General features: G+C 55.3%; 51 protein-coding genes and 1 pseudogene (2 of these 52 cut by a window edge). 26 read left to right on the forward strand and 26 right to left on the reverse strand.

Annotated features, from left to right (window positions below; genetic code table 11):
• Both rhaS and rhaR read left to right on the forward strand, forming a co-directional pair.
• A protein-coding gene (rhaS, locus tag OGX75_RS14195; RefSeq protein WP_012133897.1) for an HTH-type transcriptional activator RhaS crosses the window boundary here: on the forward strand, positions 1-55 show its 3' portion. 782 nt of this gene lie to the left of the window's left edge; the window shows 55 of its 837 coding nt (coding positions 783-837); its start codon lies beyond the left edge, outside the window; its stop codon occupies positions 53-55.
• Positions 56-208: 153 nt separating this feature from the next.
• Positions 209-1,057 (forward strand): HTH-type transcriptional activator RhaR, encoded by an 849-nt coding sequence (rhaR, locus tag OGX75_RS14200; RefSeq protein WP_047459845.1) that lies wholly within the window; start codon positions 209-211, stop codon positions 1,055-1,057.
• On the opposite strand, the gene rhaT is transcribed toward rhaR, so the two are convergent.
• Positions 1,054-2,088 carry an L-rhamnose/proton symporter RhaT gene (gene rhaT, locus OGX75_RS14205; protein WP_115609781.1) on the reverse strand — a complete coding sequence of 345 codons (1,035 nt, stop codon included), beginning with the start codon at positions 2,086-2,088 and terminating at the stop codon, positions 1,054-1,056. The two genes, rhaR and rhaT, sit on opposite strands and share 4 nt — an antisense overlap.
• Before the next feature lie 288 nt (positions 2,089-2,376).
• Between rhaT and sodA the strand changes: the two genes are divergently transcribed.
• Entirely contained in the window at positions 2,377-2,997 is a 621-nt protein-coding gene (sodA, locus tag OGX75_RS14210; protein WP_024130664.1) for a superoxide dismutase [Mn], read from the forward strand.
• Between the two features lie 341 nt (positions 2,998-3,338).
• The gene (kdgT, locus tag OGX75_RS14215) at positions 3,339-4,322 is read left to right on the forward strand and encodes a 2-keto-3-deoxygluconate transporter (protein WP_012133890.1); all 984 of its coding nucleotides are present in this window, start codon (positions 3,339-3,341) and stop codon (positions 4,320-4,322) included.
• A gap of 52 nt (positions 4,323-4,374) precedes the next feature.
• Here kdgT and OGX75_RS14220 read toward each other — a convergent pair whose 3' ends face one another.
• Positions 4,375-5,265 carry a dihydrodipicolinate synthase family protein gene (locus OGX75_RS14220; RefSeq protein WP_047459842.1) on the reverse strand — a complete coding sequence of 297 codons (891 nt, stop codon included), beginning with the start codon at positions 5,263-5,265 and terminating at the stop codon, positions 4,375-4,377.
• Between the two features lie 153 nt (positions 5,266-5,418).
• Here OGX75_RS14220 and yiiM point away from each other — a divergent pair, with 153 nt between their 5' ends.
• A complete protein-coding gene (gene yiiM, locus OGX75_RS14225) occupies positions 5,419-6,090 on the forward strand; it encodes a 6-hydroxyaminopurine reductase (protein WP_110494834.1) in 672 nt (223 codons plus the stop codon).
• A gap of 98 nt (positions 6,091-6,188) precedes the next feature.
• Here the strand turns inward: yiiM and cpxA are convergent, their stop codons facing one another.
• Positions 6,189-7,562 carry an envelope stress sensor histidine kinase CpxA gene (gene cpxA, locus OGX75_RS14230; protein ID WP_110494833.1) on the reverse strand — a complete coding sequence of 458 codons (1,374 nt, stop codon included), beginning with the start codon at positions 7,560-7,562 and terminating at the stop codon, positions 6,189-6,191.
• Entirely contained in the window at positions 7,559-8,257 is a 699-nt protein-coding gene (gene cpxR, locus OGX75_RS14235) for an envelope stress response regulator transcription factor CpxR (protein WP_012133886.1), read from the reverse strand. The genes cpxA and cpxR overlap by 4 nt, the downstream gene beginning before the upstream one ends.
• Before the next feature lie 150 nt (positions 8,258-8,407).
• On the opposite strand from cpxR, the gene cpxP reads away from it, so the two are divergent.
• The 6 genes from cpxP (at position 8,408) to OGX75_RS14265 (ending at position 14,541) form a co-directional block, all read left to right on the forward strand.
• Positions 8,408-8,908 (forward strand): cell-envelope stress modulator CpxP, encoded by a 501-nt coding sequence (cpxP, locus tag OGX75_RS14240; protein ID WP_012133885.1) that lies wholly within the window; start codon positions 8,408-8,410, stop codon positions 8,906-8,908.
• A gap of 148 nt (positions 8,909-9,056) precedes the next feature.
• Complete coding sequence (gene fieF / locus OGX75_RS14245) at positions 9,057-9,959, forward strand: CDF family cation-efflux transporter FieF (protein WP_049011792.1); 903 nt, start codon at positions 9,057-9,059, stop codon at positions 9,957-9,959.
• Positions 9,960-10,149: 190 nt separating this feature from the next.
• Entirely contained in the window at positions 10,150-11,112 is a 963-nt protein-coding gene (pfkA, locus tag OGX75_RS14250; RefSeq protein ID WP_012133883.1) for a 6-phosphofructokinase, read from the forward strand.
• A gap of 208 nt (positions 11,113-11,320) precedes the next feature.
• Positions 11,321-12,310, forward strand: coding sequence for a sulfate/thiosulfate ABC transporter substrate-binding protein Sbp (gene sbp, locus OGX75_RS14255; protein ID WP_012133881.1), 990 nt, complete (start codon positions 11,321-11,323; stop codon positions 12,308-12,310).
• A 103-nt stretch (positions 12,311-12,413) separates the two neighbouring features.
• The gene (locus OGX75_RS14260; protein WP_012133879.1) at positions 12,414-13,163 is read left to right on the forward strand and encodes a CDP-diacylglycerol diphosphatase; all 750 of its coding nucleotides are present in this window, start codon (positions 12,414-12,416) and stop codon (positions 13,161-13,163) included.
• Between the two features lie 73 nt (positions 13,164-13,236).
• Positions 13,237-14,541, forward strand: coding sequence for an SLC13 family permease (locus OGX75_RS14265; RefSeq protein WP_058668379.1), 1,305 nt, complete (start codon positions 13,237-13,239; stop codon positions 14,539-14,541).
• Positions 14,542-14,624: 83 nt separating this feature from the next.
• On the opposite strand, the gene tpiA is transcribed toward OGX75_RS14265, so the two are convergent.
• Both tpiA and OGX75_RS14275 read right to left on the reverse strand, forming a co-directional pair.
• Positions 14,625-15,392, reverse strand: a complete 768-nt coding sequence (gene tpiA / locus OGX75_RS14270; RefSeq protein WP_024130662.1) for a triose-phosphate isomerase — start codon at positions 15,390-15,392, stop codon at positions 14,625-14,627.
• A gap of 114 nt (positions 15,393-15,506) precedes the next feature.
• Positions 15,507-16,103: a YiiQ family protein gene (locus OGX75_RS14275; protein ID WP_047459831.1), complete on the reverse strand. Its 597-nt coding sequence runs from the start codon at positions 16,101-16,103 to the stop codon at positions 15,507-15,509.
• 100 nt (positions 16,104-16,203) lie between these two features.
• Between OGX75_RS14275 and OGX75_RS14280 the strand changes: the two genes are divergently transcribed.
• Positions 16,204-16,650, forward strand: coding sequence for a DUF805 domain-containing protein (locus OGX75_RS14280; RefSeq protein WP_049011788.1), 447 nt, complete (start codon positions 16,204-16,206; stop codon positions 16,648-16,650).
• 75 nt (positions 16,651-16,725) lie between these two features.
• Here OGX75_RS14280 and fpr read toward each other — a convergent pair whose 3' ends face one another.
• The 4 genes from fpr to OGX75_RS14300 form a co-directional block, all read right to left on the reverse strand.
• Positions 16,726-17,472 carry a ferredoxin--NADP(+) reductase gene (fpr, locus tag OGX75_RS14285; protein WP_012133874.1) on the reverse strand — a complete coding sequence of 249 codons (747 nt, stop codon included), beginning with the start codon at positions 17,470-17,472 and terminating at the stop codon, positions 16,726-16,728.
• Positions 17,473-17,567: 95 nt separating this feature from the next.
• Positions 17,568-18,578, reverse strand: coding sequence for a class II fructose-bisphosphatase (gene glpX, locus OGX75_RS14290; RefSeq protein WP_012133873.1), 1,011 nt, complete (start codon positions 18,576-18,578; stop codon positions 17,568-17,570).
• A gap of 172 nt (positions 18,579-18,750) precedes the next feature.
• Positions 18,751-20,259 carry a glycerol kinase GlpK gene (gene glpK, locus OGX75_RS14295; protein WP_012133870.1) on the reverse strand — a complete coding sequence of 503 codons (1,509 nt, stop codon included), beginning with the start codon at positions 20,257-20,259 and terminating at the stop codon, positions 18,751-18,753.
• Positions 20,260-20,282: 23 nt separating this feature from the next.
• Positions 20,283-21,128 (reverse strand): MIP/aquaporin family protein, encoded by an 846-nt coding sequence (locus OGX75_RS14300; RefSeq protein WP_012133869.1) that lies wholly within the window; start codon positions 21,126-21,128, stop codon positions 20,283-20,285.
• Positions 21,129-21,518: 390 nt separating this feature from the next.
• Between OGX75_RS14300 and zapB the strand changes: the two genes are divergently transcribed.
• Positions 21,519-21,764, forward strand: a complete 246-nt coding sequence (gene zapB, locus OGX75_RS14305; protein WP_012133867.1) for a septal ring assembly protein ZapB — start codon at positions 21,519-21,521, stop codon at positions 21,762-21,764.
• A gap of 165 nt (positions 21,765-21,929) precedes the next feature.
• Here zapB and rraA read toward each other — a convergent pair whose 3' ends face one another.
• From rraA to priA, 7 genes are all read right to left on the reverse strand, one after another.
• The gene (gene rraA / locus OGX75_RS14310; protein WP_012133864.1) at positions 21,930-22,415 is read right to left on the reverse strand and encodes a ribonuclease E activity regulator RraA; all 486 of its coding nucleotides are present in this window, start codon (positions 22,413-22,415) and stop codon (positions 21,930-21,932) included.
• A 92-nt stretch (positions 22,416-22,507) separates the two neighbouring features.
• On the reverse strand, positions 22,508-23,437 hold the full coding sequence (menA, locus tag OGX75_RS14315; RefSeq protein WP_047459819.1) for a 1,4-dihydroxy-2-naphthoate polyprenyltransferase: 930 nt from the start codon (positions 23,435-23,437) through the stop codon (positions 22,508-22,510).
• A gap of 66 nt (positions 23,438-23,503) precedes the next feature.
• Positions 23,504-24,835, reverse strand: coding sequence for an ATP-dependent protease ATPase subunit HslU (gene hslU, locus OGX75_RS14320; RefSeq protein ID WP_012133861.1), 1,332 nt, complete (start codon positions 24,833-24,835; stop codon positions 23,504-23,506).
• 9 nt (positions 24,836-24,844) lie between these two features.
• Entirely contained in the window at positions 24,845-25,375 is a 531-nt protein-coding gene (hslV, locus tag OGX75_RS14325; protein WP_012133860.1) for an ATP-dependent protease subunit HslV, read from the reverse strand.
• A gap of 91 nt (positions 25,376-25,466) precedes the next feature.
• Complete coding sequence (ftsN, locus tag OGX75_RS14330) at positions 25,467-26,471, reverse strand: cell division protein FtsN (protein ID WP_024130660.1); 1,005 nt, start codon at positions 26,469-26,471, stop codon at positions 25,467-25,469.
• A gap of 86 nt (positions 26,472-26,557) precedes the next feature.
• Positions 26,558-27,583, reverse strand: a complete 1,026-nt coding sequence (gene cytR / locus OGX75_RS14335; protein WP_012133858.1) for a DNA-binding transcriptional regulator CytR — start codon at positions 27,581-27,583, stop codon at positions 26,558-26,560.
• A gap of 155 nt (positions 27,584-27,738) precedes the next feature.
• Positions 27,739-29,937, reverse strand: a complete 2,199-nt coding sequence (priA, locus tag OGX75_RS14340; RefSeq protein WP_286450886.1) for a primosomal protein N' — start codon at positions 29,935-29,937, stop codon at positions 27,739-27,741.
• A gap of 206 nt (positions 29,938-30,143) precedes the next feature.
• Between priA and rpmE the strand changes: the two genes are divergently transcribed.
• Positions 30,144-30,356 carry a 50S ribosomal protein L31 gene (gene rpmE / locus OGX75_RS14345; protein WP_024130659.1) on the forward strand — a complete coding sequence of 71 codons (213 nt, stop codon included), beginning with the start codon at positions 30,144-30,146 and terminating at the stop codon, positions 30,354-30,356.
• A 117-nt stretch (positions 30,357-30,473) separates the two neighbouring features.
• Here the strand turns inward: rpmE and metJ are convergent, their stop codons facing one another.
• Positions 30,474-30,791: a met regulon transcriptional regulator MetJ gene (gene metJ / locus OGX75_RS14350; RefSeq protein WP_012133855.1), complete on the reverse strand. Its 318-nt coding sequence runs from the start codon at positions 30,789-30,791 to the stop codon at positions 30,474-30,476.
• Positions 30,792-31,058: 267 nt separating this feature from the next.
• On the opposite strand from metJ, the gene metB reads away from it, so the two are divergent.
• Together metB and metL are read left to right on the forward strand one after the other, a co-directional pair.
• Positions 31,059-32,219, forward strand: a complete 1,161-nt coding sequence (metB, locus tag OGX75_RS14355; protein ID WP_110494827.1) for a cystathionine gamma-synthase — start codon at positions 31,059-31,061, stop codon at positions 32,217-32,219.
• 2 nt (positions 32,220-32,221) lie between these two features.
• Entirely contained in the window at positions 32,222-34,654 is a 2,433-nt protein-coding gene (metL, locus tag OGX75_RS14360) for a bifunctional aspartate kinase/homoserine dehydrogenase II (protein ID WP_047459806.1), read from the forward strand.
• A gap of 80 nt (positions 34,655-34,734) precedes the next feature.
• Here the strand turns inward: metL and OGX75_RS14365 are convergent, their stop codons facing one another.
• Positions 34,735-35,106 carry a carboxymuconolactone decarboxylase family protein gene (locus tag OGX75_RS14365; RefSeq protein ID WP_012133851.1) on the reverse strand — a complete coding sequence of 124 codons (372 nt, stop codon included), beginning with the start codon at positions 35,104-35,106 and terminating at the stop codon, positions 34,735-34,737.
• Positions 35,107-35,197: 91 nt separating this feature from the next.
• Here OGX75_RS14365 and OGX75_RS14370 point away from each other — a divergent pair, with 91 nt between their 5' ends.
• The 3 genes from OGX75_RS14370 to katG all read left to right on the forward strand — a co-directional run bounded on the left by OGX75_RS14370 (position 35,198) and on the right by katG (position 39,497).
• Positions 35,198-36,106, forward strand: a complete 909-nt coding sequence (locus tag OGX75_RS14370; protein WP_286450887.1) for a LysR family transcriptional regulator — start codon at positions 35,198-35,200, stop codon at positions 36,104-36,106.
• A gap of 157 nt (positions 36,107-36,263) precedes the next feature.
• Positions 36,264-37,154, forward strand: a complete 891-nt coding sequence (metF, locus tag OGX75_RS14375; RefSeq protein WP_012133849.1) for a methylenetetrahydrofolate reductase — start codon at positions 36,264-36,266, stop codon at positions 37,152-37,154.
• Between the two features lie 162 nt (positions 37,155-37,316).
• On the forward strand, positions 37,317-39,497 hold the full coding sequence (katG, locus tag OGX75_RS14380) for a catalase/peroxidase HPI (protein WP_114848737.1): 2,181 nt from the start codon (positions 37,317-37,319) through the stop codon (positions 39,495-39,497).
• A gap of 97 nt (positions 39,498-39,594) precedes the next feature.
• On the opposite strand, the gene gldA is transcribed toward katG, so the two are convergent.
• Genes gldA through ptsP form a run of 3 tightly spaced genes read right to left on the reverse strand, consistent with a single transcriptional unit; the run spans position 39,595 to position 43,886 of the window.
• Positions 39,595-40,698, reverse strand: a complete 1,104-nt coding sequence (gldA, locus tag OGX75_RS14385; protein WP_012133847.1) for a bifunctional L-1,2-propanediol dehydrogenase/glycerol dehydrogenase — start codon at positions 40,696-40,698, stop codon at positions 39,595-39,597.
• A 12-nt stretch (positions 40,699-40,710) separates the two neighbouring features.
• Positions 40,711-41,373 (reverse strand): fructose-6-phosphate aldolase, encoded by a 663-nt coding sequence (fsa, locus tag OGX75_RS14390; protein WP_214143921.1) that lies wholly within the window; start codon positions 41,371-41,373, stop codon positions 40,711-40,713.
• An 11-nt stretch (positions 41,374-41,384) separates the two neighbouring features.
• The gene (ptsP, locus tag OGX75_RS14395) at positions 41,385-43,886 is read right to left on the reverse strand and encodes a phosphoenolpyruvate--protein phosphotransferase (protein WP_286450888.1); all 2,502 of its coding nucleotides are present in this window, start codon (positions 43,884-43,886) and stop codon (positions 41,385-41,387) included.
• A 308-nt stretch (positions 43,887-44,194) separates the two neighbouring features.
• Between ptsP and OGX75_RS14400 the strand changes: the two genes are divergently transcribed.
• The 5 genes and pseudogenes from OGX75_RS14400 (at position 44,195) to OGX75_RS14420 (ending at position 49,221) form a co-directional block, all read left to right on the forward strand.
• Complete coding sequence (locus OGX75_RS14400) at positions 44,195-45,274, forward strand: PTS fructose transporter subunit EIIC (RefSeq protein ID WP_012133843.1); 1,080 nt, start codon at positions 44,195-44,197, stop codon at positions 45,272-45,274.
• A gap of 14 nt (positions 45,275-45,288) precedes the next feature.
• Complete coding sequence (locus OGX75_RS14405; RefSeq protein ID WP_024130658.1) at positions 45,289-45,609, forward strand: PTS fructose-like transporter subunit IIB; 321 nt, start codon at positions 45,289-45,291, stop codon at positions 45,607-45,609.
• Positions 45,610-45,721: 112 nt separating this feature from the next.
• A complete protein-coding gene (locus OGX75_RS14410; RefSeq protein WP_286450889.1) occupies positions 45,722-48,019 on the forward strand; it encodes a formate C-acetyltransferase in 2,298 nt (765 codons plus the stop codon).
• Positions 47,985-48,863 (forward strand): [formate-C-acetyltransferase]-activating enzyme, encoded by an 879-nt coding sequence (locus tag OGX75_RS14415; protein ID WP_286450890.1) that lies wholly within the window; start codon positions 47,985-47,987, stop codon positions 48,861-48,863. The genes OGX75_RS14410 and OGX75_RS14415 overlap by 35 nt, the downstream gene beginning before the upstream one ends.
• A gap of 1 nt (position 48,864) precedes the next feature.
• Positions 48,865-49,221, forward strand: a pseudogene (locus tag OGX75_RS14420) (PTS fructose-like transporter subunit IIB).
• Here the strand turns inward: OGX75_RS14420 and OGX75_RS14425 are convergent.
• From OGX75_RS14425 to argE, 4 genes are all read right to left on the reverse strand, one after another.
• Complete coding sequence (locus tag OGX75_RS14425) at positions 49,208-50,068, reverse strand: AraC family transcriptional regulator (RefSeq protein WP_049008124.1); 861 nt, start codon at positions 50,066-50,068, stop codon at positions 49,208-49,210. The pseudogene OGX75_RS14420 and the gene OGX75_RS14425 sit on opposite strands and share 14 nt — an antisense overlap.
• A gap of 138 nt (positions 50,069-50,206) precedes the next feature.
• Complete coding sequence (locus tag OGX75_RS14430) at positions 50,207-51,940, reverse strand: phosphoethanolamine transferase CptA (RefSeq protein ID WP_275148086.1); 1,734 nt, start codon at positions 51,938-51,940, stop codon at positions 50,207-50,209.
• A gap of 218 nt (positions 51,941-52,158) precedes the next feature.
• A complete protein-coding gene (gene ppc / locus OGX75_RS14435) occupies positions 52,159-54,810 on the reverse strand; it encodes a phosphoenolpyruvate carboxylase (RefSeq protein WP_012133836.1) in 2,652 nt (883 codons plus the stop codon).
• A gap of 287 nt (positions 54,811-55,097) precedes the next feature.
• On the reverse strand, positions 55,098-56,249 hold the full coding sequence (argE, locus tag OGX75_RS14440; RefSeq protein ID WP_024130656.1) for an acetylornithine deacetylase: 1,152 nt from the start codon (positions 56,247-56,249) through the stop codon (positions 55,098-55,100).
• A 154-nt stretch (positions 56,250-56,403) separates the two neighbouring features.
• On the opposite strand from argE, the gene argC reads away from it, so the two are divergent.
• Positions 56,404-57,408 (forward strand): N-acetyl-gamma-glutamyl-phosphate reductase, encoded by a 1,005-nt coding sequence (gene argC / locus OGX75_RS14445; RefSeq protein ID WP_286450891.1) that lies wholly within the window; start codon positions 56,404-56,406, stop codon positions 57,406-57,408.
• 7 nt (positions 57,409-57,415) lie between these two features.
• Positions 57,416-57,671 carry the beginning of an acetylglutamate kinase gene (argB, locus tag OGX75_RS14450; RefSeq protein WP_012133833.1) on the forward strand. 521 nt of this gene lie beyond the right edge of the window, so only the first 256 of its 777 coding nucleotides appear in the window; it begins with the start codon at positions 57,416-57,418; its stop codon lies off the right edge, out of view.

The following is a 57,671-nucleotide window of genomic DNA, read 5'->3' on the forward strand; positions in this document are numbered from 1 at the left end:
ATTTGACTGGTCGCCCAGGGATATTCGCCAGGGGCGGGACGCATTGCTACAGTAACGCGAAAGCTATCACCGTTTTTTGTCGCCAATTTGCTGATAATCGTCTCCTTCAATGCCGGATGGCGGCTTCGTCTTATCCGGCCTACGGCGGCGATCTGTAGGCCAGATAAGCGTAGCGCCATCCGGCAAGCATTCAACGTGAGGTGCTGCGGTGGCAAATCAGTTAGTCCTTCTGAAAAAAGACTTTTTTGCGAATGACGGCCAGGCTGTCGCGGTTGCCGATCGCTATCCGCAAAATGTGTTCGCGGAACATACACACGAGTTTTGTGAACTGGTGTTGGTCTGGCGCGGCAACGGTTTGCATGTGCTCAACGATCGCCCTTACCGCATCACGCGCGGCGATCTGTTTTATATTCGCGCCGAGGACAGACACTCCTACACCTCCGTTAACGATTTGGTTTTGCAGAATATTATTTACTGCCCGGAGCGGTTGACCCTGAATCTTGGCTGGGAAAGCGCCATTCCGGGCTTTAACGGCAGTGAACGGCGCCCGCACTGGCGGCTGGGCAGCGTGGGGATGAATCAGGCGCGGCAGGTTATCAGCCAGCTTGAACATGAGAGCAATCAGGGCGATCCGCTGGCGAATGAGATGGCGGAACTGCTATTTGGTCAGCTGGTGATGACGCTAAAAAGACACCGCTATGCTACCGATGATCTCCCGACCAGAGCGAGCGAAACGTTGCTGGATAAATTGATTACCGCGCTGGCCGGCAGCCTGGAGCGCCCCTTTGCGCTGGATGCGTTTTGCGACCAGGAGCAGTGCAGCGAGCGGGTGCTGCGACAGCAGTTTCGCTCACAGACCGGGATGACCATCAACCAGTATCTTCGCCAGATCCGCATCTGCCATGCGCAGTATTTGCTTCAGCACAGCCGCCTGATGATCAGTGAGATTTCAATGCAGTGCGGCTTTGAGGACAGTAACTACTTTTCGGTGGTGTTTACGCGGGAAACCGGGATGACGCCCAGCCAGTGGCGTCATCACAGTACGCAAAACGATTAGCTTGCCATTCCCATGCCGACGATGTTGGCGGCAATAATAATGACCACGCAACCCAGACTGAGAACGCTGACAGGACGACGACCCGCGTTTTTCCACTCTTTTAGCACCAGACCCACAATCCCACCGCACAGCACGTAGAAGCTCATGTGCAGCATCCAGCTGATGTAGTCATACTGCGGCGGAATGCGAGCGTGGCCCCAGGCGTAGAAAAAGAACTGCAAATACCACATCAGGCCACCCAGCGCGGACAGCAGGATATTGGTGATGATCATCGATTTTGCCAGCGAGAAGTCGGCTTTTATCGACAAGTTTTTCACTTTTGCCAGACGAATGAAACAGAAGCCCAGGTTGATCAGCGCGCCGCCGCCCATGATGACCACGTAGCTTGGCAGAGCGACATACAGCGGATCGACGCCGAGCGCGGCGGCGGCTTCATGCATCGGTTTGGCGGCGTTCATCGCAAAGGACATACCGGCGGAGAAAATACCGCACATCACCGCCAGCAGCAGACCTTTTTTCAGGTTGAACTCCTCGGCGGTGATCCCCATTTTGCGCTCTTTTAACTGCCCGGCGCGGGTGACGATGCCAACGCCGATCAGCGCCACCAGGACGCCCCACAGCGTCATTCGTCCGCCTTCGGTATTGATCAGCACATCAAAGTTTCCATTGATGATGGGGGTCATCAGGGTGCCGACGATCAGCGTAATACCAATCGCGATGCCGATCCCCATCGACATGCCGAGATAGCGCATGGTCAGGCCGTAGTTAATATTACCGATGCCCCACATTGCGCCGAACAGAAATACGGGCAACAGGGTGGATAGGTTGAAGGAACTGTAATAGGCCCAGAAATCCGGGAGCAGCAGGGCGCTGATGGTCCAGGGCAGGATAAGCCAGGAGACAATCCCACCGATTGACCACATGGTTTCCCAGGACCATTGTTTAACTTGTTTGAACGGGGCATAAAAACAGGCTGCACTGGCCGCACCTATCAAATGCCAAAAGATACCCATCGTAATCGCGTTACTCATGACTTAATCCTCATCGTTTTTATTGCCGGTGTGACCCTCCCGACCTGATGAGTGTAAAAATTGCGCAGTTGATTAACCTTTTGAGGATTGCCGACATTTCTTCCTTCCTGGCAACCAGCACGTTATACGGGTGATTTGGCTCACATATTCAAGAACATAATGAAAAGTTATATCCTTATTAAAACTACGGCATTGATAAGCATTTTCAATATCATTTAATTAACTATAATGAACCAACTGCTTACGCGGCATTAACACTTCAGCCGCTCGACAATAATGGAGATGATTATGAGTTATACACTGCCATCCCTGCCGTACGCTTATGATGCGCTGGAACCGCACTTCGATAAGCAGACGATGGAAATCCACCATACCAAACACCATCAAACTTATGTCAACAACGCTAACGCGGCGCTGGAAAACCTGCCTGAATTCGCGAACCTGCCGGTTGAAGAACTGATCACCAAACTGGATCAGCTTCCGGCGGACAAAAAAACCGTACTGCGCAATAACGCGGGCGGCCACGCTAACCACAGCCTGTTCTGGAAAGGCCTGAAAAAAGGCACCGCTTTGCAGGGCGACCTGAAAGCGGCTATCGAACGTGATTTCGGTTCCGTTGATAACTTCAAAGCGGAGTTTGAAAAAGCGGCGGCAACCCGTTTCGGTTCCGGTTGGGCCTGGCTGGTGTTGCAGGGCGACAAACTGGCGGTTGTCTCTACCGCTAACCAGGACTCCCCGCTGATGGGCGAGGCCATTTCCGGCGTTTCCGGTTTCCCAATCCTGGGTCTGGACGTATGGGAACACGCTTACTACCTGAAATTCCAGAACCGTCGCCCGGACTACATCAAAGAGTTCTGGAACGTGGTGAACTGGGACGAAGCTGCTGCGCGTTTCGCGGCGAAAAAATAAGTCTTTTTGCCTGATGGCGCTGCGCTTATCAGGCCTACGAAGAGGATTTGTCAATTTGTAGGCCGGATAAGGCGTTAGCCGCCATCCGACATTGAATTCAGCCCCCGCAGGCATAACCTGCGGGGGCTTTCTTTTAGGCGCTTTTGGGCTTGTCTGGTGTGACTTACGTCAAATTAAAAACATCAATCCATAAAAAATGAAACATAGTTTTGTTATGTGGTTGGGATCACTTTTATTGTTTGAATGAATGTCTATCGTTTCTTCATCAACGCGGGTGTGCCTCAAAGTAAGGTGCATTCGCCCATAAAAATTGCCCGTTTTTATGTCTACAGGTGAAGGAAATGCAGATTAAACGCACGATAGAAAAAGTCCCGGGTGGCATGATGCTCGTTCCGTTGTTCCTCGGCGCGCTATGCCACACCTTCGCGCCAGGCGCAGGGAAATACTTCGGCTCATTCACAAACGGTATGATCACCGGTACGGTGCCGATTCTGGCGGTCTGGTTCTTTTGTATGGGCGCGTCGATCAAACTGAGCGCCACAGGCACCGTGCTGCGTAAATCCGGGACGCTGGTGGTGACCAAAATTGCGGTTGCCTGGGTGGTGGCCGCTATTGCGTCACGCGTTATCCCGGAACATGGGGTGGAAGCGGGCTTCTTCGCCGGGCTGTCGACGCTGGCGCTGGTGGCCTCTATGGACATGACCAACGGCGGGCTGTACGCCTCCATCATGCAGCAGTACGGCACCAAAGAAGAGGCCGGGGCATTTGTCCTGATGTCGCTGGAGTCAGGGCCGCTGATGACGATGGTTATTCTGGGAACCGCCGGGATTGCCTCGTTTGAACCGCATGTATTTGTGGGGGCGGTATTACCGTTCCTGATTGGTTTCGCGCTGGGGAATCTCGACCCGGAACTGCGGGAATTCTTCAGCAAAGCGGTACAGACGCTGATCCCGTTCTTCGCCTTCGCGCTGGGCAACACCATTGATTTGAGCGTGATTGCACAGACGGGCGTGCTGGGGATTCTGCTGGGTGTGGCGGTCATTATTATCACCGGTATCCCGTTAATCATCGCTGACAAGTTTATCGGCGGCGGTGACGGTACGGCAGGTATTGCCGCCTCAAGTTCTGCGGGCGCCGCAGTAGCCACGCCCGTGCTGATCGCAGAGATGGTTCCGGCGTTTAAACCGATGGCGCCCGCCGCGACCTCGCTGGTTGCCACATCGGTTATCGTGACTTCGATTCTGGTGCCGATCATTACCTCAGTCTGGTCGCGGAAGGTGAAGGCCAGAGCGGCGGAAATCGATATTCGCGGTACGGTGAAATAAACCCGTTTTGCCGGATGACGGCTTATGCCTCATCCGGCGCTTCCGGTCAGAATTAACGGCCAAACACCTCATCAATTGTGCGACGCTCGTGCTCGTTCAGTTCTCCTCCCGCATTACGCGACACGCCGGTACAATAGCCGAACTTACGCGATACCACGGTTTTAATCGTGGTTACAAAATCCTCGCCAATCGCGTAAATGGACATAAACGTGCCGATTTTCTCCTGGATATCGCGCAACGTTTGCAAATCACCCTGCTTAAACGCCTCCCGCGCGCTGACAAACAGCTCCGGCATCACGTTGTTTAAGCCGGAAATAATGCCTGCGCCGCCCGCCAGCAGGTTGGGGATGTAATACTCGTCATAGCCGGAGAGCACGGCAAAATCGTCGCGTACCGCGCGGGTGGTCTGAATCATGCTGCGGGTATGGGACTGGCAGTCGACGGTATCTTTAATCCCGGCAAAATTCGGGAATTCGGCGGCAAGGGTCGCCACCAGATCCGGCGTTAAATCGCAGCCGGTGCGTGCCGGGAAATTGTAGGCGAACCATTTGCCGCTCAGGGCGTTACCAAGCTGGCGGAAGTAGCTCAGAAGCTGCTTCGACGTCTGCCCGTAGTAATACGGCGGCAGAATCATCACCGCATCGTACCCGACGCGGTACGCTTCCTGCGCCATAAGCAGGATGTCGCTGGTGCAGGTGGAGGAGACATTGGCAACCATCTTCAGCGAACTCATCGCGCGGGCCTCGCGGATCAGCATCAGCCGCTCTTCCAGCGTGAAAGACGCAAATTCGCCAATGCTGCCCATCAGCAAAATAACATCGATGTTAGCCTCGGTAAGGCGTTTGAGATGCTGGCTCAGGCCGTTGAGATCGACTTTTCCGTCATTGTCCATCGGCGTAATGGAAGGACACCAGACGCCAGCAAACTGCGATTGTACTGTCACGTTGTTGACTCCTTATTATGAAATGGCGTTTCAAAATCACTTTAATTGATAGCACGTCTGCTGGCGTATCATGTGAACCCGGCTCTCATTTTGAGCGGCTGAGACAAAATAAATATGCTCTAATGAGGATTATTTGTCGGGAGAGGGAAGCTGATGCGATATCCGGTCGAGGTGTTTACGGGCAAAATTCGGGACTATGCGGGAAGTCGTCCCAGCGCCATTGCGAAAATCCAGGTTGATGGCGAGCTGATGCTTAGCGATCTGGGCCTTGCCGGTGATGAGCAGGCAGAGACAAAAATTCACGGTGGGCCCGATCGCGCGCTGTGCCATTATCCCCGTGAACACTATCTGCACTGGGTGCGTCAATTCCCGGCGCAGGCGGATCTGTTTGTCGCGCCCGCGTTTGGCGAAAACCTTTCGACCGACGGTCTGACCGAGCAAAATGTTTTTATCGGCGATATTTTTCAGTGGGGAGAGGCGCTGATTCAGGTGACTCAGCCACGTTCGCCGTGCTTTAAGCTCAACTTCCATTTCGGCATTAGCGATATGGCGACGCAAATGCAGAACGCCGGGAAAACCGGCTGGCTGTACAGCGTTATCGCGCCGGGGCAGGTATCGGCGGATGCGCCGTTAATTCTGGCGTCGCGCGTCAGTGATGTGAGCGTACAGGAGGCGATTGCGATAGCCTGGCATATGCCGTTCGACGACGACCAGTATCATCGTTTGCTGTCGGCGGCGGGGTTATCGAAAAGCTGGACCAGAACGATGCAGAAGCGCCGTTTGAGCGGCAAAATTGAAGATCAGTCACGACGTTTGCGTGGATGATGTAACGCCCGATGGCGCTGTGCTTATCGGGCCTACAACGTGCGGTTTTCGTAGGCCGGATAAGGCGTTTACGCCGCCATCCGGCACCACAGCGAGAATTAAGAACGCTTATACAACGGCAGCCAGATCACCAGCCGTAAGCCGCCCAGCGGGCTGTCTTCGGCTTTCACCCAACCGCGATGCTGCTGGATCGCGGTCTCAACGATGGCCAGCCCCAACCCTGTTCCGCCGGACTCCCGATCGCGCGCTTCATCGGTACGATAAAACGGGCGGAAGATCTGTTCGCGGTCTTCAGGGCTAACGCCCGGGCCATCGTCATCAACCGTTATCGTAATGCCGTCTTTATCCACCGCGAAGCCGACTTCAATCTTCGTGTGCGAATAGCGCAGGGCGTTACGGACAATGTTCTCCAGCGCGCTTTCCAGGGTGTTAGGGTTGCCGTATAACGGCCACGGCCCCGGCGGGAAGTTCACCGTTAACGATTTACCCATCTGCTCGGCTTCGAAGGCGGCGTTATCCAGCACGTCTCCCCACAGATGATTGGCTTTCATCGTTTCGCTGACCAGCGCGTTTTTCTGTTGATTACGCGACATCACCAGCAGGTCGTTGATCATGCTGTCCAGCCGCTGCGCTTCGGTCTCGATGCGCTCCAGCTCTTTACTCTCGCCGCTACGGCGACGCAGCAGCGCGGTGCCCAGTTGCAGACGCGTAAGCGGAGTACGTAGCTCGTGCGAGATATCCGACAGCAGACGCTGCTGCGTGGTCATCATACGTTCCAGTGCTGTCACCATCTGGTTAAAGCTGGCGCCAGCCGCAAGAAATTCCTGCGGGCCTGCTTCCAGTTCTGGATGTTGTCGCAGATTACCCTGAGCCACTTCGTCCGCCGCGTTTTTCAACTTACGCGCCGGTTTCGCCAGGCTCCAGGCCAGCCAAAGCAACAGAGGCGAACTGACCAGCATGGTGACGATCAGCAACAAGAGCGGGCGGTCAAACAGCAGATTAATAAAATCGGATTGGGAACTGCTGGCCGGTCGAATCAGATAAAGCTGGTAGTTATCTTCCCCGTCTCTGACAGAGAACGGGCCTACCATCTCAACGCGGCCATATTTCTTCTTCTGCGGATGATCGGCGTTATCCGCCTGACCAATAAAGTTACGAATGATCTGCATTTCGCTGCGTTCTGCGCCGATCACGCGTCCTTCAGTGGTCACAAGCAATAACCGCTGTCCTGGCGGCGCCCACTTGTCGATCGCACGGAACAGGCGACGCCACCACATTAAATCGTTGGGTGGATCGTTCGCGAGTTCAGCTTCTACATGTTGCTCAATCATCAACCCCTGGCGCTGTTCGCTGTCCAGTAGCTCGGTCATCTGGCGTGAGTCGAGCTTGGGTAACATCAATACCAACATCAGCACCAGCGCCAGCGTCAACCAGAAGATGGCAAAGATGCGCGCGGTTAAACTGCCTATCATGAAGCGGAAACCATCAAATAACCGCGACCACGCAGGGTTTTAAACCACGGGTGCCCGTCTTTACGCTCCGGCAGCTTACGACGCAGGTTGGAGATATGCATGTCGATTGCGCGGTCGAACGGCGTCAGGCGTTTACCCAGCACTTCCTGGCTCAAATGTTCACGCGAAACCACCTGGCCGAGATGCTGCGCCAGCAAATAGAGCAGGGTAAATTCGGTGCCGGTTAACTCCAGGGTTTGACCATCGAAGCTGGCCTCCTGGCGACCCGGATTGAGGCTTAACGCATCCACTTCCAGCGTCGGCGAGCCGTTGTCGTTGTTCTGCTGCTGTTCGCTCCAGTGCGAGCGGCGCAGAATCGCACGGATACGCGCGACCAGTTCGCGGTCGTTAAACGGTTTAGGTAAATAATCATCCGCGCCCAGCTCAAGGCCGAGTACGCGATCCAGTTCGCTGCCGCGCGCGGTCAGCATAATGACAGGGGTCTGGTGTGTCTGGCGAAGCGCTTTCAACGTATCAATACCGTTTTTCTTCGGCATCATGACATCGAGCAAAAGTAAATCAATGCTGTCGTCCAGAAGCTCAAGCGCCTGCTCCCCGTCATGGGCAACCAGCACATTGAAGCCTTCCATTTCGAGCAGCTCCTTTAACAGGGAAGTTAGCTCTCGGTCATCATCAACTAACAGGATTTTATTCATTGTTTAAGTACCTCCGAGGCAGAAATTACGTCATCAGGCGTCGCTAATCCATGACTTTACGTTGTTTTACACCCCCTGACGCATGTTTGCAGCCCGAATCGTAAACTGTCTCTCGTTGAATCGCGACAGAAAAGATTTTGGGAGCAAGTGATGCGCAAAGTTACCGCTGCCGTCATGGCCTCAACGCTGGCACTCAGTCCTTTAAGCCACGCTGCTGAAGTCGTTACAGGCGATAACTGGCATCAAGGTGAAGGACTTACGCAGCGCAGTACGCAGAGCCATATGTTCGACGGCATAAGTTTAACCGAACATCAGCGTCAACAGATGCGAGATCTGATGCAGCAGGCAAGACACGAACAGCCTCCTGTTAATGTTAGCGAAATGGAGACAATGCATCGCCTTGTCATCGCAGAAAAATTTGATGAAAACGCTGTGCGCGCTCAGGCAGAAAAAATGGCGCAAGAACAGGTTGCCCGCCAGGTCGAAATGGCCAGGGTTCGCAACCAGATGTATCGCCTGTTAACGCCAGAGCAGCAAGCGGTTTTAAATGAGAAGCATCAACAACGAATGGAGCAACTGCGCGATGTGGCGCAATGGCAAAACGGCTCCTCGTTGAAGTTATTGAGTAGTAGCAACTCACGTTCCCAGTAACAAACCCTGTTTTCCTTGCCATAGACACCATCCCTGTCTTCCCCTCCATGATGGAGGGGTTTTTTTTGTCCAAAATTTGTCATCCGGTTATTGCCTTACTGTTTTACTCCATCCGTTATACTACCGGCATGGAAAGGCAGGAGTGTTTATGAATCAAACCTATGGGCGACTGGTCAGCCGGGCGGCAATTGCCGCGACAGTGATGGCGTCACTGTTACTTTTGATCAAAATTTTTGCGTGGTGGTACACCGGGTCGGTGAGTATTCTGGCTGCGTTGGTTGACTCGCTGGTGGATATTGCCGCGTCGCTGACTAACCTGTTAGTGGTGCGCTATTCGCTGCAACCGGCGGATGATGAACACACCTTTGGACACGGCAAAGCAGAGTCGCTGGCGGCGCTGGCGCAGAGCATGTTTATTTCCGGCTCGGCGCTGTTTCTGTTTTTGACCGGTATTCAGCATCTGATTACCCCTACGCCAATGAACGAACCGGGCGTCGGGGTCGTGGTGACGCTTATCGCCCTGGTTTGTACGATCATTCTGGTCACGTTTCAGCGTTGGGTTGTGCGCAAGACGCAAAGTCAGGCAGTACGGGCAGATATGCTTCATTATCAGTCTGATGTTATGATGAACGGAGCGATTCTCGTTGCGCTTGGGCTGGCCTGGTATGGCTGGCATCGCGCGGACGCCTTGTTTGCGTTGGGAATCGGCATCTATATTCTATACAGCGCACTACGTATGGGGTATGAGGCAGTGCAGTCGTTACTGGATCGCGCGCTGCCCGATGAGGAACGTCAGGAAATTATTGATATCGTGACATCGTGGCCGGGCGTCAACGGTGCTCACGATCTTCGCACGCGGCAGTCAGGGCCGACCCGCTTTATTCAGATTCATTTGGAAATGGAAGATAATCTGCCGCTCGTTCAGGCGCATCTGGTGGCTGAACAGGTAGAGCAGGCGATTTTGCGGCGTTTTCCGGGTTCGGATGTCATTATCCACCAGGACCCCTGTTCAGTCGTACCCAGGGAAGGCAAGAGGTTTGAGCTTTCGTAATTCGTTGTAAAAAAGTGAGCAAGGCCAGCATTTTGTGTATAAATTACCGCCGTTTGGCCTGACCTGAATCAATTCAGCAGGAAGCGGTTGTTATACTATCTGCATATTCGTTGGATCGTCCCGATGTGCAGTAACAGTATCGGCTTCCGGCAACAGATTTCATTTTGCATTCCAAAGTTCAGAGGTAGTCATGATTAAGAAAATCGGTGTGTTGACAAGCGGCGGTGATGCGCCTGGCATGAACGCAGCAATCCGTGGTGTTGTACGCGCAGCGTTGACGGAAGGACTGGAAGTAATGGGTATTTATGATGGCTACCTGGGTCTGTATGAAGACCGTATGGTTCAGCTCGACCGTTACAGCGTGTCCGACATGATCAACCGTGGCGGTACTTTCCTCGGTTCCGCGCGCTTCCCGGAATTTCGCGATGAAAATGTTCGCGCAGTGGCTATCGAAAACCTGAAAAAACGTGGCATCGACGCGCTGGTTGTTATCGGCGGTGACGGTTCCTATATGGGTGCAAAACGTCTGACTGAAATGGGCTTCCCGTGCATCGGTCTGCCGGGCACGATCGACAACGACATCAAAGGCACTGACTACACCATCGGCTATTTCACCGCGCTGGGTACGGTAGTGGAAGCGATTGACCGTCTGCGTGACACCTCTTCCTCTCACCAGCGTATTTCCATCGTTGAAGTGATGGGGCGTTACTGCGGCGACCTGACCCTGGCGGCGGCTATCGCTGGGGGCTGTGAGTTTGTTGTGGTGCCGGAAGTGGAATTCAGCCGTGACGATCTGGTTGCGGAAATCAAAGCGGGCATCGCGAAAGGTAAAAAACACGCGATTGTCGCGATCACCGAACATATGTGTGACGTTGATGAACTGGCGCACTACATCGAGAAAGAGACTGGCCGTGAAACGCGTGCGACCGTACTGGGTCACATCCAGCGTGGCGGCTCTCCGGTGCCTTACGACCGTATTCTGGCTTCCCGTATGGGCTCATATGCCATTGAACTGCTGCTGGAAGGCTTTGGCGGACGTTGTGTGGGCATCCAGAACGAACAACTGGTTCACCATGACATCATCGACGCTATCGAAAACATGAAGCGTCCGTTCAAAGGTGACTGGCTGGATTGCGCTAAAAAGCTGTACTGATCGTTGTGTGTATTGTGCCGGGTGGCGGCTAGCGCCTTACCCGGCCTACAACAGTACGGCCTGTAGGCCGGATAAGGCGCTAGCCAGCATCCGGCAATATCCTTCATTTATTCCCTCAAGTTATAGCCAATCTTTTTTTATTCTTTAATGTTTGGATTCCTTTCTGGCACGCTTTACTCATCACAACACTACATAAGAGAGCTGGGCGATGAATAAATGGGGCGTGGGGTTAACATTATTGCTGGCATCGACCAGCGTTCTGGCGAAGGATATTCAGTTACTTAACGTGTCTTACGATCCAACGCGCGAGCTGTACGATCAGTACAACAAAGCGTTTAGCGCGCACTGGAAACAAGAAACGGGCGACAACGTGGTGATCCGTCAGTCGCATGGCGGTTCCGGTAAGCAGGCGACGTCAGTCATTAACGGTATTGAGGCCGATGTGGTGACGCTGGCGCTGGCTTATGACGTTGATGCCATTGCAGAGCGCGGCCGTATCGACAAAAACTGGATCAAACGTCTGCCGGACAACTCCGCGCCGTACACGTCCACCATCGTCTTCCTGGTGCGTAAAGGCAATCCGAAGCAAATCCATGACTGGAACGACCTGGTAAAACCGGGCGTGTCGGTGATTACGCCGAACCCGAAAAGCTCTGGCGGCGCACGCTGGAACTATCTGGCTGCGTGGGGATACGCCCTGCACCACAATAACAACGATCAGGCCAAAGCGCAGGACTTCGTAAAAGCGTTATTTAAGAACGTGGAAGTGCTGGATTCTGGCGCGCGCGGTTCAACCAACACCTTTGTTGAGCGTGGGATTGGCGACGTGCTGATCGCCTGGGAGAACGAAGCGCTGTTGGCGACGAACGAACTGGGCAAAGATAAATTTGAAATCGTGACGCCGAGCGAATCAATTCTTGCAGAACCGACCGTCTCCGTGGTGGATAAAGTCGTGGAGAAAAAAGGGACGCAAGCCGTGGCGGAAGCCTATCTGAAGTATCTCTACTCGCCGGAAGGGCAGGAAATTGCGGCGAAAAACTTCTATCGCCCACGCGACCCTGAAGTGGCGAAGAAATATGAAAATGCATTTCCGAAGCTGAAACTCTTCACCATTGACGAGGAGTTTGGCGGGTGGACGAAAGCGCAGAAAGAGCATTTCTCTAATGGCGGTACGTTCGACCAAATCAGCAAACGCTAATGTAAATTGCTTTTCCAGCCCGGTGGCATCGTGCGACCGGGCTTTTTTATTTGTCATCATTTTGCGTTACTCTTGCACGTCAATAAGAGACAGGGAATGAGTAATGAAAAAAACAGGTTATTTTTTGCTGGCGGTTGTGATTGTTGCCGCCGTCGCGGGCATTGGCTACTGGAAGCTGGCCGCTAATCCGAACGCATTGCGGGATATTGTTCTGCAACAATGCGTACCGAACCAACTGCAACAGCAAAATCCTGCGCCATGCGCTGAAGTGAAACCGGATGCCGGGTATGTCGTGTTTAAAGATCGTAATGGCCCGTTGCAGTATCTGTTGATGCCGACGTACCGCATCAACGGTACGGAAAGCCCGCTGCTGGTGGAGCCCTACACGCCGAACTTCTTCTGGCTAGCCTGGCAGGCGCGCAGCTTTATGAGCCAAAAGTACGGCAAAGATATTCCAGATAGCGCCATTTCGCTGGCGATTAACTCACGCTCCGGGCGGACGCAAAACCACTTTCATATCCACATCTCCTGCCTGCGCCCTGATGTGCGAGCGCAACTGGATGATAATCTGGCGAAAGTGAGTACCCGCTGGCTGCCGCTGCCGGGCGGATTGCGCGGGAATGAATATCTGGCGCGTCGGGTGACGGAAAGCGAGCTGGCGCAACGCAGCCCGTTCATGATGCTGGCGGAAGAGGTGCCGGATGCGCGTGAGCACATGGGCAGCTATGCACTGGCGGTGGTGCGCCAGAGCGACGACTCTTTTGTTTTGCTGGCGACGCAGCGCAACCTGCTGGCGTTTAACCTCGCTTCCGCTGAGGAAATTCAGGATCATCAATGTGAGATTTTGCAGTAACCCCACCTAATCTGGCGTTTACTCCACCTGCCTGTCTCCGTATTCTTGTTGAAAAAAACAACAGGAGACAGGCATGTCGCTCTGGCTTACACACCCTCTGTTCATTCCTTCGCTGGTGGTCGGCGTGACCATTCTGCTCTGGGCAACCTCGCTGTTGCCGGAGTTTATTACCGCGCTGCTGTTCTTTACCGTGGCGATGGTGGCGAAGATCGCGCCACCGGACGTCATTTTTGGCGGTTTTGCCTCGTCGGCTTTCTGGCTGGTTTTTAGCGGTTTTGTGCTGGGGGTGGCGATTCGCAAAACAGGGCTGGCAGACAGGGCGGCGCGCGCCTTATCCGCCAGACTGACTGACTCATGGCCGCTGATGGTGGCAAGCGTGGTGCTGCTCAGTTATGCGCTGGCGTTTGTGATGCCGTCCAATATGGGGCGTATCGCGCTGCTGATGCCCATTGTCGCGGCGATGGCGAAACGTGCCGGGATTGCCGATGGCACGCGCGCCTGGTACGGACTGGCGCTTGCGGTGGGCTTTGGAACCTTCCAGCTCTCCGCGACCATCCTGCCTGCTAATGTACCTAACCTGGTGATGAGCGGGGCGGCGGAAGGTTCGTATGGCATCCACCTGAACTATCTGCCGTATCTTCTGCTGCATACGCCTGTTCTGGGCTGGTTGAAAGGTGCGCTGTTAATCGTCCTTATTTGTTGGCTGTTTCCCGGTAAACCGCATGCGCCTCGCGACCTGACGCCGCCTGCGCCGATGAGCCGTGCGGAGAAACGGCTGGCGTGGATGCTGGCGGTGGTGCTGGCGATGTGGGTCAGCGAAAGCTGGCACGGTATTGGCCCGGCGTGGACCGGGCTGGCGGCGGCGGTGATCACGCTGTTGCCGCGCGTGGGGTTTATCAACGGGGAAGAGTTCTCCAGCGGCGTGAATATCCGCACCTGTATTTATGTGGCAGGCATTCTGGGGCTGGCGATCACCGTGACGCAAACCGGCATTGGCAATGCGGTGGGCGAGGCGCTGCTGCATGTCATGCCGCTGGACCCGGAAAAGCCCTTCACCAGTTTCCTGGCGCTGACCGGCATTACCACCGCGCTGAATTTTATTATGACGGCGAACGGCGTTCCGGCGCTGTATACCACGCTGGCGCAGAGTTTTTCCGACGCAACCGGTTTTCCGCTGCTGTCGGTGATTATGATTCAGGTATTGGGGTACTCCACGCCGCTGTTGCCGTATCAGGCATCGCCGATTGTGGTGGCGATGGCATTAGGGAAAGTCCCGGCAAAACCAGGCATGACGCTGTGTCTGGCACTGGCGCTGGCAACGTATCTGGTGCTGTTGCCGCTGGATTACATGTGGTTTAGTTTACTGGGGCGTTTGTAAAAAAAGCCCGGTGGCGTTAACGCTTACCGGGCCTGTGATTTTATGTGGCGGGGTAAGCGCACACGCCACCCGCCACAACAGCATTAAGCTTGTTTAGCCGCTTCCGCTGCTTTAACGATCACCGCGAACGCGTCAGCTTTCAGGGAAGCACCGCCAACCAGCGCGCCGTCGATGTCCGGCTGAGCGAACAGTTCTGCCGCGTTAGCTGCGTTTACGGAACCGCCGTACTGGATGATCACTTGCTCAGCGATTTTCGCGTCAGCTTTGGCGATATGGTCACGGATGAATTTGTGAACAGCCTGCGCCTGCGCCGGAGTGGCGGATTTGCCAGTACCGATCGCCCATACAGGTTCGTAAGCGATAACCACGCCTTCAAACGCCGCAGCGCCCTGAGTTTTCAGTACCGCATCGATCTGACGAGCACAGACTTCTTCAGTTTTGCCGGCTTCGTTTTCTGCTTCGGTTTCACCGATGCACAGAACCGGAGTCAGACCCTGCTCTTTCAGCACGGCGAATTTCTTCGCGATCAGCTCGTCAGACTCTTTGTGGTAAGTACGACGCTCAGAGTGGCCGATGATGATGTACTGCGCGCCGATATCCTTCAGCATTTCAGCAGAAGTTTCACCGGTGAATGCGCCAGACAGGTTCAGGTCAACGTTCTGCGCGCCCAGAATGATGTGGCTACCGGCAGCGGCGTGTTTCGCCATGTCGATATACATTTCCGGCGGTGCAATCGCAACTGCACAGCCAGCAACGCCAGCCAGTTCTTTACGCAGGTTAGCCACCAGCTCGTTTACCATGTGGCGGCTGCCGTTCAGTTTCCAGTTACCCATCACTAAAGGATGTCGCATTTCATTTCTCCACGCTTTGTCAGCGAATTAAGGAAGATGGCCGCCCTTCAGGGACGGCATGGTCTGTGAAACAGTATAGAGATCCCTCCCTCGAAAGGCTTTGCTTTTTGTCACTTAATTCAGCCCTTCCAGATTCTCCGATAGCGCTAGCTTAATCGGTTCAACAGCGAAGGTCAGCCCTTTTTCCCCGTTGTCTGCGACAACATAGCGAATCGCGCCTTCCGTTTCGGCGTAGTAGTGCTTATTCTTGCCCGCTGTGAGTAATTTTTGCAGTTTTTGCTGGCTTTGCTCTTTTGTCAGAAGCGGGGCGACGGTGCGGATCACCGCCGCCATGTATTCCTGCGCTTTGGCTTTGGCGGCTTTTTGCTCGGGCCCCTGAATGGGAAGCCAGGTAATCTGCATACTTTTGATTTTTAACGTACCGCGCTCCAGCGCCGTTGAGGCGTACAGATTTTCATTGATCTTGCTGGCGGCGCGGGTCAGGTTCGCCCTGTCGCGGCTGCTGTCGATAGCACGAAATTCGTTCAGTGGAAGCCGGGGATTTTGCTGATTAAAGTTTTCGCGAAACTGGCTGATGGAGAGATCAAACGTCGGCGCGCCAGCCAGCAGGTAGGGCGCGGTCGTCGCAGACGGCGATGCCTCCGCCAGCACCGTTGTGCTCGCAGTTATGGCGGAAAACAATAATAAAAACAGTGTACACCCTGGCTTCATCAATCTTACCTTTCGTTAGGACTGCTCACGATTAAAACGATAACTGTCGGGCTTGTCAAAAGGGTAAACTGACAGCGAAGGCAATAATAAAGGAACTTACATGACCATACAGCAGTGGTTATTCTCATTTAAAGGGCGTATTGGACGCCGTGATTTCTGGATCTGGCTCGGTCTCTGGTTTGTCGGCATGCTGGTGCTGTTTTCGCTGGCGAGCAAGAACTTACTCGATATCCAGACGGCGGCATTTTGTCTGGTGTGTCTGCTCTGGCCCACGGCGGCGGTCATGGTTAAGCGTTTGCATGACCGGGGGCGCTCCGGCCTGTGGGCGTTATTGATGATTCTGGCGTGGATGCTGCTGGCCGGAAATTGGGTGATGTTGCCGGGAATGTGGCAGTGGGTCGTGGGGCGCTTTGTCCCGACGCTCATTCTGGTCATGATGTTTATCGATCTGGGGGCGTTTGTCGGCACTCAGGGCGAGAATAAGTTCGGCAAAGAAACGCAGGATGTGAAGTTTAAAGCAGAGCCTCAGGCAGGCGATAAACCGTAGGCCGGATAAGGCATTTATGCCGCTATCCGGCAGAGCGCCCGGTGGCGCTGGCGCTTACCGGGCCTGCAACCGTGCTTACCAGTAGTGCTCAGCGGTCATGTGCCCAGGACGACGACGCAGGTGTTTGGTCATGTGCCGGGTCTCCTTCAGCAGCTGTTGCGTATCACGCACCATCTGCGGATTTCCGCACAGCATCACATGGCTGGTCTCGGTGTCCATCGGTAAACCGACCGCCGCTTCCAGCGCGCCGCTTTCAATCAGCGCGGGGACGCGCCCGGTAAGCGAGCCTGCGATGGTTTCCCGACTGACGACAGTTTGAATGCGCAGCTTGCCTTCGTAGCGCTTTTGCAATTCCAGCATTAACGGCAGGTAACTTAAATCAGCGGCGTAACGCGCGGCATGCACCAGCACCAGGTTGTTAAAGCGCTCCAGGTCCTTACCGAGTTGCAGAATCGACAAATAAGGGCCAATGGCCGTTCCGGTCGCCAGCATCCACAGGGTGTCGCAGTCAGGCACTTCATCCAGAACAAAGAACCCCGCCGCTTCACTCACCACCTGTACTTCATCGCCAGGTTTAAGCGCCGCCAGACGTGGGCTGAGTTTGCCTTCGGGAACCGTCACCAGGTAAAACTCTAAATCGGGATTATCGGGCGCATTCACATAGGAATAGGCGCGTTGTACGCGTTCGCCATCGATCTCCAGTCCGAGCTTGGTAAACTGGCCTGCGGTGAAGGGATGAACGGGGGCGTGAACGGTCAGACTAAACAGGGCGTCGGTCCAGTACTGTACCTTCGTGACTTTTCCTGTTACCCAATCTGCCATGATCTTCTCCTGTCTGCTGCAATACCCTTATCTTCGTTTGTTGAACGAAAGATTTCCAGCCCCGAAGGGCCGGAAGGCTCAATCGAACAAATCAGTTACAGGATATGCGCCTGCACATCCGGGTCTTTGCGATCCAGATAGTGGATGGACTGAATACGGCGGATAGTGCGCGATTTGCCGCGAATCAGCAGCGTTTCGGTGGTAGCGATATTGCCTTTGCGGCTAATCCCCTCCAGCAGATCGCCTTTGGTGATCCCGGTGGCGGAGAAGATGACGTTATCGCTGCGCGCCATTTCGTCCAGACGCAGCGCTTTACCGGCGTCAATGCCCATAGCTTTACAGCGTGCCAGCTCCTGCTCGCCAATGCGGCGGTTCTCTTCGCTGTCGCCTTTGACGTCGTGACGCGCCAGCAGACGGCCCTGCATGTCGCCATCCAGCGCACGGATCACCGCTGCGGAGACAACGCCTTCCGGCGCACCGCCAATGCCGTACAGCACGTCCACTTCACTGTCCGGCATACAGGTCAGAATAGAGGCCGCCACGTCGCCATCAGGAATGGCGAATACGCGCACGCCAAGCTGCTGCATCTCTGCAATCACCGCGTCATGACGCGGTTTGGCCAGAATCGTAACCGTCAGTTCGCTGAGTGGTTTGCTGAGGGCGGCTGCGATGTTGCGCAGGTTGTCCGCCAGCGGCAGATTCAGGTCGATAGATCCTTTAGCGCCCGGCCCGACGATCAGTTTTTCCATGTACATATCCGGCGCGTTGAGGAAACAGCCTTTGTCGCCGACTGCCAGAACCGCCAGCGCGTTCGCCTGGCCCATCGCCGTCATACGGGTGCCTTCGATAGGGTCGACGGCGATATCTACCGCATCGCCACGGCCGGTGCCGACTTTCTCACCGATAAACAGCATGGGCGCTTCATCAATCTCGCCTTCGCCGATGACAATGGTGCCGTCAATATTGACCTGGTTGAGCATAATACGCATGGCGTTTACCGCTGCGCCGTCAGCGGTATTTTTGTCGCCGCGTCCCAGCCATTTATAGCCAGCCAGCGCTGCCGCTTCCGTTACGCGGGAAAATTCGATGGCAAGTTCTCGTCTCATAGCAAACTCGTAGCAGAAAGGAATGGCGCGAAGTGTAGCACAGGGGAGGGTGGGAATAATTGATATGCTCGGGGGTAGATAACTTGCCGGGTGGCGGCGTTGCCTTACCCGGCCTACACAAGCATGTAGCCTGTAGGCCGGATAAGCGAAGCCGCCATCCGGCAGATCAGTATTACTCTTCGTGGTCTTCCCACGCCAGGGCGCGTTTGACCGCTTTTTTCCAGCCGCTGTAACGGAAGTTACGCTCGGTGGTTTCGATGCCTGGACGGAATTCACGCTCGATGACCGCTTTTTCCTGCAACTCATCCAGGTTCTGCCAGTAACCCACCGCCAGACCTGCCAGATACGCCGCACCCAGCGCCGTTACTTCGCGCACTTCCGGGCGCTCAACGCGCGTACCAAGAATGTCTGACTGGAACTGCATCAGGAAGTTGTTGGCAACCGCGCCGCCGTCAACGCGCAGGGCGTGCAGGCGAATACCGGAGTCCGCCTGCATCGCTTCCAGCACGTCGCGCGTCTGGTAAGCGATCGATTCCAGCGTTGCACGGATGATGTGGTTGGAGTTTACGCCACGGGTCAGACCGAAGATGGCGCCGCGCGCATACGGGTCCCAGTACGGCGCGCCCAGACCGGTAAAGGCCGGAACAACATATACGCCGTTGGTATCTTTCACTTTGGTGGCGAAATATTCAGAGTCGAATGCGTCGCTAATGAGTTTCATCTCATCACGCAGCCACTGAATGGATGCGCCAGCCATAAACACCGCCCCTTCCAGCGCGTAGTTCACTTCGCCGGTCGGGCCGCAGGCGATGGTGGTCAAAAGTCCGTTTTCGGACTTAACCGCTTTCTCGCCGGTGTTCATCAGCATAAAGCAGCCGGTGCCGTAAGTGTTTTTCGCCATCCCCTCTTTGACGCACAGCTGGCCGAACAGCGCCGCCTGCTGGTCACCGGCGATCCCGGCGATTGGAATACGCGTGCCGCCTTTACCCCCGATGTTCGTCTGGCCGTACACTTCTGAAGAACGACGCACTTCCGGCAGCATGGCGCGCGGGATATCCAGCGCATCCAGCATTTTGTCATCCCAGTCCAGGGTATGGATGTTGAACAGCATGGTACGTGAGGCGTTGGTGTAATCCGTGACGTGTACGCGTCCCTGCGTCATTTTCCAGATAAGCCAGGTATCCACCGTACCGAACAGCAGTTCACCGCGACGTGCGCGCTCACGGGAGCCTTCTACGTGATCGAGAATCCACTTCACTTTGGTGCCGGAGAAGTACGGGTCAATCACCAGACCGGTGTTGTTGCGGATGTAATCTTCCATGCCGTCACGCTTCAGGCGTTCGCAGATTTCGGCGGTACGGCGGCACTGCCAGACAATCGCGTTATAAATCGGTTTGCCGGTTTCACGTTCCCAGACGATGGTGGTTTCACGCTGGTTAGTAATACCGATTGCTGCGATCTGATCGGAACTGATGTCTGCTTTCGCCAGCACTTCAACCAGCGTTGAGCTTTGGGTGGCCCAGATTTCCATTGGGTCGTGTTCTACCCAGCCTGCTTTCGGGTAGATTTGCTCAAATTCACGTTGCGACACGCTAACGATATTCGCATCGTGATCCATCACGACGGCGCGGGAGCTGGTGGTGCCCTGGTCGAGCGCAACGATATATTTTTTCTCAGTCATAATTTTTTTGTCCCGTAGTCACATTACAGCGAAGCTTTTTGTTGTGCGGTAGTGGTGGTGTCCTTCTCTTCAACCACGCAAGTATCACACGGCAAATGGCGGCCAATCAGTTTACGATAGGCGAATGCGCCCAGAATGGCGCCCGCAATCGGGCCGAACATCGGCACCAGGAAGTAAGGAATATCCTTACCGCCAGTCAAGGCAACGTTCCCCCAGCCAGCGAGCCAGGCGAACAGTTTCGGGCCGAAGTCACGCGCCGGGTTCATCGCAAACCCGGTCAGCGGCCCCATAGAAGCGCCAATTACTGCGATCAGTAAACCAATGAGCAGAGGAGCCAGTGGGCCGCGCGGTACGCCGTTACCATCATCGGTCAGCGCCAGAATAAGCCCCATCAGAATAGCGGTAATTACCATCTCAACCGCGAAGGCTTGCACAAAATTGATATGTGGATTTGGATATGTTGAGAAAGTGCCAGCCAGATCAACACTTTCGATACTGCCACGGACGATGTGGTGCGTTTGTTCAAAATCAGCGAAAAGATTGTAGTAAAGCCCGTAAACTAATGCCGCTGCGCAAAACGCGCCGGCAACTTGAGAAATGATAAAAGGAACAACTTTGCGTTTGTCGAAACAGGCAAACAGCCACAGTGCGATTGTTACGGCTGGATTTAAATGTGCGCCGGAGACACCTGCTGTCAGGTAGATAGCCATCGCCACCCCCAGACCCCAGATGATACTGATTTCCCACTGACCGAAAGTAGCACCTGCTACTTTAAGAGCAGCGACACAACCCACACCGAAGAAAATCAACAACCCAGTACCGAGAAATTCAGCAATGCACTGGCCTTTTAAGGTTGATGTTTGACTCATAATCGGATCCTGAAGAGAGTTTAATGTTTATTGTTTGCGAAGAGGTCACTGACGCCTTCGATGCCTGTAGGCATACTGTTAATTTATCGTTAACGAGCAAAAACGAGAAATATCGAAATCAAAATGTGTGTACTGCGTCAATAAAATGAGCGTTATCGCGCCATGAAGCGCGTTTTACGACAAACCAGGAGTGTGAGCTGAATCATTTCATTAACCAATATGTTAACACTTTAGAGTTATGTGAGTTATGTCACCAGGACAAGGATGAAAAGTGTTGCAAACCGCAATCTACGCGGTATGTCGCTGGACAGGGATGGCGCGGCTTCATACAATCGGCACTATATATTGTGCGCGTTTACGTGAAGCGTCGCCTTGCAATTCAGGAGAGGTATGGCCATGTCATTAGAAGTGTTTGAGAAACTGGAAGCAAAAGTACAGCAGGCGATTGATACCATTACGCTTTTGCAGATGGAAATCGAAGAGCTGAAAGAAAAGAACAACAGCCTGGCGCAGGATGTACAGTCTGCTCAGCATCAGCGTGAAGAGCTGGAGCGTGAGAACAACCATCTGAAAGAACAGCAGAGCGGGTGGCAGGATCGTTTGCAGGCGCTGCTGGGTCGTATGGAAGAAGTCTGAGCCGTAGCGGTGTTGGCTGCGCTCAGCGTTGTAGGCCGGATAAGGCGTAAGCCGCCATCCGGCACTGCAATATCGCCTGATGGCGCTACGCTTATCAGGCCTACAGTCGGCATCGTTTATGAGCGGCAACGCAATAAAAAAGGCACCTTACGGTGCCTTTTTTGATCACTCGATATCAAGTGGGTCTTCGGAGAGGATTATCCCTGTATTGTCGGCGTAGAGATGATCGCCGGAGAAGAAGGTCACGCCGCCAAAATTGACGCGGACGTCGCTTTCCCCGATTCCTTCACCTGCGGCGCCTACCGGAATCGCGGCAAGCGCCTGGATGCCGATATCCAGCTCTTCCAGGTCGTCTACCTGACGCACCGCGCCGTAGATGACCAGCCCTTCCCATTCATTTTGCGTAGCCAGACGCGCCAGTTCGGCGTCGACCAGCGCGCGACGGACAGAACCACCGCCATCGACCAGCAGAATGCGACCACGGCCATTCTGTTCGAGCAGATCGTAGAGCAACCCGTTGTCCTCGAAACATTTTACCGTGATGATTTGTCCGCCAAACGACGACCGTCCTCCAAAGTTAGAGAACAGTGGTTCCACGACGTTGACATCTTCCTGGTAGATGTCACAAAGCTCGGAAGTATCGTATTTCATAGGCTTAACGTTCAGTTGCTGCGAGAATTTTTAGTATATCGCGCTATGCGTACTGTTTGCAAAATCATCAATTGTTCATTGATATTTGTCAGTTAAACCGCCCACTGGCTTAAGAAAATCCCGACGACAAACAGCAGGTTAGTCAACAGCGCGGCTTTAACGGTACGTTCCAGCATCGGGCGCATCGCAGCGGGTTCCATTTCGCGCATCACATAACGCGCCTGTTTAATCAGTAACGGTGCGGCCAGGATGAACAGCCATCCCCACAGGCTTTGCAGCGAAATCAGGTTAAACAGCGCCAGGCAGACCAGTGAACCCATCAACAGGCAGGCGTGATAACGACGTGCGTTAACCGCGCCTAAACGTACCACCAGCGTGTTTTTACCGTTTTCTTTATCGCTGTTGATATCGCGCAGATTGTTGATGTTGAGCACGGCGGTCGCCAGCAGTCCGCAGGCGGTAGCAGGTAAGATAAGCGCAGGAATGAGCGTATGCGCCTGTAGATACCAACTGCCCATTACGCTGAGCCAGCCGAAGAACACCAGCACGGAAATGTCGCCCAGACCAATATAGCCGTAAGGACGGTTCCCGACGGTGTAGGTAATCGCGGCGATAATCGACAGGCCGCCCAGCACCAGGAATCCGACAAAATCCGCCAGCGTATGACATGCGACAGCCACCAGCGCCAGACCGGAGAGGCAAATCAGCGCCACGGTAATGATCAGCGCCCGCTTCATCTCCTGCCGGGTGATCACCCCTTTTTGCATCCCGCGCAGCGGCCCGATGCGGTCAGGCTTATCACTGCCTTTGACGGCGTCGCCATAATCGTTGGCAAGGTTCGATAAAATTTGCAGCAGCCCGGCGGTGATTAACGCCAGCAGCGCAACCAGGGGATCGAAGTACCCTTGCCACCATGCCAGCGCTGTACCGACGATGATTGCCGCAAACGCGAGCGGCAGCGTTTTCGGTCGTAAACTTTCCAGCCAGGCCTGGGAGCGGCTAATTTGTTGTTGTTCAGTCATATTTAGCGCCAATAAAAATGGGGCTTTTCAGCCCCATCAACAGTGATGAAAATGCATTGAACGCGATTATAGGATAAAACGACTCAGATCTTCATCTGCGACCAGCGCATCCAGATGTTTGCTCACATATTCCGCATCAATTGTTATGCTCTGACCATTCAGATCGCTGGCATCATAGGAGATATCTTCCATCAGACGTTCCAGAACGGTATGCAGACGACGCGCACCGATGTTTTCGGTGGTTTCGTTTACCTGCCATGCCGCTTCGGCAATGCGTTTGATGCCGGACTCGGTAAACTCGATGTCCACGCCTTCGGTCGCCATCAGCGCTTTGTACTGAACGGTAACGGACGCGTTCGGCTCGGTGAGAATGCGTTCGAAATCTTCCGTCGTCAGCGCTTTCAGCTCAACGCGAATCGGCAGACGCCCCTGCAACTCAGGGATCAGATCAGACGGTTTCGCCACCTGGAACGCGCCGGAGGCGATAAACAGGATGTGGTCGGTTTTCACCATACCGTGCTTGGTAGAGACGGTGCAGCCTTCTACCAGCGGCAGCAGGTCGCGCTGTACGCCTTCGCGGGAAACGTCCGGGCCAGAGGATTCGCCGCGTTTACAGATTTTGTCGATTTCGTCGATAAACACGATCCCGTGCTGTTCAACGGCGTCGATGGCTTCCTGTTTCAGCTCTTCCGGGTTCACCAGTTTGGCCGCTTCTTCTTCAATCAACAGCTTCATCGCGTCTTTGATTTTCAGCTTACGCGGTTTTTGTTTCTGGCCGCCCAGGTTCTGGAACATGGACTGCAACTGGCTGGTCATCTCTTCCATTCCCGGAGGCGCCATAATTTCAACGCCCATCGGTGCGGCTGCGAGATTGATCTCAATTTCTTTATCGTCGAGCTGGCCTTCACGCAGTTTTTTGCGGAATGCCTGGCGCGCGGCGGACGGCTCTTGCTGTTGCTCAGCCTGACCCCAGTTATTTTTCGCTGGAGGGATCAGCGCGTCGAGAATACGCTCTTCCGCCATTTCTTCTGCGCGGTAGCGGTTTTTCTCAATAGACTGAACGCGCACCATCTTGATCGCGGAGTCGGTCAGGTCGCGGATAATGGAATCCACTTCTTTACCCACATAACCGACTTCGGTGAATTTTGTCGCTTCAACTTTGATGAACGGCGCGTTGGCCAGTTTTGCCAGGCGACGCGCGATTTCGGTTTTACCTACGCCGGTCGGGCCGATCATCAGAATATTTTTTGGCGTCACTTCATGGCGCAGCTCTTCGTTGAGCTGCATGCGGCGCCAGCGGTTACGCAGTGCAATCGCCACGGAACGCTTGGCGTTGTCCTGGCCAATGATGTGCTTGTTCAGTTCGCTGACGATTTCGCGTGGGGTCATTTCAGACATGGGAGATCCTTACGCTTTAGACGGTAATTCTTCAATGGTGTGGAAGTGGTTGGTGTAAATGCAGATATCGCCTGCAATATCCAACGCCTTTTCAGCAATTTCGCGGGCGCCCAGTTCGGTATTTTCTAGCAGTGCGCGTGCCGCAGCCTGAGCGTAGGGACCACCGGAGCCGATAGCAATCAGATCATTTTCCGGCTGTATGACATCGCCATTACCCGTGATGATCAGTGAAGCGGTTTCATCTGCGACGGCCAGCAGCGCTTCGAGCTTGCGTAGCATACGGTCAGTACGCCAGTCTTTCGCCAGTTCAACGGCGGCTTTGACCAGGTGGCCCTGATGCATTTCCAGTTTACGCTCAAACAGTTCGAACAGCGTGAATGCGTCTGCCGTTCCCCCTGCAAAGCCCGCAATGACTTTATCGTTGTACAGACGGCGAACTTTCTTCACGTTGCCTTTCATTACGGTATTGCCCAGTGTGGCCTGACCATCACCGGCGATTACCACATGGCCGTTACGGCGTACGCTTACTATTGTTGTCACGAGCAGACCCCTTGGTTACAAATGCAGAATACAGGCCCCGCACGCGGTACGGGGCATAATGCAAATATAAATGGGGGGGATTTTGGGGGTTTCAACCCCCGGAGGCGAGTCGAATGCAGTTTGTGTGACCCGCCATCTTCAGGCGGTTAAGGGTGCTGTCTGCATTCTCTTTGCCTTTGACTGGACCGATGACCACACGATTCCACCCGTTGTTGGTGGTGATTTTGGAGTCAAAGCCTTCAAAAGCCAACTGGGCGCGCACGGTTTCCGCTTGCTCGGCGCCTTTGAAGGAGCCGCATTGCACCATCCAGCGACGTTCATCTTTCTTCTCTGCCGTCTGTTTTGGCGCTTCAGGTTCACGCGCGATCGGCGCGGCCTGCTGCGTTTTAGGCTGAGAAGTCGTGGTGTGCGCAGGCGTCTGCAACAGGTCCTGATAAGGCTGCTGGGATGTCGTCTGCTTCGGCTGCTGCGTCTGGCGTGGCTGCTGTGCAGGTGCAGTCTGCGCCGTACGCGGTTGCTGCTGTGGCTGTTGGTACGGTTGCTCCGTCACGCGTGGCTGCGTACGCGGCTGTTGAACCGGCTGGGTGTTAGCCCACTGCTGCTGTTGTACCTGCTGCTGTGCCTGACGCTGGCGCTGCAATGTCTGCTGACGCTGTTCAGGCGTCTGTTCGTTCCACGGCACTTCGTTAAGCTGGGTCGGCTGCTGGCGCATATCCGCCTGCATTTGCGCCAGTAGCTGACGCTGCTCGCTGGTGAGCTGCTCCGGGTTCATCACTTCGCCGCCCGCAGAAGGCTCGGTTGGCGCACGCACGCCCGGCTGGCGGCTTTCCAGCTCTTTAATGTAGCGCCAGCGCTCTTCCGGCTTCGGCGGCAGCCCGTTGCCGGTCACTTTCTGGCTTTGCAGCGTTTCGGACTCTTCTTTTTTGTGATGAGTAATGAAGTACAGACCCCCGATAAAGGCCACAAGGACAGCCGCCGCAATAGCGACCATTGCGGGTGAAACCGCAGGCGTGTTGCGTTGCTTTTTCCGTGAGGTGCTCTTTTTGCGCCGCGAAGGTGCCGGTTGACCGCGACGTACATAATCTCGTTGTGCCACTATCGTTTCGCTGTATTTATTCGTTCGTCAGCCCGCCATGTTACTTAAGCGGCGGGCTTTTGACCAGATAGGTGAGTCTTAAAGGTTTAAGTTAAGGCTCGCGTCGAACCACGAATAATTAACTCGCAGTCCAGCAAGCGCGAGCCGCTGCTGACATTTTGCCCCTGTAACTGGTCGAGCAAGAGCAGCATTGCTTCGCGCCCGATATCGAAGCGCGGCTGTGAAACCGTCGTCAGAGGCGGGTCGCAAAATTCCGCCAGCGCAATGTTATCAAAGCCAATGATGGACAGATCGTCAGGGACTTTCAGACCATGACGTTTGGCCCAGGAGAGCGCGCCGAGCGCCATAACGTCGCTGTGACAGAACACGGCGGTCGGAGGCTGCGGAAGCGCAAGCAGCTGTTGCAGCGCGTGACCGCCCGCCTCGTAGGTGAAATCGCCCCGGGCGATATAATGCGGGTCGACGGTAATGCCGCAGCGACGCAGCGCCTGCACATAGCCTTGCAGACGGTAGTGGCACAGCGGCATCTCCTCTGGCCCGGCAATGCATCCGATACGCTGGTGCCCCTGTTCATGCAGATAATTCACGGCGTTAAAGGCCGCAGTCAGGTTATCAATATGAACGGTAGGCAGCTCCAGCTCCGGCGCGAATTCGTTGGCCATCACCATCGGCGGCAGATTTCGTTGTTCTTCAATGCTGGCGTCGAACGGCAGGCGTGAACCGAGCAATAACATGCCATCAATTTGTTTGGTGATGATCAAATTGATAAAGGTCTTTTCTTGCTGATTCTGGTGCGCGCAGTCACCAATCAACACCAGATATCCGTGGCTTGCGGCGGTAACCTCAATGCCCCGGATGATTTCACTGAAAAAGGGATCACAAATATCCGGGACGATCACCAGGATGGTGCGTGATTCATTCCGTTTGCTATTTCGCCCCATTGATTGCGGTAAATATCCCACCTCCATCGCCGCCTGTTCAACCCGGTTACGGGTCGACTGGGAGACTTTATCCGGGTTCATTAACGCACGGGACACGGTTGCTGTTGAGACTTTCGCCTTCATAGCAACATCTTTCATTGTAGCGGCAGCAACCTGTTTCTTCGGTTTCACACTCTCTCCTCGCCTGGGAAATCAGGCGCAGAACTATCCTTGTTTAACTCACATCGAAAACATTTTTATCAGATAGTTAATGGAAGCGGTTACAGAATTTTCATAAAAAGTGTGATGGATATTTAATTTTACGATCCGCCTCGCATCGTGACCCGTTATCCCTCAATGGGATCGACATCCAGCACCCATTTAACCTTGCGGGATTCGGGTAGCGTATTGATGAGCGCCAGCGTGCCGCTGACGATATGTTGCAGACGAATTCGCGACGGATGCTGCAACAAAATTTGCCAACGGTAGCGGCCGCCGCGTTTTGGCGCGAGCGCAGGCACCGGGCCTAATACCCAGAGCTTGTCATCCGCAAGCGGGCTGGCCTGAATCAGATTACGCAGCTGTTGCAGGAACACCGGCGCCTGCTGGTTGTTATGATCTTCCGCCCGCACAATCACATGGCTGGTCCACGGCGGAAGTTGCAGCGTTTGCCGCTCGGCCAGCGCCTGTTCAGCAAAAGCGTCATAGCCTTTGTGCAGCAAGGTTTGCAGCAAAGGGTGCTCTGGATGGTGGGTCTGCAATACCACCTCGCCCTGTTTTCCGGCGCGTCCGGCGCGGCCGGAAACCTGAGTGTAAAGCTGGGCAAAACGTTCCGCCGAACGGAAATCCGCCGAGAACAGCGCGCCGTCAACGTCCAGCAGCGCTACCAGGGTGACGTCCGGGAAATGGTGCCCTTTCGCCAGCATTTGCGTGCCGATCAAAATGCGCGCGCCGCCGCGATGGACTTCCGCCAGATGCTGCTCCAGCGCGCCTTTACGGCTGGTGGTGTCGCGGTCGATGCGCGAGACCGGCACGCCGGGAAAGAAGGGCGCCAACGCCTGCTCAAGCTGTTCTGTCCCTAACCCAACCGGCACCATATGCGTGGAGCCGCAGGAAGGGCACTGACGCGGTATCGGGCGCTGGCTGTCGCAATGGTGGCAGCGCAGGTGGTGTTGTGCCTGGTGCAACGTGTAATAGTGATCGCAGCGCGGACATTCGGCAATCCAGCCGCAGTCGTGGCATAACAGCGCAGGAGCAAATCCCCGGCGGTTAAGGAAGAGAATGACCTGGTTATCTGCCAGCAGGTGCTGATGCATACGGGCGATAAGCGCGGGAGCCAGCCCGGCCTGGATCTTCTGGCCTTTTAAATCCAGCACATGCTGGAGGGCAGGGCGTGCGTTGCCTGCCCGGCGCGTCAGGCGCAGCATGCGGTACTTTTTTTGTCGCACGTTGCATAACGTCTCCAGCGCCGGTGTTGCCGAGCCGAGAATAATCGGGATTTGTTCGCTGTGAGCGCGGTATACCGCCAGGTCGCGGGCGTGGTAACGCCAGCCTTCCTGCTGCTTATAGGAGCTGTCATGCTCTTCGTCGATCACAATGACGCCGAGGTTTTTAAACGGCGTAAACAACGATGAGCGGGTGCCGATGACAATCGCCGCCTCGCCGTTTTTGGCTTTCAGCCAGGCTGAGAGACGTTCGCTGTCATTTAACCCGGAGTGCAGAACTTCGACGGGGGCGTTGAAGCGCCCGCGAAAGCGGGCGATGGTTTGCGGCGTCAGGCCAATTTCCGGCACCATCACCAGCGCTTGTTTGCCCTGAGCGAGGACGTTTTCCAGTACGCTGAGATAGACCTCTGTTTTACCGGAACCCGTAACGCCCGCCAGCAGCCAGGCAGAAAAGCTGTCCGACGCGCTGTGGATGGCGCCAACGGCGGTGGCCTGTTCGGTATTGAGACGCAGCCGATCGCCACAGACGGCGTAATGAGTGCGCCAGTCGCTAAAGCCGGGCGTTTCGCTCGCCAGCTCGCACAGTCCTTTTTTACGCAGCGCCTGGAGCGCCGCGTCATTAAATTCAAGATCCGCCACCTGGTCGCGCCAGATCTTCCCCTGCCGCAGCGCGGCCAGCGCCTGTTGCTGTTTAGGCGAACGCTTCAGGCTATTGAGATCGATAGCGTGGCCGTCTTCGGTGGCAAACCAGTACCACATCGGCGCGTTGCTGGCGGGTTTCCCCTGGCGCAGCAAAATCGGCAGAGCGTGAAACAGAACGTCACCCATTGGATGGTGGTAGTAATCCGCCGCCCAAAGCAGCAAACGCCAGACGGAGGGGGAAAAGACCGGCTCGCTGTCCAGTACCTCAACGACCGCTTTCAGTTCGTTAAGCGGCAGTTCGCTTTGCTCGCTGACCGACACCACAATCCCGACGCGTTCCTGCTGTTTGCCAAACGGCACGCGCACCCGACACCCGGCTTTGACGGTCATGCCTTCCGGCAAGAGATAGTCAAAGGTGCGGGGTAGCGGAACGGGCAAGGCAACGTGCGCGACGGGCATGTAATCATCCTGGCTGACTTGAATTCTGGCGGGTTAGTATACACATTGTGATGAGGGAGCGCGGATCAGTTTGCATACGCTGGTCAAATTCTGTATGATTCGCCGCCTTTGATACACATTTGTATCATCGACCTATACTATCAACATCGCGTGGTGTCTGGCGTTAGGGCTGGAAGAGCGACGCGGCCTTAAACCGAGGTTTCCCCATGAAAAAAGATATTCACCCGAAATACGAAGAAATTACTGCAAACTGCTCTTGCGGTAATGTCATCAAAATCCGCTCTACTGCAGGTCACGACCTGAACCTGGACGTGTGCGGTAAATGCCACCCGTTCTACACTGGCAAACAGCGTGATGTTGCTACCGGTGGCCGTGTTGACCGCTTCAACAAGCGTTTCAGCATCCCGGGCAGCAAATAAGTTATTGCTGTCAAAGAAAAAAGCGCCGAAAGGCGCTTTTTTTGTCTTTGCCTGATGGCGTTGACGCTTATCAGTACCTGCGGTACTGAATCCTTCCGCCGCTATCCGGCAAAAAAATCAATACTCCCACGTATCCGGGTCGATCCCCAGTTCACGCATGATGATTTTGGCCTCTTCCGGTATTTCATCACTGCGCTCTTTACGCAAGTCTTCATCGTTCGGCAATGGTTGCCCGGTAAAGGCATGCAGAAACGCTTCACACAGCAGTTCGCTGTTGGTGGCGTGACGCAGGTTGTTCACCTGACGACGCGTGCGTTCATCGGTGAGGATTTTTAACACCTTCAGAGGAATGGAAACCGTAATCTTTTTGACTTGCTCACTCTTCTTACCGTGCTCAGCGTATGGGCTGATATATTCGCCGCTCCATTCAGCCATGAGATACCTTTAATCTTCTCGTCATTAGTTAAGGGCCAGAATCGTCGTGCCTGGCCGTAATCCCGCATAGTTTACCGTACAGGCGATATCGTGACACGGGTTAAGCGTCTGTAGATGTGCGCTAATGCATATAATTTTAACGGCTATTTCCAGTTTGCTCAATCTATACGCAAAGAAGTTTAGATGTCCAGATGTATTGACGTCTATTGTAACAATGTTTACTCTGGTGCCTGACTTTTCACCGATTCAGCCCAGGAACTTCTCAACATGACGCGTAAACAGGCCACCATCGCAGTGCGTAGCGGGTTAAATGACGACGAGCAGTACGGTTGCGTTGTCCCGCCGATTCACCTTTCCAGCACCTATAACTTCACTGGTTTTAATGAACCTCGCGCCCATGACTATTCGCGACGTGGAAATCCGACGCGTGATGTGGTTCAGCGCGCGCTGGCGGAGCTGGAGGGCGGTACGGGCGCGGTGCTGACCAATACCGGGATGTCGGCCATTCTGCTGGTGACGACCGTGTTCCTGAAGCCGGGCGATCTGCTGGTGGCGCCGCACGACTGCTACGGCGGCAGCTATCGCCTGTTTGACAGCCTGGCGAAGCGGGGCTGTTATCGCGTGCTGTTTGTCGATCAAGGTGATGAGCAGGCGCTGAAAGCGGCGCTGGCGGAAAAACCGAAGCTGGTGCTGGTGGAAAGCCCCAGTAATCCGTTGTTACGCGTGGTGGATATTGCGAAAATCTGCCAGCTGTCGCGAGAAGCGGGCGCGGTGAGCGTTGTGGACAACACGTTTTTAAGCCCTGCGCTGCAAAATCCGCTGGCGTTGGGCGCCGATCTGGTGTTGCATTCATGCACGAAATATTTAAACGGCCATTCGGATGTGGTGGCTGGCGTGGTGATTGCGAAAGATCCAGAGATTGTCACCGAACTGGCATGGTGGGCAAATAATATTGGCGTCACCGGCGGCGCGTTTGATAGCTATCTGCTGCTACGTGGGCTGCGTACTCTGGCGCCGCGAATGGACGTGGCTCAGCGCAATGCCCAGGCCATTGTGGACTATCTGCAAACCCAGCCGCTGGTGAAAAAACTGTATCATCCGTCGCTGCCGGATAATCAAGGGCACGAGATTGCCGCGCGCCAGCAAAAAGGCTTTGGCGCAATGTTGAGTTTTGAACTGGATGGCGATGAGCAGACGCTGCGTCGTTTCCTGGGCGGGCTGTCGTTGTTTACGCTGGCGGAATCCTTAGGGGGTGTTGAAAGCCTGATCTCCCACGCCGCAACGATGACACATGCAGGCATGTCGCCAGAAGCGCGTGCTGCCGCCGGAATTTCAGAGACGCTGCTGCGTATCTCCACCGGTATTGAAGATGGCGAAGATTTAATTGCCGACCTGGAAAATGGCTTCCGGGCTGCAAACAAGGGGTAAACATGAGTGTGATTGCGCAGGCAGGGGCGAAGGGTCGTCAACTGCATAAATTTGGTGGCAGTAGTCTGGCAGACGTGAAATGTTATCTGCGTGTCGCAGGCATTATGGCGGAGTACTCGCAGCCTGACGATATGATGGTTGTTTCCGCCGCCGGTAGTACCACCAACCAGTTGATTAGCTGGCTGAAGTTAAGTCAGACCGACCGCCTCTCCGCGCATCAGGTGCAACAGACGTTACGCCGCTATCAGAGCGATCTGATCAGCGGGCTGCTTCCCGCCGACGTTGCGGATGGCCTGATCAGCGCTTTCATTAGCGATCTGGAGCGTCTTGCCGCGCTGCTCGACAGCGGCGTGACCGATGCCGTTTATGCCGAAGTCGTCGGGCACGGCGAAATCTGGTCTGCGCGTCTGATGTCCGCAGTGCTGAATGAGCAAGGACTGGCGTCGGCATGGCTGGACGCGCGTGAGTTTTTACGCGCTGAACGCGCCGCGCAGCCGCAGGTAGATGAAGGTCTCTCTTACCCGTTACTGCAACAGTTGCTGGTGCAGCATCCAGGCAAACGTCTGGTCGTTACCGGTTTTATCAGTCGCAGCAATGCGGGCGAGACGGTGCTGCTGGGCCGTAACGGTTCTGACTATTCCGCCACGCAAATTGGCGCGCTGGCGGGTGTTTCCCGTGTCACCATCTGGAGCGATGTGGCCGGGGTTTACAGCGCCGACCCGCGTAAAGTGAAAGATGCCTGCCTGCTGCCGCTGCTGCGTCTGGATGAAGCCAGCGAGCTGGCGCGTCTGGCCGCGCCGGTTCTGCACGCCCGTACCCTACAGCCGGTTTCCGGCAGCGATATCGATTTGCAGTTGCGCTGTAGCTACACGCCGGATCAGGGGTCCACGCGCATTGAACGCGTGCTGGCGTCCGGCACCGGGGCGCGTATCGTCACCAGCCATGATGACGTTTGCCTGATTGAGTTTCAGGTGCCTGCCAGCCAGGACTTTAAACTGGCCTGGAGAGACGTCGACCAGATTCTGAAACGGGCGCAGGTGCGTCCGCTGGCGGTTGGCGTGCATAACGATCGCCATCTGCTGCAATTCTGCTACACCTCTGAAGTCGCTGATAGCGCATTAAAAATTCTTGATGAAGCGGGCCTGCCGGGCGAATTGCGCCTGCGTCAGGGGCTGGCGCTGGTCGCGATGGTTGGCGCTGGCGTCACCCGTAACCCGCTGCACTGCCACCGCTTCTGGCAACAGCTGAAAGGCCAGCCGGTTGAATTTACCTGGCAGTCGGAAGAGGGGATTAGCCTGGTGGCCGTACTGCGCACCGGCCCGACCGAAAGCCTGATTCAGGGGTTGCACCAGTCTATTTTCCGCGCGGAAAAACGCATCGGCCTGGTGCTGTTCGGCAAAGGCAACATCGGTTCCCGCTGGCTGGAACTGTTTGCCCGCGAGCAGAGCACGCTCTCCGCGCGTACCGGGTTTGAATTTGTCCTGGCGGGTGTGGTGGATAGCCGTCGCAGCCTGCTGAACTACGAAGGGCTGGATGCCAGCCGTGCGCTGGCGTTCTTCAACGACGAAGCGATTGAGCAGGATGAAGAGTCGCTGTTCCTGTGGATGCGCGCTCACCCGTATGACGATCTGGTGGTGCTGGATGTCACCGCCAGCGAGCAACTGGCCGATCAGTATCTTGATTTCGCCAGCCACGGCTTCCACGTCATCAGCGCCAATAAACTGGCGGGGGCGAGCACCAGCGATAAATATCGCCAGATCCACGACGCGTTCGAAAAAACCGGGCGTCACTGGCTGTATAACGCGACCGTCGGCGCGGGCCTGCCGATCAACTATACGGTGCGCGATCTGATTGACAGCGGCGATGCCATTCTGTCGATCAGCGGGATCTTCTCCGGCACGCTGTCGTGGCTGTTCCTGCAATTTGACGGTTCCATACCGTTTACCGATCTGGTGGATCAGGCCTGGCAGCAGGGGCTGACCGAGCCGGACCCGCGCGTTGACCTTTCTGGTAAAGATGTGATGCGCAAGCTGGTGATTCTGGCGCGTGAAGCGGGTTACGACATCGAGCCGGACCAGGTGCGCGTTGAATCGCTGGTGCCCACACACTGCGAAGAGGGATCTGTCGATCACTTCTTTGAAAATGGCGATGAGCTGAATGAGCAGATGGTACAGCGTCTGGAAGCCGCTCGTGAAATGGGGCTGGTGCTGCGCTACGTGGCGCGTTTCGACGCCAACGGTAAAGCGCGCGTTGGCGTTGAAGCGGTGCGCCCGGAACATCCGCTGGCGGCGCTGCTGCCGTGCGATAACGTCTTTGCCATCGAAAGCCGATGGTATCGCGACAATCCGCTAGTGATCCGCGGGCCGGGAGCCGGTCGTGACGTCACCGCCGGGGCGATTCAGTCGGATATCAACCGCCTGGCGCAGCTGCTGTAGTGTTTGTTGCCGGATGGCGCTGCGCTTATCCGGCCTACGGAACATGTAGGTCGGATAAGGCAACGCCGCCACCCGGCGCTTCACCGAGTCGCAAACACCTCTTTTGCGGCGAACAGACCGTTCAGCGCAGCCGGAAAACCGGCATAAACCGCCATCTGCATTATCACTTCGATAATTTCCTCCTGCGTTAACCCCACATGTCGCGCGGCGGCAATGTGTACCTTCAACTGCGGCGTGGCGTTGCCCAGCGCGGTTAACGCGGCGACGGTTGCGATTTCCCGACTGCGTAAATCCAGCCCTGGCCGGGAATAGATATCGCCAAACGGAAATTCGATCAGATAGCGGGCAAAATCTGGCGCAATGTCTTGCAAACTTTCGATCACCGCATCGCCACCCTTGCCATCCACCTGTTGCAGCATTTTCTGACCGGTAATAAAGCGTTCTGAATGCATAGTGTATTCCTCGTTTGTCTGGAGTCTGTGGCGTGAGGATAGGGGGGGCGGAATGATTTGGATAATACCGTTTCCGTGATACCTTTTCGGTATGACAACATCCCCTCTGCACTCTCTGGATATCCGCCTGCTACGCTACTTTGCCGTGGTGGCGGAAGAGAACAATATGAGCCGCGCGGCACAGCGACTGTTTATGTCGCAACCGCCGCTGAGCCGCCATATTCGCCAGCTTGAAGAACGTCTGGGGGTGACGCTTTTTGTCCGTCATACTCGTGGACTTACGCTGACGGATGAGGGTCTGCGCGCGCTGGAAATTGTCCGCCCGCTGCTGGCGCAGCAGGACAAAACGTATGCTGCGCTGAATCAACTGGCGCAAACCGGCGCGCAATCGCTGCGTTTAGGGCTGAGCACCGCGTTTGAGCAGGGGATTTTTGCCCCCCTGGAGGCGCAGCTGAACACGCGTGTGGAGAGGCTGCATATTGTGCGTCATGGTTCGCCTGAACTGGTACGCCAGGTGCGTCGGGGGAAACTGGATGCGGCGCTGGTGGCGCTGCCGCTTGAGGCCACAGGGTTAAGCGTCACGCCGCTCGACTGGCAAGAACCGTTGATTGCCGCATTACCCTCCGTCTGGCCGGAAGCGAGCCTGACGTCGCTCTCCTTAACTGCGCTTAACCACCGCCCGCTGTTCTGGTTCAAACGGGAACGTAATCCGGCCTTTTTTGACTACACCCGGCATATTTTCCGTTGCGCTGGTTACGCCCCCTCCTGCCTTGAAGAACCGCTGGAACATGATGTGCTGCTCGCGCGAATCGCCCACGGCGATGGCCTGAGTTTGCTCCCGGGCTCGTTTGCCGCTATTCAGCGCCAGGGCGTGATATTCCGCGTACTTAGCGACACTGAATTACGTATTCGTGCCGGGCTGGTGATGCTGCCTGAGAACGCTGTACGGTTGCGGTGGTTAAATACGCTTGCGATGCAATCCATCATTATTTCGGACTGATTTGAATTTTTTTCACGTTGTCTGAGTATTCCTCACCTTTAACAGTGATTTTTCTGTTGACGGCATCCCACTTTTCGGTCATTTTTACATCCAGACGTCTAAACGGATAGATGTTCACAACACAACATATAATGACATGCGATTGATGAGGTAAGGTATGAGCTTTTTTCACGCCAACCAGCGGGAAGCCCTGAATCAGAGCCTGGCGGAAGTTCAGGGTCAGATTAATGTTTCGTTCGAGTTTTTCCCGCCGCGCACCAGTGAAATGGAGCAAACCTTGTGGAACTCTATCGATCGACTGAGCAGCCTGAAACCGAAGTTTGTCTCCGTGACCTACGGCGCCAACTCCGGTGAGCGCGACCGTACGCACAGCATCATCAAAGGCATTAAAGAGCGTACGGGCCTGGAAGCCGCGCCGCACCTGACCTGCATCGACGCCACCCGCGATGAACTGCGTACCATTGCCCAGGATTACTGGAATAACGGTATCCGCCATATTGTTGCCCTGCGCGGTGACCTGCCGCCGGGGAGCGGCAAGCCGGATATGTATGCCGCTGACCTGGTCAGCTTACTGAAAGAGGTTGCCGATTTTGATATCTCCGTCGCCGCTTACCCGGAAGTCCACCCGGAAGCGAAAAGCGCGCAGGCGGATCTGCTCAACCTGAAACGCAAAGTCGATGCTGGCGCTAACCGCGCAATTACCCAGTTTTTCTTCGATGTGGAAAGCTACCTGCGTTTTCGCGATCGCTGCGTCTCTGCGGGCATTGATGTCGAAATTATTCCGGGCATTCTGCCGGTCTCCAACTTTAAGCAGGCGAAGAAATTCGCTGATATGACTAACGTGCGCATTCCGGCGTGGATGTCACAGATGTTTGACGGCCTGGATGACGATGCGGAAACCCGCAAGCTGGTCGGGGCGAATATCGCGATGGACATGGTGAAGATCCTGAGCCGTGAAGGCGTGAAAGATTTCCACTTCTACACCCTGAATCGCGCTGAAATGAGTTACGCCATTTGCCACACGTTGGGTGTGCGGCCCGGCCTGTAACATGATTAGCCCTCTTCGGAGGGCTTTTTTATGCACATTTTGATCTGACGCCTGATACATAAATTTAAAAGATATTAGCTATCGAATCTGTGGGTTATTTCAACTATATCTTATCGTTGGTGATGTATATCGTAACGATAACACTGTAGAGGGAGCATATAGATGAGCATGTCTGACGATACCCATAATTCATTGTCTACCGGGAAGTGCCCTTTCCATCAGGGCAGCCACGACCGTAGCGCGGGTGCTGGCACCAGCAGCCACGACTGGTGGCCTAACCAACTCCGTGTAGATCTTTTGAATCAGCACTCCAACCGTTCGAACCCGCTGGGTGAGGACTTCGACTACCGCAAAGAATTTAGCAAACTCGACTATTCCGCCCTGAAAGGGGACCTTAAAGCTCTCCTGTCCGATTCTCAGCCGTGGTGGCCTGCGGACTGGGGCAGCTATGCCGGTCTGTTTATTCGTATGGCGTGGCATGGCGCGGGCACTTATCGTTCCGTCGACGGGCGCGGCGGCGCCGGACGCGGGCAGCAGCGTTTTGCACCGCTGAACTCCTGGCCGGACAACGTCAGCCTGGATAAGGCGCGTCGTCTGCTGTGGCCTGTCAAGCAGAAATATGGCCAGAAAATCTCCTGGGCCGACCTGTTTATTCTGGCGGGTAACGTGGCGCTGGAGAACTCCGGTTTCCGTACGTTCGGTTTTGGCGCCGGGCGTGAAGATGTGTGGGAACCGGATCTTGATGTGAACTGGGGGGATGAGAAAGCCTGGCTGACGCACCGTCATCCCGAAGCGCTGGCGAAAGCGCCGTTAGGCGCCACCGAAATGGGGCTTATCTACGTTAACCCGGAAGGGCCGGATCACAGCGGTGAACCGCTTTCCGCCGCTGCGGCTATCCGCGCGACGTTCGGCAATATGGGCATGAACGACGAAGAAACCGTGGCGCTGATTGGCGGCGGTCACACGCTGGGTAAAACCCACGGTGCGGCGGCGGCGTCCCATGTTGGCGTTGATCCAGAAGCCGCGCCGATTGAATTGCAGGGGCTGGGCTGGAGCAGTGACTACGGCAGCGGCGCAGGCGGCGATGCGATTACCTCGGGTCTGGAAGTGGTCTGGTCGCAGACGCCGACCCAGTGGAGTAATTACTTCTTCGAAAACCTGTTCAAATACGAGTGGGTGCAGACGCGCAGCCCGGCGGGCGCGATCCAGTTCGAAGCGGTTGATGCGCCAGAAATCATTCCCGATCCGTTCGATCCGTCGAAGAAACGTAAACCCACCATGCTGGTGACTGACCTGACGCTGCGTTTCGATCCAGAATTCGAGAAAATTTCCCGTCGTTTCCTCAACGATCCGCAGGCGTTTAACGAAGCATTCGCCCGCGCATGGTTCAAACTGACGCACAGGGATATGGGGCCAAAAGCGCGCTATATCGGGCCGGAAGTACCGAAAGAAGATCTGATTTGGCAGGACCCGCTGCCACAGCCGGTATTTAATCCGAGCCAGGAAGACATCGTCAACCTGAAGGCCGCGATTGCCGCGTCCGGGCTTTCCGTCAGCGAACTGGTGTCGGTTGCATGGGCATCTGCGTCAACCTTCCGTGGCGGCGATAAACGTGGCGGCGCTAACGGCGCTCGCCTGGCTTTAGCGCCGCAGCGAGACTGGGATGTGAACGCCGCTGCGGCGCGCGTTTTGCCGGTTCTGGAAGAGATTCAGAAATCGTCCGGGAAGGCGTCTCTGGCCGATATCATCGTCCTTGCGGGCGTTGTCGGTGTGGAGCAGGCAGCAAGTGCGGCGGGCGTCAGCATCAGCGTGCCGTTCGCGCCAGGCCGTGTGGATGCACGTCAGGATCAGACGGATATCGAGATGTTTGAGCTTCTCGAACCGATCGCAGACGGCTTCCGTAACTATCGCGCACGGCTTGATGTGTCGACCACCGAGTCACTGCTGATTGATAAAGCGCAGCAACTGACGCTGACCGCGCCGGAGATGACGGCGCTGGTGGGTGGGATGCGCGTTCTGGGCGCTAACTTTGATGGCAGCCAGAATGGCGTGTTTACCGACCGCCCGGGCGTACTCAGCAATGATTTCTTTGTGAATCTGCTGGATATGCGTAACGAGTGGAAAGCGGCGGACGAATCGAAAGAGCTGTTCGAAGGCCGCGATCGCCTGAGCGGTGAGGTGAAGTTTACGGCTACCCGTGCAGACCTGGTATTCGGTTCTAACTCGGTACTGCGTGCCCTGGCGGAAGTTTACGCCAGCAGCGATGCGCGTGAGAAATTCGTGAAGGATTTCGTCGCGGCATGGGTGAAAGTGATGAACCTGGATCGTTTCGATCTGCTGTAAGCCATCTCAGTAAAATGTGTAGGCCGGATAAGCGTCAGCGCCATCCGGCAAATAAAAAAGCCCGCACGATCTGCGGGCTTTTTGTCTCTCCTGACCGTTATTCCCACTCTTGCAGGAAACGCTGACCGTACTGGTCGGCAACCAGCAGGGCGGCGTAAACCTGATCCGGCGTGGCGCCGCCAGGCATGTTGTGAATGGTTTCGCCTTCCGCGCAGGAGGCTTCCGCCACCGTGCGCATCTTCGCCGGAATGTCCTGCTTAATATCCAGTTGCGCCAGCGTGATCGGCAGGCCAACGGAATGGCACAACGCCGCAGCGGTTTCGATCTCTTCAACCGGCGCGTTTTCCAGTACCAGTTGCGTCAGCGTGCCGAACGCCACTTTCTCACCGTGATAGTAGTGATGCGCGTCTGGAATCGCCGTCAGGCCGTTATGTATGGCATGCGCCGCCGCCAGACCGCCGCTTTCAAAACCGACGCCGCTCAGGTAGGTGTTGGCTTCAATCACGCGTTCCAGCGCTGGCGTGACGACATGCTGCTCAGCCGCCAGCATGGCCTTTTCACCCTCTTCGATCAGCGTGTTATAGCACAACTCCGCCAGCGCGAGCGCCGCCTGTGTACACTTGCCGCCCGCCATCGTGGTCGCGCCGCTGCGTGAACAGGCGCGCGCTTCAAACCAGGTCGCCAGCGCATCGCCGATACCGGCAGCCAGCAGACGCGCGGGCGCGCCCGCGACAATTTTGGTATCAACAATCACCATATTCGGGTTACGCGGCAGCATCAGATAGCGTTCAAACTCGCCTGCATCGGTGTAGATCACGGAAAGCGCGCTACAGGGGGCATCGGTAGAGGCGATGGTCGGCGCGATAGCGACCGGGACATCCATAAAGTGGGCCAGCGCTTTCGCGGTATCCAGCGTTTTGCCGCCGCCGATGCCGAGAACGGCGCCGCACTGCGCTTTATCTGCGACGATACGCAGACGATCGATTTCATTTTGCGAACATTCGCCGCCAAATGGCGCGATTTCCAGAGCCAGTCCGGCATCCTGGAAACTTTTCTCCAGCGCGGACTGGGCAAAATTTAAGACAAACTTGTCTCCGACCACCAGCCAGCGTTCGGCCAGGGGTTTGAGATATTCTCCAAGACGTGTGATGACATCTGCACCCTGGATGTATTTACCAGGAGATTGAATAATGTGGTCCATACTTTATTTCCCTCACAGGTTGATGTGGCCAAATGCGTTATTCCAGTCTTGCTCAAACTTCCCTATAGCTGACTCTACCGCAGGGGTATTGAGCATTTGTTGAGCTACATCTAAAGGAAGGGTGATTGCTTCGCATCCTGCGAGTAAGCAATCCAGCGCCTGACGCGGCGTTTTAAAGCTGGCGGCCAGTACCATGCTGCCCGGCGCATGCATCTCCAGTAAGGTTTGCAGTTCCTGCACCATACGGATGCCGTCGCCACCCTGGGCATCAACTCGATTGACATACGGGGCGACGTATTTTGCGCCTGCCAGCGCCGCCAGCAAGCCCTGCGTTGCGCTGTAGACAGCCGTTCCCAGCGTCGTAATACCTTCTTTTTTGAGCTGTTTGATCGCCGCCAGACCTTCGGCAGTGACCGGAATCTTCACCACAATACCGGGAATGGCATTGCTCAGGCGTTTGGCTTCTTCCACCATTCCTTGCGCATCGCGGCTCATCGTCTGGGCAAATAGCGTTCCCTCTTCGCCGATGGCTTTTTGCAGGCGAGGCAGTACATCCCAGATGGATTCTTTACTCGCCGCCACAATGCTTGGGTTGGTGGTGACGCCAGCAACAGGGAAGATGCGCGCCAGACGTTCGACTTCCGCGACGTTCGCGGTATCCAGATAGAGTTCCATTTTGCTCCCTCTTAGAGTTCAAGTTCATGTTGCAACAGGCTGGCAATTGCCTCGGCAGATGCGGCGTTGACCAGCGCGTTGCGGAATTCTTCGTGCATAATGCGGCGGGCCAGGCGTGAGAAAATGCGCATATGCTGGTCGCCTGCGGCGTGTTTGTTGAGTGTCAGCATGATGATGAACTGCGCATCGTCATCGCCCCAGCGTACCGGCGCTTTCAGACGCGCCACGCTGATGGTGGACTGCTCAATGTGTTCAGATTTGCTGTGCGGAATGGCGAAGCTAAACCCTAACCCGGTGGAGAACACGGCTTCACGCGCCCACAGGTCGGCCTCCAGCTTGCGCGGGTAGCGACAGCGGCTTGCCAGCAGCAGGTTGTCGGTCATCCCCTTGATCACCTCTTCTTTGCTGCGCCAGTCGCTATCAAGCGTGATGCACTGGGCGGTGACCAGCGGCGCGTCCTGCTGGGTCATGCGGAATTGCGCCAGCAGATGTTCCACTTCCAGCGAGGTGCGACAGGCCATCGCCTGATTCAGCAACTGGCGGCAGGCACGACTGTCGAGCTGCGCCATCCGCGCTTTAGCGGCAGGAATTGACGGCGCGCTCATGCTGATCTCGTCCAGCCCCAGTCCGACCAGCAGCGGCAACACTGACCCTTTCGCGCCGAGTTCACCGCACAGGCCAATCCATTTCCCCTGACGATGTACCGCCTGTACGGCGAAATCCAGCGCGCGCAGGAAGGCCGGATTCAGGCTGTTGTAGTGACGAGTGACTTTGGCGTTGTCGCGATCGACCGCCAGCAGATATTGCGTCAGGTCATTGCTGCCAATACTGAAGAAATCGATCTCTTCACAGCACTGGTCGATGATGAACATCACCGATGGCACTTCCAGCATGATGCCGAGGGGGATCTTCTCATCAAACGGGACGTGCTCGTTGCGTAACTGCTGTTTAGCCTCCGCCAGCTTCTCTTTGACCCACAGGATCTCTTCCATTGAGGAGATCATCGGGATCATGATTTTCAGGCTGCCGTGTGCGGAAGCGCGGAGGATCGATCGCAGCTGCGTGGTAAACAGCGTGGCGTACTCTTCATAAATACGTACGGCGCGATAGCCGAGGAACGGGTTGGCTTCCGCAGGAATGTTCAGATAATCAACGGGCTTGTCACCGCCGATATCCATCGTGCGCACAATAATGCTACGGCCCTGTGCGGACTCCAGCGCCTGGCAAAAAATGTTGTACAGCTCGTTCTCGCAAGGTGCGCTGGTTCTGTCCATATACAGCATTTCTGTACGGAACAGACCAACCGCTTCCGCGCCGTTGCCGAATGCCGCTTGCGCTTCGACGGAGTGCGCAATGTTGGCGGCCACTTCCATACGGATACCGTCGGCAGTGCGCGCTTGTTGGGTCAGCCAGATACGCTGTTGCTCGCGTAAAGCGTCCTGCACGTGGGCTTCCTGTTGGTAGTAACGGGTGACGGGTTCATCTGGCGCAACGACAATCGCACCGGCGTTGCCGTCGATATAGACCGTCTGGTGCAGCCACGGCGTTAGCGCCTCAATATCCACGCCAACCAGCGTGGGAATGTTGAATGAGCGGGCAAGAATAACCGTGTGCGAAGTTGTACCGCCGCTTTTTAACAACAAGCCTTTGAGGAACGTTTTGTCCAGTTCGAGGAACTGGCTTGGGGTGAGTTCATCGGCCATACAGACGGTGGGTTGGGTCAGTTTGCCTGGCGCCGGGAAGCGTTGTTCGCCATAAATTTGTTGCAGGAGCTGGAAGCAGACGTCGCGTACGTCCAGCGCGCGTTCCTGTAAATAGCGGCTGCTGGAACGGGCAAACTCATCACAAAAGTGCCCGGCGCTTTCGACTATCGCCTGTGCGCAGCTTAAACCGCGCGCAACGCCTGCCAGCAAATGTTGGCGCAGGGAAGTGTCGCCTGCCAGCGAACGGTGGGCTTCCAGAATAGCGCTGGTGGCGCCGTCGCTGTCGAGCTGGCGGAACGCAATATTCTTTATCAGCAGCGTTAAGCCGTTATCCAGCGCAGATTGCTCGGTCTCTATATCACTGGCAGCAGGAAGTTCGCCGAGCGTATTGAGATCCAGCGAGGAGAGCTGCGTCAGAACGCCGCCCGCGCTGCCGGTGCAGACGGCGCGGGCGCGAAAAAACAGCGGGTTCAGGTTTGTCAGCGACGCCGGAAGCGGCTCCAGCTCACTGTTTTTGATCTCCGCCAGAGGCGCATCGCAAAGGGGGAATTCATCGCGCAGCCATTGGCTCAGGCGCTGGTGGGCATCCTGTTCGTCCGTACCCGAAATCAATAACTGACAGGCGTCGCCTGCCAGCGTGTCGGTGCCAATCAGCGCCAGCGCGCTTTTGGCGTTGCCTTTACGGTCGGTGCGCAGGTTATGCCACTCAATGTGTGAGGTAAAGGTGTTGCACAGCGTCTCAACGTGGCTTGCCGGGCGGGCGTGTACGCCATTGGGCAGCTCACAGGTAAATTCCACAATCAGGGCCATTGCCTTTCTCCCATAACGATTTTCTGGCTACAGGATAAAAGGGCGTTGCCGCATAGTGCCATGTGACAAAACTGCCAAACGCTGGACAAATGTAACATACACGTCAAATTGCGAGACACTTCACAAGTCGGAATACGGCATCTTATTTCTGAGGTTTGATAAGTTATGAGGCGGATCGCATTTTTGTACTGATATTACAAAAATCCAGTAAATGGCCTTTTTATCCACTGTCTGCGCCGCGTTGGATTGCCTATTGTTTGCCACAACAACGTTATGGATAGGGGCCTGAAGTGGCCCGGGAGCGACTTATGAAAGAGTTGGTGCAGATCCTGAAAAACACCCGTCAACATCTGATGACCGGTGTTTCGCATATGATCCCCTTCGTCGTAGCGGGTGGGATCTTGCTGGCGGTTTCCGTCATGCTGTATGGCAAAGGCGCTGTTCCCGATGCCGCGACCGATCCTAATCTCAAGAAGCTTTTTGATATTGGCGTCGCAGGGCTGACGCTGATGGTGCCTTTTCTCGCCGCCTATATTGGCTACTCCATTGCTGAACGTTCCGCGCTGGCGCCTTGCGCGATCGGCGCCTGGGTGGGCAACAGTTTTGGCGCCGGGTTCTTTGGCGCGCTCATTGCCGGGATTATCGGCGGTATCGTCGTGCATTATCTGAAGAAAATCCCGGTGCATAAGGTATTGCGCTCGGTGATGCCTATCTTCGTTATCCCTATCGTCGGCACCTTCATTACCGCAGGCATCATGATGTGGGGGCTGGGCGAACCGGTTGGCGCGTTAACCACCAGCCTGACCCAATGGCTGCAAGGAATGCAGCAGGGCAGCATCGTGCTGCTGGCGGTCATCATGGGGCTGATGCTGGCCTTCGATATGGGCGGCCCGATTAATAAAGTGGCCTACGCCTTCATGCTGATTTGCGTGGCGCAGGGCGTATACAGCGTGGTGGCGATTGCTGCGGTGGGTATCTGCGTTCCGCCGCTGGGTCTGGGCCTGGCAACGCTGGTTGGCCGTAAAAATTTCTCTTCTGAAGAACGTGAAGCCGGTAAAGCCGCGCTGGTAATGGGCTGCGTTGGGGTCACGGAAGGCGCGATTCCTTTCGCCGCCGCCGATCCGCTGCGCGTGATCCCGTCCATTATGGTTGGCTCTGCCTGTGGTGCGGTAACGGCTGCGCTGTTTGGCGCGCAGTGTTATGCCGGCTGGGGCGGGCTGATTGTTCTGCCGGTTGTGGAAGGGAAACTGGGTTATATCGCGGCAGTCGCTGTCGGGGCGGTAGTGACGGCAATCTGCGTTAACGTGCTGAAAAGTCTGGCGCGTAAGAAAGTGTCTCAGGTTGATGAGAAAGAAGACGACCTGGATTTAGAGTTTGAGATGAATTAAGTGAGGAATGAGCCATGACGAAGATTATCGCAGTAACAGCATGTCCTTCTGGTGTCGCACACACCTATATGGCGGCCGAAGCGCTGGAAAGCGCGGCCAAAGCGAAAGGCTGGGAAGTCAAAGTCGAGACCCAGGGCTCGATTGGTCTGGAAAACGAACTGACTGCGGCGGATGTGGCGGATGCGGATATGGTGATTCTGACCAAAGATATCGGCATCAAGTTTGAGGAACGCTTTGCGGGTAAAACCATTGTCCGCGTCAACATTAGCGATGCGGTAAAACGCGCCGATGCCATTATGAACAAAATTGACGCGCATCTTTCGCAAATTGCTTAACGTTAGAATGCCCGATGGCGCAAGCTTATCGGGCCTACGATGTTAATCCCCGTAGGCCCGATAAGGCGCTCACGCCGCCATCCGGCAACAAGCTTGCCTACAGGAGTTCCTCATGACGAATCGTACCCAGCGCCTTAAAGCCGCACTTTTCCAGAATAACCGTGAAATTTCGCTTGAACGCGCGCAGCTGTATACCGCCAGCTATCAGCAGACAGAGGGAGAGCCGGTCATATTGCGCCGCGCTAAAGCGACGGCGTATATCCTTGAGCATGTTGAAATTTCGATTCGTGATGAGGAGTTGATTGCCGGGAACCGCACGGTGAAACCGCGGGCGGGGATTATGTCGCCGGAAATGGATCCGTACTGGTTACTTAACGAGTTAGAACAGTTCCCGACGCGTCCGCAGGACCGTTTTGACATCAGCGAGGACGATAAGCGCCTCTACCGCGAGGTGCTGTTCCCGTACTGGGAAAAACGGTCGATGAAGGATTTCATCAACGGTCAGATGACCGATGACGTGAAAGCCGCCGTCAGCACGCAGATTTTTAGCGTTAACCAGACGGATAAAGGGCAGGGGCACATTATTATTGATTACCCGCGGCTGTTGAATCACGGTCTGGGTGAACTGGTGGCGCAAGTGCGGCAACACTGCCAGCAGCAGCCGGACAATCACTTTTACCAGGCGGCGTTGCTGCTGCTGGAGGCTTCGCAAGGCCACATTCTGCGTTACGCGATGCTGGCGGAGAAAATGGCGGAAAGCTGCCTGGATGCGCGTCGGCGTCAGGAGTTGCTCACCATTGCCGCGAACTCCCGACATAACATGCAGTACAAGCCGCAAACCTTCTGGCAAGCGTGCCAGCTGTTCTGGTACATGAACATCATTCTGCAATATGAGTCTAACGCCAGCTCGCTCTCGCTGGGGCGTTTTGACCAGTATATGCTGCCGTTTTATCAGGCATCGCTGAGCCAGGGCGAAGACCCGGCATTTTTAAAAGAACTCCTCGAATCGCTGTGGGTAAAATGTAACGACATCGTGCTGTTACGTTCGACCAGCAGCGCACGCTATTTCGCCGGATTCCCGACCGGTTACACCGCATTGCTTGGGGGATTGACGGAGAACGGACGCAGTGCGGTGAACGTGCTCTCTTTTCTCTGTCTTGACGCGTACCAGAATGTGCAACTGCCGCAGCCGAACCTTGGCGTGCGTACCAATGCGCTGATTGACACGCCCTTCCTGATGAAAACAGCGGAGACGATTCGCCTCGGCACCGGTATTCCGCAGATCTTTAATGATGAAGTGGTTGTGCCCGCGTTCCTGAACCGGGGTGTTTCGCTGGAGGACGCCCGTGATTACGCGGTAGTGGGGTGTGTGGAGCTGTCGATTCCGGGCAGAACCTACGGCCTGCACGACATCGCCATGTTCAACCTGCTGAAAGTGATGGAAATCAGCCTGTATGAGAATGAAGGAAACCGCACGCTGACGTACGAAGATCTGTTGGCGTATATTCGCGCCAAAATCAGCCATTACATTACGCTGATGGTGGAAGGCAGTAATATTTGCGATATCGGCCACCGTGACTGGGCGCCGGTACCGCTGCTTTCCTCGTTTATCAGCGACTGCCTGGATAAAGGCCGTGATATTACCGATGGCGGCGCGCGTTATAACTTCTCTGGCGTACAGGGGATTGGCATTGCTAATCTGAGCGACTCCCTGCACGCGTTAAAAGGGCTGGTATTTGATCAGCAACGTTTACGTTTCGATGAGCTGCTGGCGGTGTTAAAGGCGAACTTTGCGACGCCGGAAGGTGAGCGAATCCGTGCCCGGCTGATTAACCGCTTCGAGAAATACGGTAATGATATTGATGATGTGGATAACATCAGCGCTGAACTGCTGCGCCATTACTGTAAAGAGGTGGAGAAATACCAGAACCCGCGCGGTGGGCAATTTACACCGGGTTCATACACCGTCTCCGCGCATGTGCCGCTGGGTTCGGTGGTGGGGGCGACGCCGGATGGCCGTTTTGCCGGGGAACAGCTGGCAGACGGCGGGTTGTCGCCAATGCTCGGCCAGGATATGCAGGGGCCGACGGCGGTGCTGAAATCAGTAAGTAAACTGGATAACACGCTGCTTTCTAACGGTACGCTGCTCAACGTGAAGTTTACGCCTGCGACGCTGGAAGGTGAGGCCGGCTTGCGCAAACTGGCGGATTTTCTGCGCGCCTTTACCCAGCTTAAGCTACAGCATATTCAGTTTAACGTGTTGAATGCGGATACGTTGCGTGAAGCGCAATTGCGCCCGCAGGATTTCGCCGGGCTGGTGGTGCGCGTGGCGGGTTACAGTGCCTTCTTTGTCGAGCTGTCGAAGGAGATCCAGGATGACATCATTCGCCGCACCGCGCATCAGCTGTAAGAATCTGGACACGAGCGCTGATGATGTCGCACGTATTTTCAACATTCAGCGTTATTCGTTGAATGACGGGCAGGGAATCCGTACGGTAGTCTTTTTTAAAGGCTGCCCGCATACCTGTCCGTGGTGCGCCAATCCAGAATCTATTTCGCCACGCATCGAAACGGTGCGGCGGGAGAGTAAATGTCTGCATTGCTCGCCCTGCTTGCGTGATGTGGATGAGTGCCCTTCCGGGGCGTTTGAACGTATCGGGCGCGATATTACGCTGGATGAACTGGAACGCGAGGTGATGAAAGACGAACTCTTTTTTCGCACCTCCGGCGGCGGCGTCACGCTTTCTGGCGGTGAAGTATTAATGCAGGCGGCGTTTGCCACACGGTTTTTGCAACGTCTGCGACGTTTCGGCATTTCTTGCGCGATTGAAACCGCAGGCGATGCGCCTGCCAGTCGGTTGCTACCGCTGGCTAAAGCGTGTGATGAAGTGCTGTTTGATTTAAAGATTATGGAGCCGCGCCGGGCGCATGAGGTGGTCAAAATGAATTTACCACGCGTGCTGGATAACCTGCGTTTACTGGTAAACGAGGGGATTACGGTCATCCCCCGTTTGCCGTTGATTCCGGGCTATACGCTCAACGTTGAGAATATGCAGCGAGCGTTAGCAGTGTTGCTATCGTCAGGGATTAATCAGGTGCACCTGCTACCGTTTCATCAGTATGGTGAAGCGAAATACCGTCTGCTTGGGCAGGCGTGGGCAATGAAAGATGTGCCTGTACCCTCGCCGCAAGAGGTGGCGGAAATGCAGGCGTTGGCAGAGCGAGCCGGGTTTCTGGTCACTGTGGGAGGTTAATATGACAGTCTCAACTGTACGCTATTTGGTTGCCGTTACCGCCTGCGTCAGCGGCGTGGCGCATACCTATATGGCTGCCGAACGCCTGGAGAAGCTCTGCCAGCAGGAAAAATGGAACATTAAAATTGAAACCTAGGGGGCGCTGGGCACGGAAAATCGCTTAACGGAGGAGGATATTAACCGGGCGGATGTTGTGTTGCTGATTACGGATATTGAACTGGCGGGCGCGGAGCGTTTTGTTCAGAGTCGGTACGTTCAGTCAGGAATTAACGCCTTTCTTCGCGAACCTCAGCGGGTGATGAGCGCCGTGCGTAAACTGCTCACCGCGCCGCAGCATACGCATCTTATTCTGGAGTAGCCTTCTTTTCCGTCAACTGGCTGTGGTACTGCCGACGGTATTCCGACGGAGAACGCTCCGTATTTTTACGAAACAGGCGGCAGAAATAGTTACTGTCGACAAATCCACAGGTGTGAGCCACTTCTTTGACTTTCAGATCGTAACCCTTCAGCAGCGTTTTCGCGTGTTCCAGCCGTGTGTGATTCAGATATTCGTTAAAGCCGATAGCGCCTGTTTTTTGAAACAGATGAGAAAGGTAGTTTGGCGAAATATAAAACGCCTGCGCCACCGATTCGCGGGTGAGCGGGGAAGCGTAACGCTCATCGATATAGCTGCGAATCGCTTCAAAAAGCGCCTGACTCCGTGACGCCGTCTGGATTTGGCTACCCAGCAGATCGCGGCAGTGGCTCAACAGGCTGGCGACAATTAATCGGGCCGTCTGCTGTTCCTGCGGCTGCATCTGCATTTCATTGAGCGTTTGCAGCAGGAAGGAGCCAATACGTGGGCCTCGACGTGCGACATGCTGCTTTGCAAGATTCTGATATTGTTTGCCGTCCCAGTGAACAACGCTGAAACCTAATTGCTGCTTGCCGAACAGGATGCTGAGTGTGGTGACGGGCGTTTGCCACTGCGGGAAGTTCCAGCTGCCTGCCGGAACATACAGAACGTCGCCAGCGATGAGCGTCACGGGCGCGGCCGGGATGCCTGTATCGGTGAACTCCCCCTCCAGCACCATCTCCAGGCGTGGAAAATCAACCTGATACGCCAGTTCGGGCGCCGTACCGCTGGTATTGGCGAAAAAAACCTGCCGCAGCGCCATAGGGCCGTTAATCAGACGGGAGAGAAGGTGGCTGACGTCGTGATACATGTTGATACCTTGCAGAGCGCAGACAGAGGAGACAGTAACGTTGAACGTAAACCGCCTCAAGCGATAATTGCCGGATGGCGGTACACGGGTTATGCATTTTGCAGGCCGGATAAGCGTCAGCGCCATCCGGCGATGCCGTTACTGATTTCCGACATGATCCCCGTAAGGCAGGGTATCGTAATCAATCAACGCGTTTTTCTTATACGGGTTGCCAATCCAGCGCGTGATCGCCTTAAACTGCGGGCTGGTGATGGAGCGCGTCGGGTCGAACCCGTCGTAGGTCAGCCCCGCTAAGTCGGACCAGGTATGGATAAGTTCAGAGCTGCTGTATTTACGGTCAACATACGCCGAGAGATCGCGCGGGTGTGCGGCCTGCCACTTTTCTGACGTCCATAACAGGAACGGCACCGTATACATATGACGCGTAGGGTTGTCTTCGTTACGTCCCTGCGTTTTGTGCGGCGGCGTGTCATACACTTCTTCACCGTGATCGGAGAAGTAGAGCAGAAAACCGTTCGGGTCAGTCGCTTTATAGTCCTTAATCAGGCTGGCGACGACATGGTCGTTATACAGATTCGCGTTATCGTAATCGTTATAAATATCCTGTTCGTCTTCGCTCACGCCCGCAGGGATATGATCGGTTTGACCGTCAAATTTTCCCAGATTCTCCGGGTAGCGGAATTTGTATTTGATATGTGTTCCCAGCAGGTGAACGATAATAAATTTCTTCGGCGCCGGGTCGGCCATTACGTCTTTAAAGGGCGCCAGAACGTTGGTGTCATATTCCCGCGCGCTTTGAGTACGCTGTTGATTCATATAAAACTGCTTGTCGGTCTGTTTCGAGAATACGGTCAGCATCGTATTACGCGCGGTCATCGTCTGCTGATTGGTGATCCAGAACGTCTTATAACCTGCCTGTTTCATCATGTTCATCAGCGACGGTTTCGTCAGATACAGGTCCGGGTTCTTTTCATTGGCGAAGGTCAGCGCCTGTTGCAGAATTTCAATCGTGTATGGCCGGGAGGTGACGACGTTATTGAATACGGTCAGACCCGGATCGCTTTTATGCAACGCGTCCAGCTCTGGCGTGGTTTCACGCGGATAACCGTACAGACTCATGCGACCACGCTGGGTTGACTCGCCGATAACCAGCACTAACGTACGCGGCGCATCACCGGAGTTATCTTTAAAATTCGTTAACGGAGGCAGCGCGTTGTTCTCGTTAAGCAGGCTATTCAGCGACGTGAGTTGCTGATTATATTGATAATAGCCATTGATAAACTGCCACGGCGCAGCGGGTTCCATACGCGAGGCGAGGCCGCCTAATGTCTGCTCAAACGGCTTATGCTTGATAAACGTCCCGACGGCGATCGGATGCAGAATAAGGCCGTATAACAATGCAAAGGAGACTAACCAGCGCCACGGCGCGGGAATATATATTGGCTTTAAACGCGTCCACAGCAGGATTGCCACGGCGGTATAGGCCAGAGCGATAAGGATAATCTTCAGACTGAAATACTGGCTCAAGTACTCGCTGGCTTCGTTCGCGTTTGTTTCAAACATGACATACAGAACGCTTTGCGAGAATTCCTGCCCGTAAATGACATAATAACTGAGCGCCGCCAGCGAAGAGGCCCAGAGTACAACGCCAATAACGGCGGCAATCGCGCGGGTATGACGGGGAAATAAAAATACCGGGATCAGCCAGAGCGAACTGAAAAGCAGTGAATCACGCAGCCCGTTGGTGCCGCTATAGCCGCTAATGCAAATAACGGCCTGAAGTAATGTAGAGAAGAACCAAAAATAGAGTAGCGCCCAGCCAAGGGCTTTCCAGCTAAACGAAGGTTTAGCAGATGTGTGTGTGAAGAACATATATGAAGCCTGTTTTTATTCGAGTCGCCAACGTAGCGACAAATCATTAAGAGAACCTTAAGTATGGCGATGCCAGTGACCTATTCTTGTTGATGGCGTATTCAGCAGAGTGAACAAAACGCAGGCAGGAATATATTGAAAAACAGGCGATTATTACAGAAATATTTCAAAGCCCTCTCGCCCGGGCGGGCGAGAGGGGATATGACGATGCGTGTGGGTTAGCCGGTATTACGCATCCCCGCAGCCACGCCCGCAATCGTGACCATCAGCGCCTGTTCGACGCGCGGGTCTGGATCTTTGCCTTGCTCTTCTGCAAGACGAGAGCGGTGTAAAAGCTCCGCCTGCAATACGTTCAGCGGGTCGGTATACACATTCCTTAACTGGATAGACTCGGCAATCCACGGCAGGTCGGCCATCAGATGGGAATCGTTGGCAATCGCCAGCACCACTTTGATGTCCTCTGCCAGCAGGTTGCGTAACTCTTCACCCAGTGGCCACAGCGCTTTTTTGACCAGGCGTTGATCGTAGTATTCCGCCAGCCACAGGTCGGCTTTAGAGAACACCATCTCCAGCATACCGAGGCGCGTGGAGAAGAACGGCCAGTCGCGGCACATGGCTTCCAGTTCGCTTTGCTTGCCATCTTCAACGACTTTTTGCAGCGCAGTGCCCGCACCCAGCCAGGCCGGGAGCATCAGGCGGTTTTGCGTCCAGGCGAAGATCCAGGGAATGGCTCGCAGGGATTCAACCCCGCCTGTCGGGCGACGTTTTGCCGGGCGCGAACCGAGCGGCAGCTTGCCGAGTTCCTGTTCTGGCGTTGCGGAACGGAAGTACGGGACGAAGTCTTTATTCTCACGGACATAGCCGCGATACAGGTCGCAGGAGATCACGGACAGCTCGTCCATGATATGACGCCACGAATTTTTCGGCTCCGGCGGCGGCAGCAGGTTGGCTTCCAGAATCGCCCCGGTGTACAGGGACAGGCTGCTGATGGTGACTTCAGGCAGGCCGTACTTAAAGCGGATCATCTCACCCTGTTCGGTCACGCGCAGGCCGCCTTTCAGACTGCCCGGCGGTTGGGAAAGCAGCGCCGCATGGGCAGGCGCGCCGCCACGGCCAATGGAACCGCCGCGACCGTGGAACAGCGTCAGTTCAATTCCGGCTTTTTCACAGGTTTTGATCAGCGCGTCCTGAGCCTGATACTGCGCCCAGGAGGCGGCCATTACGCCTGCGTCTTTCGCCGAGTCAGAGTAGCCAATCATGACCATCTGTTTGCCCTGAATAAAGCCGCGATACCAGTCGATATTCAGCAACTGGGTCATTACCGCGTCGGCGTTGTTCAGGTCGTCCAGCGTTTCGAACAGCGGCGCAACCGGCATGGCAAAGCTAATTCCGGCTTCTTTCAACAACAGATGCACGGCCAGCACGTCGGACGGCGTTTTCGCCATAGAGATAACGTAAGCGGCGATGGAACCCAGCGGCGCTTCGGCAATCACTTGACAGGTCTCAAGCACTTCGCGGGTGTCGTCGCTCGGTTCCCACTGACGAGGCAGCAGCGGACGCTTGGAGTTGAGTTCGCGGATCAGGAAAGCCTGTTTATCGGCTTCGGACCAGCTTTCATAATCGCCGATGCCCAGATAACGCGTCAGTTCGCCCAGCGCTTCGGTATGGCGGGTGCTCTCCTGGCGAATATCAATGCGCACCAGCGGCACGCCAAAGCATTTCACCCGGCGCAGGGTATCAAGCAGTTCGCCATTGGCGATGATGCCCATGCCGCACGCTTGCAGAGACTGATAACAGGCGTACAGCGGCTCCCACAGCTGCTCGTTTTGCGTCAGCAGGCCAGCGGGTTTCGGCAGTTTCTCGCCTTTCAGACGCGCTTCCAGCCAGGCTTGCGTTGCCATCAGGCGGGAACGCAGGCTTTTCATCAGGTAGCGGTAAGGTTCTGATGCGCCTTCTTCGCCGACCAGCGCCAGTAGTTCCGGCGTGGCGTCGACCATCGACAGCTCAGAAATCAGAACCTGAATATCTTTCAGGAACAGATCGGTGGCTTTCCAGCGGCTCAACAGGAGAACGTGGCGGGTGACATCAGCCGTTACGTTCGGGTTGCCGTCACGATCGCCGCCCATCCAGGAGGTGAAACGCACCGGAACAAAATCCACCGGCAGTTTGTAGCCCAGATGTTCTTCCAGTTGTTCGTTCAACTCACGTAGATAGTTTGGCACCCCTTCCCACAGGCTGTTTTCAACCACCGCAAAGCCCCATTTGGCTTCGTCGACCGGACTTGGGCGGTTTTTACGGATTTCATCCGTATGCCAGGACTGGGCGATCAGCTGGCGCAGACGGCGCATGAGCTGATTACGTTCGTAATCCGCGATCTCTTTGTTATCGAGCTGCTTCAGACAGGCGTTGACTTCGCCCATTTTGTGAATCAGCGTGCGGCGAGTGATCTCGGTAGGGTGTGCGGTCAGTACCAGTTCCAGAGATAGCGACTCCACCGCGTTTTTGATGGTGGCTTCGTCGAGATTGGGTTGATCTTTCAGTTTACGCAGGGTGCGGGCAATCACTTCCGGGTTGCTGGCAGCTTCGCCCTGCGGCGAAATGCTGTGGTACTGCTCGGCGGTATTGGCCAGGTTCAGGAACTGACTAAACGCGCGGGCAACAGGCAGCAGCTCGTCGTTGGACAGATTCTGTAGCGTGGTGAGCAACTCCTGGCGATTCGCTTCATTGCCAGCGCGAGATGATTTAGACAGCTTACGGATTGTTTCTACGCGATCAAGAATGTTCTCTCCCAGCGCATCCTTGATGGTTTCTCCCAGCACTTTGCCGAGCATACTGACATTACTACGCAACGCGGAATATTGTTCGTTCATATGATCCCAGACGCCCCATCTGTTTTGAATATGTCCTGTATCTTTCGCGTCACAGCGGCGTTGGCTGCAACGTGAAATCTTTCGGACTTTAATTTTTTACATCACTTCTTATCTTTATAAAGCCACGTAAAACACCTGACGTCAATTGCTGCGAAATCGGTTCAGCAAACGAATAAATGACGGGAATTTACGTAATTTAATTCACATCGAATCAAATAAGCGTTGCTTATGGAAATGTTAATAAATCACCTCGATTACCACTAAAGAGTTAGCGAGGTGATAAGCAGTTAATGCCAGCAGAAATGATGGACAACCTGCGTAATCAGCTCGCGGGTTGGCTTGATAAAACGCGTTTCCAGATATTCATCCGGCTGGTGCGCCTGATTAATCGAACCCGGGCCAAGCACCAGCGTTGGGCACAAGGTCTGGATAAACGGCGCTTCGGTGCAGTAGTTCACCACTTCGGTTTGCGCGCCCAGCAGTTTCTCGACCACTTCCACCAGTTGGTGGTCAGGTGGGCATTCGTAGCCGGGAATCGGCGGATGCAGTTCGGACACCGTCAGACGGCCCGGCCAGCGCTCGCTCACGGGTGCCAGCGCATCGTTGAGCAATCCGTTGAGATCGTTCAGCGTCATGCCCGGCAGCGGGCGAATATCCATATGCAACTCGCAACAGGCGCAGATACGGTTCGCGGCGTCGCCGCCGTGAATGTGGCCCAGGTTTAATGTCGGATAAGGAACGGTAAACGCCGCGTAGTGATAACGTTCTTTCAGGTCATCGCGCAGCTGCATGATGCGACCAATGGCGTCGTGCATCAGCTCAATGGCGTTAACCCCGCGCGCCGGATCGCTGGAGTGGCCCGATTGCCCCAGAATTCGGATGGCGTTTGAAATGTGGCCTTTGTGCGCGCGCACCGGTTGCAGGGACGTTGGTTCACCGATGATCGCGCAGTCCGGGCGCAGGGCGGTGGTTTCAGCGAAATAGCGCGCGCCCGCCATGCTGGTCTCTTCATCGGCGGTAGCCAGAATATACAGCGGTTTTTTCAGAGTCGTCACATCCACGTCACGCAGGGCATCGAGGATAAAAGCAAAGAAGCCTTTCATGTCCGCCGTACCCAGCCCGTAGAGCTTGTTATCGTGCTCGGTCAGCGTGAACGGATCGCGCGTCCAGCGTCCGTCGTCAAAGGGAACGGTATCGGTATGGCCCGCCAGCAACAAACCGCCAGCACCCTGTCCGGTGCTTGCCAGCATATTGAATTTATTGCGCGTACCGGGGACTGCCTGAACCTCAACCTTGAAGCCCAGATCTTTAAACCAGTCTGCCAGCAGAGTGATTAAAGACGCATTACTTTGATCGAGCGCTTCTTCGGTAGCGCTAATCGACGGTGTGGCAATCAGAGCGCGGTAAATCTCGATAAATGGCGGTAAAGTGTTTTTCATTGTTGACACACCTCGGGTCATGATAGTATCAATATTCATGCATTATTTGTGAATAAAAATACATTAACGTTGAGCGTAAGAAAACCCACCAACTGTAAGGTGAAGTTGTTACGGCTTAACCAGGCAACCAGACATAAGAAGGTGAACAGCCCCGATGTTGAATACGCTGATTGTGGGTGCCAGCGGTTACGCTGGCGCAGAGCTTGTGACCTATGTAAATCGTCATCCTGATATGACCATAACCGCTTTAACCGTCTCAGCGCAAAGCAATGATGCAGGAAAGCTAATCTCTGATTTACATCCGCAGTTAAAAGGCATTGTCGATCTGCCATTGCAGCCAATGTCTGATATTAGCGAGTTCAGCGGCGGGGTGGATGTGGTGTTTCTCGCCACCGCGCATGAAGTGAGCCACGACCTGGCCCCGCAGTTCCTGAATGCGGGCTGCGTTGTGTTTGATCTCTCCGGTGCGTTCCGGGTTAATGATAGCGCCTTCTACGAAAAATATTATGGCTTTACCCATCAGCACCCTGAGCTGCTGGAACAGGCGGTGTATGGCCTGGCGGAGTGGAGCGCGGACAAACTAAAAGAAGCGAATCTGATTGCGGTGCCGGGATGCTATCCGACGGCGGCGCAATTGTCGTTAAAACCGCTGATTGACGCAGGCCTGCTGGATCTCAACCAGTGGCCGGTCATTAACGCAACCAGCGGCGTGAGCGGCGCCGGGCGTAAGGCGGCGCTTTCGAACAGTTTCTGTGAAGTCAGCCTGCAACCGTATGGTGTCTTTACCCATCGTCATCAGCCGGAAATCGCCACCCATCTGGGGGCAGAGGTTATTTTCACGCCGCATCTGGGGAACTTCCCGCGCGGGATTCTGGAAACGATCACCTGCCGCCTGAAAGCTGGCGTTACCCATACTCAGGTGGCGCAAGCGTTGCAGCAGGTGTATGGCGACAAGCCGCTGGTGCGGCTATATGACAAGGGCGTTCCGGCGCTGAAGAATGTGGTCGGGCTGCCGTTCTGCGATATTGGTTTTGCCGTTCAGGGCGAGCACCTGATCGTGGTGGCGACCGAAGATAACCTGTTGAAAGGCGCAGCGGCGCAGGCTGTGCAGTGCGCAAATATCCGTTTCGGCTTTGCTGAAACGCAGTCTCTTATTTAAGGGTGCAATGATGAATCCATTAATTATCAAGCTGGGCGGCGTATTACTGGATAGCGAAGAGGCGCTGGAGCGTCTGTTTACCGCGCTGGTCAATTACCGCGAGTCGCATCAGCGTCCGCTGATTATCGTGCACGGCGGCGGCTGTGTTGTGGATGAGCTGATGAAACAGTTAAATTTGCCGGTGAAAAAGAAAAATGGCCTGCGCGTGACGCCCGCCGATCAGATTGACATCATCACCGGCGCGCTGGCGGGAACCGCCAATA

The sequence above is a fragment of the Citrobacter sp. CK199 genome, from assembly GCF_030333285.1.
In the GTDB taxonomy this organism is placed as follows: domain Bacteria; phylum Pseudomonadota; class Gammaproteobacteria; order Enterobacterales; family Enterobacteriaceae; genus Citrobacter_B; species Citrobacter_B koseri.

Bases quoted from the DNA above. Each gene is read 5' to 3' on its own strand.
- rhaT (WP_115609781.1), bottom strand. From the start codon at position 2,088: ATGAGTAACGCGATTACGATGGGTATCTTTTGGCATTTGATAGGTGCG.
- sodA (WP_024130664.1), top strand. From the start codon at position 2,377: ATGAGTTATACACTGCCATCCCTGCCGTACGCTTATGATGCGCTGGAA.
- kdgT (WP_012133890.1), top strand. From the start codon at position 3,339: ATGCAGATTAAACGCACGATAGAAAAAGTCCCGGGTGGCATGATGCTC.
- yiiM (WP_110494834.1), top strand. From the start codon at position 5,419: ATGCGATATCCGGTCGAGGTGTTTACGGGCAAAATTCGGGACTATGCG.
- cpxA (WP_110494833.1), bottom strand. From the start codon at position 7,562: ATGATAGGCAGTTTAACCGCGCGCATCTTTGCCATCTTCTGGTTGACG.
- cpxR (WP_012133886.1), bottom strand. From the start codon at position 8,257: ATGAATAAAATCCTGTTAGTTGATGATGACCGAGAGCTAACTTCCCTG.
- cpxP (WP_012133885.1), top strand. From the start codon at position 8,408: ATGCGCAAAGTTACCGCTGCCGTCATGGCCTCAACGCTGGCACTCAGT.
- fieF (WP_049011792.1), top strand. From the start codon at position 9,057: ATGAATCAAACCTATGGGCGACTGGTCAGCCGGGCGGCAATTGCCGCG.
- pfkA (WP_012133883.1), top strand. From the start codon at position 10,150: ATGATTAAGAAAATCGGTGTGTTGACAAGCGGCGGTGATGCGCCTGGC.
- sbp (WP_012133881.1), top strand. From the start codon at position 11,321: ATGAATAAATGGGGCGTGGGGTTAACATTATTGCTGGCATCGACCAGC.
- OGX75_RS14260 (WP_012133879.1), top strand. From the start codon at position 12,414: ATGAAAAAAACAGGTTATTTTTTGCTGGCGGTTGTGATTGTTGCCGCC.
- OGX75_RS14265 (WP_058668379.1), top strand. From the start codon at position 13,237: ATGTCGCTCTGGCTTACACACCCTCTGTTCATTCCTTCGCTGGTGGTC.
- tpiA (WP_024130662.1), bottom strand. From the start codon at position 15,392: ATGCGACATCCTTTAGTGATGGGTAACTGGAAACTGAACGGCAGCCGC.
- OGX75_RS14275 (WP_047459831.1), bottom strand. From the start codon at position 16,103: ATGAAGCCAGGGTGTACACTGTTTTTATTATTGTTTTCCGCCATAACT.
- OGX75_RS14280 (WP_049011788.1), top strand. From the start codon at position 16,204: ATGACCATACAGCAGTGGTTATTCTCATTTAAAGGGCGTATTGGACGC.
- fpr (WP_012133874.1), bottom strand. From the start codon at position 17,472: ATGGCAGATTGGGTAACAGGAAAAGTCACGAAGGTACAGTACTGGACC.
- glpX (WP_012133873.1), bottom strand. From the start codon at position 18,578: ATGAGACGAGAACTTGCCATCGAATTTTCCCGCGTAACGGAAGCGGCA.
- glpK (WP_012133870.1), bottom strand. From the start codon at position 20,259: ATGACTGAGAAAAAATATATCGTTGCGCTCGACCAGGGCACCACCAGC.
- OGX75_RS14300 (WP_012133869.1), bottom strand. From the start codon at position 21,128: ATGAGTCAAACATCAACCTTAAAAGGCCAGTGCATTGCTGAATTTCTC.
- zapB (WP_012133867.1), top strand. From the start codon at position 21,519: ATGGCCATGTCATTAGAAGTGTTTGAGAAACTGGAAGCAAAAGTACAG.
- rraA (WP_012133864.1), bottom strand. From the start codon at position 22,415: ATGAAATACGATACTTCCGAGCTTTGTGACATCTACCAGGAAGATGTC.
- menA (WP_047459819.1), bottom strand. From the start codon at position 23,437: ATGACTGAACAACAACAAATTAGCCGCTCCCAGGCCTGGCTGGAAAGT.
- hslU (WP_012133861.1), bottom strand. From the start codon at position 24,835: ATGTCTGAAATGACCCCACGCGAAATCGTCAGCGAACTGAACAAGCAC.
- priA (WP_286450886.1), bottom strand. From the start codon at position 29,937: ATGCCCGTCGCGCACGTTGCCTTGCCCGTTCCGCTACCCCGCACCTTT.
- rpmE (WP_024130659.1), top strand. From the start codon at position 30,144: ATGAAAAAAGATATTCACCCGAAATACGAAGAAATTACTGCAAACTGC.
- metJ (WP_012133855.1), bottom strand. From the start codon at position 30,791: ATGGCTGAATGGAGCGGCGAATATATCAGCCCATACGCTGAGCACGGT.
- metB (WP_110494827.1), top strand. From the start codon at position 31,059: ATGACGCGTAAACAGGCCACCATCGCAGTGCGTAGCGGGTTAAATGAC.
- metL (WP_047459806.1), top strand. From the start codon at position 32,222: ATGAGTGTGATTGCGCAGGCAGGGGCGAAGGGTCGTCAACTGCATAAA.
- OGX75_RS14365 (WP_012133851.1), bottom strand. From the start codon at position 35,106: ATGCATTCAGAACGCTTTATTACCGGTCAGAAAATGCTGCAACAGGTG.
- OGX75_RS14370 (WP_286450887.1), top strand. From the start codon at position 35,198: ATGACAACATCCCCTCTGCACTCTCTGGATATCCGCCTGCTACGCTAC.
- metF (WP_012133849.1), top strand. From the start codon at position 36,264: ATGAGCTTTTTTCACGCCAACCAGCGGGAAGCCCTGAATCAGAGCCTG.
- katG (WP_114848737.1), top strand. From the start codon at position 37,317: ATGAGCATGTCTGACGATACCCATAATTCATTGTCTACCGGGAAGTGC.
- gldA (WP_012133847.1), bottom strand. From the start codon at position 40,698: ATGGACCACATTATTCAATCTCCTGGTAAATACATCCAGGGTGCAGAT.
- fsa (WP_214143921.1), bottom strand. From the start codon at position 41,373: ATGGAACTCTATCTGGATACCGCGAACGTCGCGGAAGTCGAACGTCTG.
- ptsP (WP_286450888.1), bottom strand. From the start codon at position 43,886: ATGGCCCTGATTGTGGAATTTACCTGTGAGCTGCCCAATGGCGTACAC.
- OGX75_RS14400 (WP_012133843.1), top strand. From the start codon at position 44,195: ATGAAAGAGTTGGTGCAGATCCTGAAAAACACCCGTCAACATCTGATG.
- OGX75_RS14405 (WP_024130658.1), top strand. From the start codon at position 45,289: ATGACGAAGATTATCGCAGTAACAGCATGTCCTTCTGGTGTCGCACAC.
- OGX75_RS14410 (WP_286450889.1), top strand. From the start codon at position 45,722: ATGACGAATCGTACCCAGCGCCTTAAAGCCGCACTTTTCCAGAATAAC.
- OGX75_RS14415 (WP_286450890.1), top strand. From the start codon at position 47,985: ATGACATCATTCGCCGCACCGCGCATCAGCTGTAAGAATCTGGACACG.
- OGX75_RS14425 (WP_049008124.1), bottom strand. From the start codon at position 50,068: ATGTATCACGACGTCAGCCACCTTCTCTCCCGTCTGATTAACGGCCCT.
- OGX75_RS14430 (WP_275148086.1), bottom strand. From the start codon at position 51,940: ATGTTCTTCACACACACATCTGCTAAACCTTCGTTTAGCTGGAAAGCC.
- ppc (WP_012133836.1), bottom strand. From the start codon at position 54,810: ATGAACGAACAATATTCCGCGTTGCGTAGTAATGTCAGTATGCTCGGC.
- argE (WP_024130656.1), bottom strand. From the start codon at position 56,249: ATGAAAAACACTTTACCGCCATTTATCGAGATTTACCGCGCTCTGATT.
- argC (WP_286450891.1), top strand. From the start codon at position 56,404: ATGTTGAATACGCTGATTGTGGGTGCCAGCGGTTACGCTGGCGCAGAG.